The following is a 57,671-nucleotide window of genomic DNA, read 5'->3' on the forward strand; positions in this document are numbered from 1 at the left end:
TAATTTGACGTACTTGAGCATCGGTCAGATTCGGATTGGCACTCAACATTAAGGCCACCACTCCAGCTACATGAGGTGCTGCCATAGAGGTTCCATTCAAGAAACCATAGCCACCATTAGGGAGAGTAGAATACACTTGTACGCCTGGAGCGGTGACATACCTCATCGAAGAATTGGAGCCAGCACGATTGGAGAAGGAAGCCATCTGGTTAGAACTATCAACGGCACCTACTGCAAGACCCCAAGAGGTGGCACTGGAAGCGGGATAACTGGGTTGAGCTGCCCCCTCATTACCAGCGGCCATAACCACGATAACACCGCGACTGCTGGCATACTGGAGGGCTGATTGAACCGCACTGTCAGTGCTACCACCCCCCAAACTCATATTAATTACATCAGCACCGTTGTCCACAGCGTAGCGAATTCCTTGGGCAACGCCACTATAGCTGCCACTACCAGAATCGTCCAAAACTTTCACTGGCATAATTCTGGAATTGTAGGCCACACCAGTGGCCCCGAAACCATTATTAGCAGCAGCAATGGTTCCCGCCACATGGGTACCATGGCTGTTAACATCTAAAGTGTTATTATTGCCATTGGCAAAGTTCCAGCCATAAACGTCATCAACGTAACCGTTGCCATCGTTATCAAGACCATCATTGGCAATTTCGCCCGCGTTCGTCCAAATATTGCCCGCTAAGTCGGCATGATTGCGGTCAACTCCTGTATCTAGTACAGCAACGACGATTCCTTGTCCTGTATAACCTCTTGCCCAAGCTTCTGGAGCATTAACTAAGTTAACCCCCCAGTCATTAGCACTACCAAAAGTGGGAACATCGGCAAAAGGACTTTGATTCAAGGCTCCAGCGACAGCTCTTGCGGCATTAACTAAACCGTATCCTGAAATGGCACTATATCCGGGTGTGACTGTGGCTGTGGTAGCCGACAGACTTAAGTTATAGTTAGTGCTGCCACTGTAGGGATAAACCCAGACATAGTAAGTACCCGCACTGAGTTGACGAGTAATACTCTCACTGCTGGTACTGCCATTAGTGGAGCTAGTAATTACACTGCCATTACTATCTAATAAGGACACATCAGCATCGGCACTTAATCCCGTTAAGTTGAGGCTAAAGTCGCTACTGGTTTCTAAACTAAAACGATAGTAATCATTGCTGTCTGTAGAACCAACAAAATCGCTGTAGCTGGTGGGAGTTGCTCCAATGGTGATATCACGCGCTGTTGCTAAGGTATTACCGGCGTTATCAGGAATCGTTGCAGAAGCGGCAGCTAAACTTAAGTTATAGTTAGTGCTGCCACTGTAGGGATAAACCCGGACATAGTAAGTACCCGCATTCAGTTGACGAGTAATACTCTCACTGCTGGTACCGCCATTCGTGGATTTAGTAATCACACGGCCGTTACTGTTTAATAAGGACACATCAGCATCGGCACTTAATCCTGTTAAATCCAGGCTAAAGTTGCTAGTGGTTCCTAAACTAAAACGATAGTAATCATTGGTGTCTGTAGAACCAACGAAATCGCTGTAGGTGGTGGGAGTCGCTCCAATGGTGATATCACGCGCCGTTGCTAAGGTGTTATCTAAGGTAGTAAAATCAAGGCTCTCTACTTCTTCTTTGAAAAGAGATGTGGCTCGATTAGTGGCTGTAGTGGGAAAAATTGATGACTTATTCCCCGCTAGGAATTTCTGAAAATCTGAGGAATCTAGACCATCTATGTAGTTATAGATGTCGTTGGCGGCAAAGTTATCTATCATGGTGTTCTGGTCCTTTTTTAGTGGTTAGATGGCTGAAAGAACAATCAATAAGATTATGATCAGACAGACAATACTTGTCGGCTTTTGGGTGAGTCCCCAAAAGAGTAGGCCAATTCAAATCTGAATTGCATTACTGTCCGAGTTTATACGCCAATTCAAACCTGGATTTCACCACTCTCTGACCCCATTTCATACAATAACTTGAATGGGGTTCGATAGTCAAGATATTCTCGAGTACATATAAATTACAAATTATAAATTATGAATTATGAAGTCGCAGCAATTCTCATTTTGAAATAAATAGAGCATTAACCCCGATTTTGGCAAGGAAAATATAGTACGAAGCAACTATTTTCTAGAAGAGGCGAACAATAAAAAAAACAATTGGGGTTCTTCGGTTTCTGTTATGCAATGGACAGGGGTTATAAGGGATGGAACCCTTATATAGAAAAGCATTTAGTGATTTTTGTCAATTATTTTTGATCTAGAGCGAACTAATCAATTAAGTCTCTTGCCAGATAAGGATTTAGTCGATTTATGCTCCCATATCGAACCATACCAAGTCCCGAAGAGCCACAATTGGCTAGACAAATTAAGTATAAATACCCAAGCAATCAAAGAGGTTGGCTGAGAACGAACGGGGTTAAATCAGGAAGATAGTTCTGTTTTTAGAATAGGGAATTCAAGGGAAATAAAAATTTATAATTATTGTCAGCTAAGGTAAAATGGGTGAGATAGAAATCCACCAGCACGTCAAATTATTCCAAGATGGCTCAAAAAGCGGCAACCCTAGAAATTTCGGAATTAATGCAATTTTTCCATCAAGAATTAGATGATTTACCCGATGAGAGGAAACCTGGAAATAATAGAAAATATGAGATAAAAGATGCCGTGATGGCTGCATTTTCAGTCTTTTTTACTCAGTCGCCGTCTTTTTTAGACCATCAACGTTTAATGAAAAGCAATAAGGGAAAAGATAATGCTGAAAGTTTATTTTCAATTAAAAAAATTCCTGGGGATAATCAAATAAGAAATTTGTTAGATCCAGTGCCAGCATCTAATATCTCTAGGACTTTTCAAAAAGTCTATGAATGGTTAAAAGAAAAGGGAGTTTTGAAAAAGTTTCTCTACTTAGATGGAGAAATATTAGTGGCGTTAGATGGCACAGAATATTTCTCATCCAAGAAAATTAATTGCCCTCATTGTAACTGTCGTAATCATCGAAATGGAACTACAACTTATTTTCATGGCTGTGTCACACCGATAGTAGTTTCTCCTAAGCAAAAACAAGTAATTAATTTAGAGCCAGAATTCATTAAAAAACAAGATGGACATCAAAAACAAGACTGTGAAAATGCGGCCGTTAAAAGATGGTTAAATAGGAATCATAAAAATAAGTATGGTTATCCTGTAACTCTTTTAGGAGACGACTTATATTCTCACGAACCTGTTTGTGAATTAGCGATAAAACAAGGTTATAATTTTATTTTTGTTTGTTTGGAAACGTCGCATAAAACTTTATATGAATGGCTAGAATTTTTAGAAAAAAGTGGCGAAGTTAGGACCGTTGAAAAGAAACAATGGGATGGACGAAAAAATCTAATTTATCGTTATCGTTATGCTTCTAGAGTTCCCTTAAGAGAGGGGGACTCAAGTCTCGAAGTTAATTGGTGTGAAGTGACTGTTATCAATGAAAAAACCCAGAAAACTATCTACCAAAATAATTGGATAACTAATCATAAAATCACGGAAAATAATGTCGAAGAAATTGTCAAAGCTGGACGTAGCAGATGGAAAGTTGAAAATGAAGGCAATAACGTTCTTAAAAATCACGGTTATAATTTAGAGCATAACTTTGGTCACGGTCAGAATCATTTGTGCGAGTTCTTATTGTCTTTAAATTTACTAGCTTTTTTATTTCATACCGTGTTGGATTTAGTTAATTACACCTATCAAAAGATTCGTGAGCTATTAGTAACTAGGACTTCTTTCTTTAATGATATTCGTACCCTATTAAAATTTATTTGGTTTAAGAATTGGTCGGAATTTTTCTCATTTATTCTAACCGAATATGTCCCATTTAAAAAAGTAAATTCTAGTTAAAAATGTCAATTTTTCGAGAGAAGGAAAGATTATTTTATTCATTGAAAAAACCACAAATTAGGTCAGAATTTCAGCTAAATTTATGAGTTGAGATAAGTTTTTTATGGGCAGATATTTTAAAACTGTCTCTTGAAGCTAATTATGATGATTATCTTGAAAAAAAATGATAATTAGACAGAAGTTCTCTATGTGAACAAGAGAACTTTATCTTCTTTTGTTTTCAAAATGAGAATTGCTGATGAAGTCGGGAGTGGGGTGATGGGATTATAAATTATAAATTATGAATTATGAATTATGAAGTCGGGAGTGGGGTGATGGGATTATAAATTATGAATTATGAAGTCGGGAGTGGGGTGATGGGAGCGGGGAGCAGGGAGCTTTTTTTTCAGTGGTCAGTAAACAGTAATCAGTGAACTGAAAACTCACATCTGAATAATACCAAATTTCTAAATCTATGACAGACATCCACGCTCGAATGCTTGCCAAACCTGCATTCGTTGTGAAGCGAATAAAGAAAAATGGCTCTTCTGGTTTCTGTGTGGAAACGAGGTCTATACTGATAGAATATCCGTAAAATAGTCTTAAAAGTTTTGTCCAGTAAGCATTTCACGATTCCATAAACAAAAATTATCACACAAAGCCGAGAAGAGCCGAAAAATGGTATAACTGATTTCTGACTCCTGACTCCTGACGGCTGACAGCTAACGAATGTTACGATTGTTACAATATCTTGACATTAATTCTGATACCCTGACAATGTGTCAATCTGTGCAGTAATGAGGCAGAAATTCAAGTGGTATCGATCCATATTTCTATTGTTGAGGGCAACCCGCACTTGCGATCGCTATTAGCTTGGCATCTGCAACAGGCCGGTTATTTGGTTAATCAATCGGCAACCCTGCAAAGTGCGCGTCAAGCTTTCCTTCACCGTCAACCAACCTTAGCAATTATCGATTCCGACTTACCCGACGGGGATGGAATCGAACTCTGCCGTTGGCTTTATCAACAAAAACAGTCTCTAATACTGATTCTTTCGGCCCGTAATGGTGAAAAAGATGTGGTCAATGGTTTAAAAGCGGGGGCCGACGACTACCTGAAAAAGCCCTTTGGAATGCAAGAATTTATGGCTAGGGTAGAAGTGTTAACCCGTCGTTTAGGCAGTAGGGCCGCTCCCCTACACTTGGATTATGGGCAATTAAAAATAGATTTAGCCCAAAGACGGGTACAATTTCGCGGGGAGTATATCGAATTAACCCCCCAAGAATTTAGCCTACTCTACGTTTTAGCCCAAGCGGAGGGAACACCCCTATCAAGAGCCGATTTGCTGCGTCGCGCTTGGCCAGAGGAAATAGATAATCCCCGGACAATTGATACTCATGTTCTCTCTCTGCGGAAAAAAATCGAAACCGATCCCAGACAACCTAATTTAATTCAAACCGTCCGCAACGTTGGCTATCGTTTCAATCTAGAAATGTTGGCCGAGATCAATTCAGCTTTAGAAGCTAATATTATTGCTTCCACCAAAGGCAATCATAACGGTCATTCCATGAGTAAAATTCCTGCTCACAATGTTAGTCGTTAATTCTGGCTTTGTCCGACTGATTAGCCGATTTTTGGCTGAAATCGTCTCCTAACTACTGAATAGAAGCAAGGAGACGAAGAGCAAATTAAACCATAGTCACCATTGACCGATCTGCTTGTTGCTGAAATTCCGTCAATAAACGCCGGAATTCGTCGCCGTCAATGGTTTCCTGTTCAATCAGTATATCCACCAAGCGATCAATCGCCACACGATTGTCAAGGATAAGTTTTGTTGCTAAATCGTGGCATTGCTTGACAAGTTCCCGCACTTGTGCATCAATTTTTGCCATCATCGCGAAAGAATGGTCGGCATGATAACCAGCACCAGCACCACCGAGATAGGAATTACCATCCTCTTCTAGGGCAATCAATCCCAATTCCGACATTCCCAGACGCGTTACCATCTGTCGGGCCAGATAGGTAATTTTTTCAATATCATTACCGGCACCGGTGGTCACTTCATCCTCACCGAAGACACATTCCTCCGCTACCCGTCCCCCTAATAATCCCGCAATTCGGGCTAATAACTGGGAACGACTGGTTAAACCCTGTTCCTCATCGGGAGTGAACCAAGTTAACCCCTGCGCTTGACCCCGGGGAATCAGGGTAACTTTTTCCACTTGATCGTGACCAGGACAGAGACTAGCGACAATCGCATGGCCCACTTCATGATAGGCGATCAAACGCTTGGCTTTACTATCCACTAAAGCGCGCCCTTCCATACCGGCCACAATCCGATCGATCGCATCGTTGACCTCCTCCATAGTAATCGCCTCTTTACGCCGTCTAGCGGTAAAAATTGCCGCTTCGTTGAGCATATTCGCCAAATCTGCCCCAGTAAAACCCGGTGTGCGCCGGGCGATCGCCTCCAGAGCCACATCAGCAGCCACCTTTTTATCGCGAGAATGAACCTCTAAAATGGCCAAACGTCCCTTAGAATCTGGATAATCCACCACCACCTGTCGATCAAAACGACCCGGACGCAGCAAGGCCGAATCCAAAACATCAGGGCGGTTGGTGGCGGCAATGACGATAATGCCAGTATTGCCCTCAAAACCGTCCATTTCCGTCAATAATTGGTTCAGGGTTTGTTCCCGTTCATCATTACCTCCCCCATAACCGATCCCTCGTTGACGACCAACGGCATCAATTTCATCGATAAAAACCAAACAAGGGGCATTTTCCTGGGCTTTTCGGAACAGATCTCGCACTCGCGACGCACCAACCCCGACAAACATCTCGACAAATTCCGACCCAGAGATGCTGAAAAAAGGTACTCCTGCTTCTCCTGCGATCGCTTTAGCCAGTAAAGTTTTCCCCGTCCCTGGGGGCCCGATTAACAGGACTCCCTTGGGGATTTTCGCACCAATAGCCGTAAATTTTTCCGGTTGTTTGAGGAATGTTACCACTTCCTCCAGATCTTCCTTGGCCTCATCCACACCCGCCACATCATTGAATTCTATGCCGGTTTTCGCCTCCATCTGAAACCGCGCCCTTGATTTACCGAAGTTCATCGCTTGACCGGAAGCATTAGCAGAACGACGGATAATAAACACCAATAATCCCAAGACGAGAATAATCACTAACAGGTTAGTGAGAACATTGATCAAGGCCGAATTGTCAGTGCTGGGGAGAATGCCGTACTCAATTTTTTTAGCATCGAGTCTCTTGATTAATTCGGGATTTTGGTCAAATAAATTGACTTCTTTCGGGGGATCCTTGTCCGTTTGACCGACGAGGGTAACTGCTGCCTGCTGCAAAGAAGGATTGATTTCCACCTTTTTTACCTTGCCTTGCTCGATTTTCTCTAACAATTCACCGTAGGTGAGGGTATTTTGGTTTTTTTGACTCCAAGCAGGATTGACATGGCCAAAGGTTTGCAGAATCATCCAAGTGGTGACAATCCCTTTCCATACTGGCCGATGACCACGATTCTTAGCTGACTTGGCTCTAACTACGGTGAGCGCAGATTTTTGATCCATAATTGACTCTATATCTAGTTACCCTGTATTCATTGTGACAGATCGACTCGATCGTGACCACTGTTCTGTTTTTCCCCAAGCACGACCCTGAGGGCAAATAGTGATGACGGTTTTTTGCTATACTGTATTCAGCTAGGTGGTCTAACAACTGCCTATCCCAATCACTAACAGTTTAGGGAAGTGGGTTTCGCCCGCTTTTTTTATTGTCTAAATCATGACCCATCCGCTCATCCCCGACCTGCTGCACCTAGCCACCCCTATCGCTGAAAACTTGGGGCTAGAAGTGGTCGATATCGTTTTTCAAACCAATAAAAGGCCTCCCGTCCTGCGCGTCGATATTCGCAATCTTGCGGGAGATACTGGTTTAGAGGACTGTGAGCAGATGAGTCGATCCTTAGAAACCGCCCTCGACAGTCAAGAAATCTTACCAGGGGCCTACGTTTTGGAAATATCTAGCCCCGGCATTTCTCGACAACTGAGCAGCGAACGCGAATTTCAGTCTTTTAAAGGTTTTCCCGTCATCGTTACCGGCCAGGATAGCCAGGGAAAACCAAAAGAATGGCGCGGAAAACTGCAAGGTAGAGATGAGCAATCTATTTATCTTAACCAAAAGGGTCGCTCCCTGACCATCGATCGCACTACTGTCATCAGCGTCCGTTTAGATGAGCAGCGGGATCATCAGTAATCAGTAATCAGGGATAAAGATCAAGATAAATAACTAACTAACTGATTAACTTAAAACTTACATCTGATAACTGATAACTGATAACTGATAACTGATAACTGATAACTGATACAAGGCTGACGGATAAAAAACCAATAACTCAAAAGAAAGGAGACAAAATAATTATGGCTACCGTTAATTTGCCCGGTTTGAAAATAATGCTCGAAGAAATTAGCCAACGACATAATCTGCCCAAAAATGCCGTACAGGAGGCTTTGCGCGAGGCCCTGATCAAGGGTTACGAACGTTATCGCCGCTCCCAAAGTTTAGAAAAAGCCGCTCAATTTCATGAAGATTATTTCAATAACTTTGATGTGGAATTAGACGTAGAAGAAGAAGGCTTTCGTATCCTTTCGACTAAAACTATTGTGGAAGAAGTGACCAATCCTGACCATCACATCGGTCTTAAAGAAGTGCAGGAAGTGGCCGATGAAGCCCAATTAGGAGATGAAGTAGTTCTTGATGTCACCCCCGACCAAAGAGAATTTGGTCGCATGGCGGCGATTCAAACTAAACAGGTTTTACTGCAAAAACTGCGGGATAACCAACGCAAAATGATTCAAGAGGAGTTCCAAGATCTGGAAGGAACCGTTTTACAGGCCCGGGTCGTCCGTTTTGAAAGACAGGCCGCTATTGTCATGGTACAAAGTACCTACGGTCAACCGGAAGTGGAAGCAGAACTACCCAAACGGGAACAGCTGCCCAACGATAACTATCGCGCCAACGCCACCTTTAAAGTTCTGCTCAAAAAAGTCTTGGAAGGTTCTCAACGCGGCCCGCAATTAATTGTTTCCAGAGCGGCGGCAGGCTTGGTAGTATATTTGTTCGCCAACGAAGTTCCCGAAATCGAGGAGGAAATCGTGCGTATTGTCGCCGTCGCTCGGGAAGCTAATCCCCCCTCCCGTCACGTTGGTTCGCGGACAAAAATCGCCGTCGATACCCTAGAAAGAGACGTGGATCCGGTTGGAGCTTGTATTGGGGCCAGAGGTTCGCGGATTCAAGCCGTGGTGAACGAATTGCGGGGGGAAAAAATCGACGTGATTCGCTGGTCTCCAGATCCCGCCACCTACATCGCCAATGCCCTTAGTCCCGCCCGTATTGACCAAGTTTTGTTCACTAATGCCGAAGAAAGACAAGCATTGGTACTGGTGGCACAGGATCAATTAAGTTTAGCGATTGGCAAAGAAGGGCAGAACGTGCGTTTAGCCGCCCGTCTGACGGGCTGGAAAATCGATATTAAGGATATCGCCCTCTATAAAGGCGAACAGGAATTAAAGACCGATGAAAACGACCCAGAAACGCAGGATTTAGACCAAGAATGAACCCCTTCCTCAACTATCGACGCTGTATTAGCTGCCGTCTCTTCGCCCCGAAAGAATCCTTTTGGCGAATTGTCCGACTACACCCGTCCGGACAGATACAATTAGATCAAGGAATGGGAAGGGCTGCCTATATCTGTCCGCAACCTAACTGCCTGCAATTAGCCAGGCAAAAAAATCGTCTCGGACGCGCCCTAAAAGCCAATATTCCCGAAACGCTCTATGAATCCTTGCAAAAGCGCCTCGGTACTGCCAAGCAAGGTAGTCCAAATCAGGATTAAAATTGACGATCATAGCCACAAAATCGTTAGCATGGAAAGGGGCAGTCCTGACAGGATCAAAAAATCAGCCAAATTATAGGATCACTAACACTTTAGCCGGGGGATAATGGATGAGTAACGCGAAAGTCAGAATTTACGATTTATCAAAAGAATTGAATCTAGACAACAAAGACATTTTGGATATCTGTGACCAGTTGAACATCGAGTACAAGAGCCACAGTAGCACGATCAGCGAAGAGGATGCCCAACGCATCAAAGCGATTGCGGCAAAGGGAGTTATTTCGAGTACCAGTAAAAATAGCACGGGTCAGCGAGAATCGGCTATTCCCGCCGAAGAAAAAAAACAAAAGATTTTAGCCCTGCATAAACACAACCGCCCCGAAACCGGCGAAGAAGGGGAAATCTATCCCAGTCCTGCTGGTTCCTCAGCTAAACCGACTTTAATCAATCCTCCCCGTCCCCCAGTTAAACCCCTAGTTGCTGCCCCAGGGCGCGACGGTGCGGCCGAAAAAACCCCCCCCACCGCTGCAGAGATGCCATTTCAGTCCGCCAGTGTTAAAGAAACCCCGACCGAAACCCCGCTAGTGCCAGAAGTATCCCTCACCTTAATCGCCCCACCTAATCGACCTTCCCTCACCCCGAAACCACGCCCAGGCAGCACATCAGGCCGGCCAGAACCCCGATCTAAAAATGCCCCCGGCGGTAACGACAGCCCCCCTTACCCCCTTCGGCTTGGCTCAGGGCAAGCCGAGCTAAGTCGAAGGGGGGGAGAAAAACGCGAGCGCGGCGAGAGCGAGAACCTCCCTAGCCCTGAAGGCAGGGTTAGCTTGGCTAAACCAGAAAAACCGACCCTCAACCGCAAACCCGACGGAAAAAGCCCAAAATTGGCGGAACCAGCCAGAGAAGTGCGGGAGACGGTGGAATTGAAACGCCCAGTTCGCCCCGGTTTACCCACTAAAATCTCGTCTACTGGCGAGCAAGAGGCCGATACTACCAAGAAATCCGGTGTTGATGGCACAGAAATCGATACAGATACCGGACTGCTCGGAGCAGACGGGTTGAAAAAACTCAAACGACCGACCATGCCCCCTCGCATGGCCAAAAAATCTAGCTGGGAAGAAGAGGAAGAAGAAGAGAAAAAAGCGGCCAAAACTGCCAAAACTGCCGGCAAAAACAAACGCCGCACCCAAGCCCTCTTTGAAGATGATGATGATCTAGAATCGGAACTATCTGGGTTAATCAATAGCCCCAGTTTTACCCTTTCCACCGCTCGTCCCCCCAAACCGCCCAGCGCGAAAGCAACCACCCCTAGCACTCCCACAGCAGTCAAAGTTAAGCGGCCCAGTAAACCAACCGCTCACACCGGCAGCTCGAAAAGCGAGCGCCAAGAACCCCAAGAGGAAAAACGCCCGGAAAGCATCGTCATCACTGGCAGTCTTACCGTGCGCGACCTCTCGGAATTGATGAAAGTCCCGGAAACCGAGATCATCAGAACCCTATTTTTTAAAGGGATGGCAGTTAATATCACCCAAACTCTCGACGTGGACACCATCGAAATGATCGCCAGGGACTTCGAGATGGCCGTGGAAACCCCCAGCACCCAGTCGGCGGCGATCAAAACCACGGAAATGATCGATGTCTCCGACTGGGAAAGTCTCCAGCGTCGTCCTCCCGTCGTCACCATTATGGGTCACGTTGACCACGGCAAAACCACCCTCCTCGACTCGATCCGCAAAACTAAAGTCGCCCAAGGAGAAGCCGGCGGCATCACCCAGCACATCGGTGCTTACCACGTCGATGTGGAACATAACGGCAAACCGGAACAGATTGTCTTTTTGGATACCCCTGGCCACGAAGCTTTTACTGCTATGCGCGCCCGCGGGGCGAGAGTCACCGATATAGCGGTACTGGTGGTGGCCGCCGATGATGGCGTACAACCCCAAACGAAAGAGGCAATTAGTCACGCCAGGGCCGCCGAAGTCCCCATCGTGGTGGCGATTAACAAAGTCGATAAACCTTCCGCTAACCCCGACCGGATTAAACAGGAATTGACCGAACAGGGACTGGTGGCCGAAGATTGGGGCGGTGAGACGATCATGGTTCCCGTTAGCGCCCTGCGGGGGGAAAATCTCGATAATCTGCTGGAAATGATCCTCTTAGTGGCAGAAGTAGAGGAATTGGTCGCTAACCCCGATCGCTTGGCTAAGGGAACCGTGATCGAAGCTAACCTCGATCGCACCAAAGGTCCCGTGGCTACCCTACTCGTCCAGAATGGTACTCTCCGCGTCGGTGATAGCATCGTCGCTGGTTCCGTTTTTGGTAAAATTCGGGCGATGATCGATGACCGCGGCCAAAAAGTCGAAGCGGCCACCCCCTCCTTCGCCGTGGAAATCCTCGGTCTTAGCGATGTTCCGGCCGCCGGCGATGAGTTCGATGTCTATGAAAGTGAGAAAGAGGCCCGATCAATTGCCGATCAACGGGCGATCGAACAACGCAACACCCGTTTACAACAGGCCCTCTCCTCCCGTCGCGTTAGCCTTAGCACCCTCTCTATCCAAGCTCAAGAAGGACAACTCAAGGAACTTAATCTCATCCTCAAGGCAGATGTGCAGGGTTCCGTTGAGGCCATCCTCGGAGCGCTCAAACAGTTACCCCAAAACGAAGTGCAGATTCGGGTTCTCCTCGCCTCTCCGGGGGAAATCACCGAAACGGATGTGGATCTGGCCGCCGCTAGTGGTGCGGTAGTGGTGGGCTTTAATACCACCCTTGCCAGTGGTGCGCGCGCATCCGCCGATCGGGAAGGAGTCGATATCCGTGATTACAATATCATCTACAAGCTTCTCGATGATATTCAAGGGGCGATGGAAGGTCTTCTCGACCCCGAAGAAGTGGAAGAACACCTCGGTTTTGCCGAAGTGCGGGCCGTCTTCACCGTCGGTCGTGGGGCCGTGGCGGGTTGTTATGTCCAATCTGGTAAACTGGTGCGGAATCGCTTCCTGCGCGTGCGTCGCGGCAAGGAAATTGTTTATCAGGGGGTTCTTGATTCCCTCAAACGGATGAAGGAAGATGCCCGGGAAGTGGCCACCGGTTTCGAGTGCGGTGTCGGTATTTCTAAATTCAATGACTGGAAAGAAGGCGATATTATCGAAGCCTACGAAATGGTCATGAAACGTCGCACTTTATCCAGTTAATTAGACTTGAACCGTCGGGAGTCAGTTATCAGTTATCAGTTATCAGTTACCAGTTATCAGTTATAATTCATAATTCATAATTCATAATTTATAATTCATAATTCATAATTCTCTCTATGAAATCAGAACCTTTTTTGTGGATTCATCTGGCAGGGTTAGCGGCTTTGCCAATCTTTTTACAAATCGCTTGGATTGGTTTAGCTGTGGGCGATCCCTTGCCTTTTCTTTGGCTAGAATGGTTATTTCTGGGAGTGATCGCTATTATTCCAGTCTTTTGGATGCAGTGGACAAAACCTTTTGATATCTTTAGTCTTTTGTTGGTTGCCCTGAAACCGAGTCAACTCACTCCCGAACAGTTAAAAATTCTCTCTCTTTTTCAACGTCCTCGCCATCGTCTTCTTACTCTTTTGGGAGTCGTCCTCCTAATTCTCATCGCTTGGCCAATCTATAATTTTGCCCCTCTAGCGGCTGCCGTGGCCGCCTATCTCCCCCAATGGCGGCTTTTAGGTTTAGTAATTGCTGCGATCGCTCTTCTCTTAAGTCATCTATTTCTACAGGTTCCTCTGAGTGTTCTTGGGGTTTTAGCCACGAAGGAAAGTGACTGGACAGCCACCGAAGCTTTAGTTATTGAGCGCATTCCTGAGTTATTTACTATTTTTGGTATAAAAGTTAATAAAATTATCTAAATTAGCTAAAATATAGGATTGATCGCCCATTTAAGGGTTGAATATTCCTGGCATTACTCGGAAAAATCGCAGCCAATTGTTGCAGTTGTTGGGGAGAAATTTTGATCGCATTTTGCCAGACTAACCAGAGAACATCCTCGCTACAGGGAGGAGTGGACAAAGACCCCCGATATTCATAAAAACCGCTATTTTCTGGCAGTAAAAGCCCGGCATTGACCCAAGTATCGGGGATAATCATTTCAGGAGAAGGTTCTTGGGGCAAATAATCCCAAATGGTTTGTAAATAGGGATTATTTGCCCCAATTTCGGCTAAAATGCCCACAACTGCTAAATTTCCCTTCCCATTTCGATGCACTAAATGAATTTCTAGAGGGAAAGACTGACCTTTAATCTGATGTTCGCTGGGGTGATGAAAATGAAACTGTAATAAGTCCCAGTTTTCGCTGCGAAAACTCATGTTTCCACCTTTTTCGGTCTGAACCAAGATTGTACGACCGTTATGGCGAATTTTTAGGGGTACAGGACGATAATTAAAGGTGGGTTGGTATAGATCTTTTTCAGTCGCTATACTAAGATCGATCGGTGTTTGTTGCTTTCCCGTGGTGCAGAGGCGATAATTCGTTGATAATTCGCCCCAATGGTCAATATTTTGATAATTCCAAGTAAATTCTGGATTAATAGCCCCAAAAAGAGCGTGAGAGCCAATAAATTGCAGTAATTCTCGTCTATACATGGGATTGATACTGCCGTTACCTCAAGGTGTGGGGATTCTTGGTTCACGAGATTAGCTGCTTAGAAAGAATTACTTCTGATTTTAATCTCTGGGACTAGGTAAACCGAGATCTACCGCTAGACGATGACTGCAAGCAAAACCGGAAAAGGCCACTGCGTTTAATCCTTGACCGGGGAAGGTACTATCTCCCACACAATAAAGATTAGGAATAGCTGTGCGATTAAAGGGCATTCCTAATAAGCCTAACAGTTTTCTTCGCGGTATTGGGCCGTAACTGCCATCGATTCTATTTAAAAAGCGGCGATGGGTGCGGGCTGTGCCAATTTCGATATAATCTAATCCTGTATCTAGTTTGGGAAAGAGTATTTTCAGGCGATCGATGAGACGATTAGCAGCAGCCTCTTTTTTCTGTTGATATTCTTGGGGGGGCAGTTTTTGCCATTGGTCAATCCAGCTAGGGGTGAAGGTATGAATGATATGATGGTCTGGGGGTGCGAGGGAGGGATCGAGTAAGGTAGGAATAGAAACAAAGATAGTTCCCTGTTCTGCCTCCATATTTTCCCAATCTTCTAGTAAAATATGGTGACATTCGCTTCCTGATGGTAAGACATCAGCCTTAACTCCCAGATGTAAACTCAGGAAACTGGGGGATTTTTGATAGCGTTTTTGCCATTTTTTTTCGCTACCTGGGAGAGATTCCGGGGGGAGTAGTTTCTCGAAGGTATCCCAACGGGTGGCGTTAGAAACAATCTTTTTTGCGTAATATTCCTTACCATTGGTCAATTTTACCCCGATCGCCCGTCCTGCATCTAAAATAATCTTATTCACTCTCGCTTGATACTGGATTTCACCACCAGTTTTTTCCAATCCCTCGACCAACTTGAGAGCAATCTGTCCCACTCCCCCTCGAGGATAGTTAATTCCCCCGTAATGGCGATCGCTAAAAACCATTCCCGCGTTAATCATTGGAGTGCGATCAGCGGGTACTACCGACCAACAATAACACTCCATATCAATAAATTTCAATAATTTCGGGTCTTTAATATATTTTCTGGCCACATCTCCCGCATTTTGGGGTAAATACTTGACCAGTCCCAAACAGGATAAAGGATGCTGGAAAAAAACCCTAGTCAGATAGCGGGGTTCTTCCAATGATAGTAAATCCATACTATTGAGGCAATTAAAAACTTGCCAGCATTCATCGTAAAAGCGCCGGATACCGGTTTTTTCTGCGGGAAAATGGCTAATTAATTCCTGTAAAAATTGTTCGTAGTCGCGATGAACTTTTAGGTCTAATCCATCCGGGAGATGATAATGGATCTGGACGGGATCGGCAATGGTTTCGACGCTCATATCCACCGCTGCCAAAGCTTTGGTTAGGAGGTTAGTCGTCCCCTTTTTGCCAAAACCAAAAATCATCGAAGCACCCACATCAAAACGATAACCCTCTCGTTCAAAATAACCCGCGCTGCCCCCTGGAATCAGATAACTCTCTAAAACTAAGACTTTTGCTCCTTTTGCCGCTAATTGTGTTGCTGTCACCAATCCCCCGATTCCTGACCCAATCACGATCGCATCGTACTGATTACTCATAACCCAACTTTATAGATTTTTGTTTCAGTCTTCTATTGTAACCCTTGACTAGAGGTCATTTATCGGCTACATTCCTGGAATCGGGGAGTTTGGTGATCAATTCGCTGTATTTAATGTTAGACAATCCCGAAGCAGCGACCGAAATCAAAGATAGACTATGTATAGGCCGACAATGAGACCGAAGCGCTGCAGAAATACTGACTCATACAGATTATCTCGGGGATAAGGAAAAAAGGCTCTCTTGGGTTTGGTAGATAAAATGTATTCTAAGATACATTTTTCTTGGTGAGCAAGTGGAAGGAACTACAGAGAGACAGAGGACACAAAGATTGATCGATCCTCTGTAAGTTAAACTCATCTAGAAGAGCCGAAAAAAGTCTTGACAAATCCTGTCGCTTGACATAGTTGGATTTGGGTGATAGCATCCCCACAAAGATAGGCAGTGCTACTGTTGTAGAAGTACTTTACTTAAAATGATGACCCTAGTTAGGGAATAGTGGTTAGTACTCACCAGCCTCTTCTAACTGATTAAGGACTAGCATAAAAACCCCAAAAAACTCGAGATTTAATAATAATTTTAAAAATTTGACTGCTTGAGAATAATTCAGATTTTGGCTAATAGCTAAACCCTGATAATCGGAAAAATAACAGAAATTCTTAAGAAGCTAAAGGGTTTAAATCCCCAGAGAGGGCATTGTAGAATGAAGCGGTTAGTTATCTACTAAAAGGGAGGACTTTTCCGTCCTAGCGAGGCAATTCTATGGAAATCTTTAACCCAAATTGCAGAGGAGACTGAGTTTTAATGTCTGTTAATTTTCTGGGAGTTGGTTTGTTTCACCATCTCCTTACCCCTTATTTTGCCCTCCATATTCCCGACGGCTTTTTGAGTCCATCGGTAAGTCTATTTACTTGGATAATTGCCGTTGTCCTGATTGGCTTTTCTCTTAAAAAAGTGCGCGGTCACTACGCTGAACGGGCTGTACCTTTGATGGGAGTTTGTGCCGCCTTTATTTTTGCCGCCCAGATGATTAATTTTCCCATTCCAGGGGGAACCTCCGGACATTTGTTAGGGGGGACTCTGGCGGGGGTTTTACTCGGTCCCTGGGCGGGTTCTCTGGTGATGGCGGTGGTTTTTATCGTGCAGGCTTTATTTTTTCAAGATGGCGGTTTAACGGTTTTAGGGGCAAATATCGTCAATATGGGTCTGATCGGGACTTTTGGCGGTTATTATCTCTATCTGGGGATTAGAAAAGCCCTCGGTTTTAATAGTTGGCGCAGTATGGCGATCGCTGTTGCCGTGGCTGCTTGGACAAGTGTGGTGGTGGCGGCGTTAGCTTGCGCCCTGCAATTGGCTTTATCTGGCACTGTACCGCCTTTAGTCGCCCTTTTTACCATGTTATCTTGGCATATCCTCATCGGTATCGGGGAAGCGGTGATTACGGTTTTTGCTGTCGGTTATATCTGGCGAACTCGTCCCGATCTTCTCTACGATCCGCCCCATTCCGTTAATACTTCTGTTTTCCCTTCCTAAGCTTCTCGTCAATAAACCAATTAAGTCGATGAATATTCGCAGAAATAGCCATTTTTTTCTGATTGGCTTGGTATTATCCCTAATTATCGCCGTTTTTCTTTCTCCCTTTGCCAGTCCCGATCCCGACGGACTCGATCGAGTGGCGGAAGACTTACAATTTAGCCAAAAAGAAGACCCTAACGCCCTCGGTAATCAATTACCTTTCGCCGGAATTTTTGATGGTTATGCTCTCAAAGGTGTTCCCCAAGGTATCGCCACTCCCCTCGCCGGTTTTCTGGGAACTCTTGCCACTTTCGGCATCGCTTGGGGTATCGGTAAATTAGTCATTCCAAAATCCCAAAATCAGGAATAAAGAGATAGGAGTCGAGAAGTGGGGTAGTGGGGTAGTGGGGTAGTGGGGCATTTGGCTGAAATTTCCCTAAACCCCTATATCCCTATCCCTAAACCCCTAAACTCCTAAACTCCTAAACCCCTAAACCCCTAAATCCCTATATCCCCTTTCTAACTGATAACTAATAACTGATCACTGATAACTAAATAAATGCTACACATTGCCACTTTTTCTTGCGAAAATGATTGCCAAAATTTTGGTTTTTGGCAGAAACTTGCGCCCCATACCCGGGTTTTAGTGACTCTTTTGTTAGTTTTTGCCACAGCTTTAACTCCGAATGGTAGCTGGGAAACGTGGGGGATTTACGGGTTAGGATTAATTATTTTAATTCTGATCAGTCGGGTGACTATTCCCGTACTTTTGCAAAGAGTAGCGATCGAATTTGTCTTTATTGGTGTGGTTTTATTGGGAACTCTTTTTCGCGAGGGTGGCGAAATTCTTTGGTCTTGGGGATTTTTGCGGGTAACTAGCGAGGGATTGCTGGTTTTAGGCAGTGTCGCCCTAAAAGCTTTTCTCTGTCTTTGTGCGGTCAATATTTTGGTTTTAACCACACCGATTCCGGACCTGTTGCAGGCATTAGTTACCCTGAAAACTCCCCCTTTATTGGTGGCAATTTTAGCTTCTATGTACCGTTATCTAGCTGTTTTAATCACTGAATTTAATTCCATGCGAAGGGCAGCAATTGCCCGCAATTTAATGAGTAGTCCCCGATGGCAACGGTTGCTAGTGGGACATATGATCGGATCTTTATTTATCCGTACCTACGAACGTGGCGATCGCATTTATCAAGCCATGTTATCAAGGGGTTACACTGGTTCCTTGGTTTCTGTACAGGCTCCCCAAAACAAGCTGAACGATTATCTCGCTATAATTTGTATAGTAATTCTGATCCTCTGGGGTCAAATGGTACATCTACTCAGGTAAAAGTCTCGTTTTTCATGCACCACAACCCGATTTTTATTGAAAACCTAGTTTATACCTATCCTGACGGTACAGAAGCGTTAAAGGGTATTAATTTAGCCATTGAAGCTACGGAAAAGGTGGCTTTAGTCGGGGCTAATGGATCGGGAAAATCCACCTTATTACTGCATTTTAACGGTATTCTCCCGCCGCAAACCGGTAGAGTCACCGTCGGTCCCTACCAAGTTAAACCGGAGAATTTAGAAAATATCCGCAATTTTGTCGGTTTAGTCTTCCAAAACCCCGACGATCAGCTATTTATGCCCACTGTCTGGGAGGATGTGACTTTTGGCCCGATGAATCAGGGTATTCGGGGAGAGGATCTAAACCATCGCTGTCATCATGCTTTACACGCGGTGGGATTGGATTCCCAGCATTACGGTAAGAGAAACAGTCAGAATCTATCGGGGGGTGAAAAAAAACGCGTGGCCATTGCGGGGGTTTTAGCCATGTTACCGGAGGTCTTAGTTTTTGATGAACCTAGCGCCCAACTGGATCCCCGGTCCCGTCGGCAATTAATACAACTGTTAGCCACTTTACCCCAAACTCAGGTGATCGCCACCCACGATCTCGATCTGGCTTTAGAATTATGCGATCGCACGGTGGTGTTAAGTCGTGGTCAGGTGGTAGCAGCGGGAGAAACCGCTAAGATTTTAAGTAATCGGGAATTTTTGGAACAACACGACTTGGAAACTCCCCTTTGTTATAGTCGTCCCTACTGTGCGATCGCTGATGCGCCCTCTACTGATGTCCGATGCACAATGTGAAGATTTATTATCGGTTTCTTGCATAGAAGAGAGGACAAAAGCGAGAAAGTCTGACATTCTTGGGATAGGTAGCACGAAAATCGAGGCCATTTCTCACGATGCAAGCTCTGCTAGAAAAAGCTCAGATAGCGTTGAATAAAAAGGACTGGGAGACAGTAAACGCCAGCATACAGCGACTTTTAAACCAAAAAGACGCTATTGAACCGATTATTAACGATGAAATCCTCGATTTAGCCCTAGAAGCTTTACAAAAATGTGATTTTCAACAGCGATGGGAGATAGCGAAACTATTTCCTCAAATCGGTCAATCGGCGATCGCTCCTTTAATTGCCCTGTTAGAATCCGAGGAACAAGATGGGGAAATGCGCTGGTTTCTGGCGAGAATTCTCAGTCAATTTGACGATCGAGCCTGTATTCTCGCTCTCAGTCAATTATTGCAAAGATCGGAGGAGGAGGAACTCAGCCAAATGGCTGCGGCTGCTTTAGCTAATATCGGCAGTTCTGCGATCTCCAGTTTAGAACAATTACTGTCCGACTCGAACAGGCGTTTTTTAGCCGTACAAGCTTTATCACAAATTCGCCGGCCGGAAATTATCGAACCGCTTTTAACTGTAGTTAAGGATCAATCTAGCGCCATTCGGTCTATGGCGATCGAAGCTTTAAGCAGTTTTCACCATCCCCAGATTACTGCGATTATCCTCGATGCGTTACAGGATCCGGCCATCGAGGTGCGACGGGAAGCAATTAAAGCTAGTAGTTACCTAGGGACGAATTATCCCCAAGCAGATTTAGTTAACCATCTGCAACCGCTGTTATTCGATATCCACCTCGAGATCTGTCAAGAAACGGCGATCGCTCTCGGTCGTATCGGCACAGCAACCTCAGCCAAAGCTTTAAATCCACTGCTGCAATCTTCCTTAACTCCCGATAGTTTAAAATTAACTGTAGTGCGAGCATTGGGCTGGATCGAGGATGGGGAAGCTTTAAATTACCTAGAAAAGGCTTTATATAGCGAAAATATCTTGATTTGTCGGGAAATTATTGCTATTCTCGGCCGGCAACCCTCCCAGAAATTACGCCAACAAGCAGGGGAAATTCTCAGTAATTTTTACCACTCCCGTCCGGCGCTCTTCACTGATACGGGAGTTAAACAGTCTCTAGCGATCGCTTTAGGAGAATTAGAGCGGGATAATAAAAGTATTTTGCTGACTTTAGCAGCCGATGGAGAAGCAATCGTCCGTCTCCATGCTCTCAGCGCCCTGAAAAAGCTAGATCATGGGACTATATAGCTAATTTGACGCTGCACAGATGTGGTAAGTTTACCAGTGATTCGCATCCATTTCCCCAAGAATAGCGTTTAGAATCGACATTATTGCTAATCACGGGCTAAATACTGCTCGACAAGTTATGGAACTTGCAATTTTAATCAAATGGTGCGTGGGGGGCTAATTTTTAGTTAAGGACAAGATTAGCTTGCTCTAGTGCAATCAAAGTCGATCGCCTGAATTGATCAAAACTATCCAGGGTGCAGGAGTTGAACCTGCCTAGCACGAATTATGAGTTCGTTGCCTCAACCGCTCGGCCAACCCTGGGTTATACTATTAACTCATTATAGATCGGTAGTTACTCCGAACGTGAAAATTCAGCCCCACCAAGATGAAAAAATTTTCAATCAGCACCTCCTTGCAGTTAGGACTCCTTTTGATGGTAGCCATGTTAGCCGCCGGTTTCGGTAGCGGTTGGGTAGCCTATCAATTGGGAATCGCTTCCCTGAAGGGAGTCAGTCAACCGGATATCAACCCCGCTAAAAAGTTTACCAACGATCGCACCAGTTATGGACGCAATCAAACTTTTATCCCCGTGAAAGAAGAAGAAGTAATTAAAAAAGTGAGAGTTTATATGCAACAACAGAAAAACAAACCGCAATCAAAGAACGAAACCAAAGGATAGGCTTTAAAAAAGGCTAATTTTGCCTTTTCGCTATGGATAATCAGGATTTATTGACTCGTTTAATTTTAGTCTTTTTACTAATCGTCCTCAATGCTTTTTTCGTAGCGGCGGAATTTTCGCTTGTGTCGGTCCGTCGTACCCGCATCAGTCAGCTAGTGGCTGCGGGAGATGTGCCAGCGCAGACGGTCCAATCTCTACAAAGAAGTCTCGATCGCTTACTTTCCACTACCCAATTAGGTATCACCCTTTCTAGTTTAGCTTTAGGTTGGATCGGCGAGAGTACCATGACCGTTTTTGTGAGGAAATTACTAAGTTTTTTACCCTTTTCTTTAAACTGGCAAAATCTTCTCTCCCATGGGTTCTCTCTTTGTCTAGCTTTTTTAATCGTGGCCTATCTCCAGATAGTTTTTGGGGAACTTTATCCCAAATCCCTAGCTTTAATTTATGCCGAACCGATGGCGCGGTTATTAGCAGCACCTATTGGCGTTATTTCCCGGATTTTTAAGCCTTTTATCGGTATTCTCAACCAATCAACTCGTTTTTTATTGGTTTTAACCCGTATTCCCGAAGTGGATCTACAGCGTTCTAGTCGGGTAACTTGCGAGGAATTACAATTAATTATCAGCATGGAAGGGGAATTAACGGGATTAGAAGCAGCGGAAAGGAAAATTTTAAATAATGTCTTCCAGTTTGGCGAAATCACTGCTGCGGAAATCATGGTTCCCCATAACCGTTTAATAGCTATTTCCTCGACCGCAACTTTTCAGGAATTACTGCTCCAAGTAGTTAACAGTGGCTATTCTTGTTATCCTGTGACAGGAGATTCCGGTGATGATATCCGGGGTCTGATCGATTTTAAAGATTTAGCTTTACCCCTTGCCGAAGGTCAGTTAAATTTAACAACCCCGATTAAAACTTGGTTGAAACCTGTGCGTTTTTTCCCCGAAACTACCCCTTTAAATGAATTACTAAGAGTGATGCGGGAATCATCCTTAAAGATGGTTATCATTGTGGATGAATTTGGCAGAACAGCAGGTTTATTAACCCTAAAAGATTTAATCGGCGAGATTCTAGGAACTTTTTCCCCTAGGGATGAATCGGGAAAAGTGGAATATCAAATCCTCGATGAATCAACTTTTCTCGTACAAGCACAAATGAATTTAGAGGATGTGAACAAAGCATTAAATTTAAGTTTACCCTTGGCCGATGAATACCAAACCCTAGCTGGTTTTATCCTCCATCATTGGCAAAAAATACCGAGGGTGGGAGAACAATTATATTACCAAAATTTAGAATTTACCATCATTTCTAAGGTAGGACCTCGCTTGGAACAAATTAAGATTTATCGACAACAACTATCCTAAGGATATAAACAAGAAACAACTTTTCTCATTTATCCTTCCTGATTGTTAATACTAAATCCAGTTATTAAAAACTGATTATCTATTTCCTCTTTTGCCTATTGCCTATTGCCTTTTGCCTGTCCTCATAAGCAGCCTATACTCAACGGATTTAGTATAATCTAGTCAATAGCTGCCCACTCCTGTCACCATGAAACACCTTTTGACAATCCTCCCCCTCAGCTTGGGATTAATTGCCCTCACCCCCGCAAATTTGCCCCTAGAACGCCTTGAAATCTCACAATTAGGAAAATCTACGGGATACGATGAACGACTGCCAACGGACAAAAAAACCCTACTACAAGCGATCGATCATAGTTTACGTTATCTGAATAGCTCGGCAGCAATCCGCGCCTATCAAAATTATCCTATTCCAGAAATAACTCGTCAGCGAGTGCAGCGTTCCTTGGTACGGTTTCGTCAATTAGTGCAGAATTCTCCCACTCCCGCAGCTCTACAAAATGCAGTCAAAAAAGAATTTATTTGGTATCGTTCTTTAGGTAATGATAGTCAGGGAAATGTTAAGTTTACTGGTTATTTTGAGCCAATTTATCAAGCAAGTCGGCAAAAAAACGCCGAGTATAAATATCCTCTCTATCGCCAACCTACTAACTTTTCTCGCTGGTCTAAACCCCATCCAGCTAGGGTAGAATTAGAGGGAAAAGATGGTTTACTAGGGGAAAATAGCCGTCTAGCGGGATACGAATTAGTCTGGTTAAAAGATCGCTTAGAAGCTTATTTAGTTCATGTGCAAGGTTCGGCGAAATTACGTTTACCTAATGGTCAAATTATGAGCATCGGTTTTGATGGCAATACCGAGCATCCCTACACAAGTCTGGGAAAAGAAATGATTGCTGATGGTATTTTTCCTGCTGAGGGTTTAACCTTACCAATGGTTTTGGATTTTCTCAGAAATAATCCTGAGCAATTAAAGAATTATATTCCCCGCAATAATCGGTTTATTTTCTTTCGAGAAACCCACGGTGCGCCTCCCACTGGTAGTATTGGAGTTTCAGTTTTACCAGAAAGATCGATCGCTACAGATAAAAGTATTTTTCCCCCCGGTGCTTTAGCGGTAATTGAGACAGAAATTCCCCAGGAAAATCTTAATAAAAAATTAGTGAGTCGCTATGTTCTCGATCAAGATACTGGCAGTGCGATTAAAGGTGCCGGCAGGGTAGATATTTTTATGGGAACAGGAAAAAATGCGGGTGAGCGAGCCGGTTTAATTAATACTCCGGGTCAATTATATTATTTATTATTGAGGGAATAGGAAATAGTATAGGTAAAATTAAGATAGACTTCCCAGAATCAGTTATCATACTTAAGTGAGAATTTAAACAATAGAATCATGAAAAAAACTGTAAATATAGATTGGTCGGATTGTGGTCCAATTACTTTAGTAGTCGTGCAGCCGACTTCTTTTTGTAATCTCAATTGTGATTACTGTTATTTACCCGATCGCCATTTAAAAAATACCCTATCCTTAGATTTAATCGAGCCGATTTTTCAGAGGGTTTTTAGTAGTCGTTTTCTCCAAGATAATTTTACCATTTGCTGGCACGCAGGCGAACCCTTAGCAGTTCCCATCAGTTTTTATGAAAGTGCTTTTACTAAAATTGCAGAGGTTAGCGAGAAATATAATCAGCAGGGTTACTGTTTTCGTCATTCGGTACAAACTAACGCCACTTATATTAACGATGCTTGGTGTGAATTATTTAAAAAGCATGATGTTTATGTGGGAGTCAGTCTTGATGGACCGGCTTTTATTCATGATATCCACCGGCAAAACCGCAAGGGAACCGGCAGTCATGCTGCTACGATGCGGGGGATTTCTTTCTTGCAGAAACATGAAATTGATGTCAGTATCATCGCTGTTTTAACAGAAGATTCTCTCGACTATCCCGACGAAATTTTTAACTTTTTTTGGGATCATGGTCTTACTGATGTGGCTTTTAATATGGAAGAAACCGAGGGTATTCATTCACAATCTTCTTTAGATAAATTAGGTATTGAACAACGTTATCGCCAGTTTATCGCCAGATTTTGGGAGTTAGTCACGGTCAAACAAGGAGAATTTAGGCTGCGAGAATTTGAATCGATCTGTAGTTTGATTTATGCCGATGAACGCTTAGAAAATACCGATATGAATCGACCTTTTATGATTGTCAATTTTGATAATCAAGGTAATTTTTCCACCTTTGATCCAGAATTATTATCGATTAAAACCCAAACCTACGGTGATTTTATCTTTGGTAATGTTTTGACCGATTCCCTAGAATCTATCTGTGAAACTGAGAAATTTCAAAAAATTTACGCTGATATGCGCGGTGGAGTCGATTTATGTCGGCAAAAATGCGATTATTTTGGGGTTTGTGGGGGTGGTGCTGGTAGTAACAAATATTGGGAAAATGGCACTTTCAATTCCACAGATACTAAAGCCTGTTTATACCGGATTAAGTGTATCACCGATATAGTTCTCGATCGCCTAGAAAATTTATTAGAAGTTTAAAGATTTTTTTAGCTATCAGTAATCAGTAATCAGTTATCAGTTATCAGTTATCAGTTCACCGATTATTGTTTACTAATAACCTATGAAAAAACTTAATCTAAATACCATTTTTCCAAAGTAATGGCATGGTATTATTCTTCTTCTAAGGTTAATCCTAACGCCTCTAAGCGTTCCGCTAGTCGATCCGCACGTTTCTTTTCTTTGTCAGCGCGTTTCTTTTCTTTGTCAGCGCGTTTCTTTTCTTGATCGGCACGTTTCTTTTCTTGACGCATTTGAGACTCTAACTCAACAGTTGTTAAAAATTTCTCTCCATCAGGACGATACAATTCTAAACTAGATTTATCCCAGATAAAACGCACTCCTAGACGGGGACTTATCCAGTCATTAATGGGGATAATTTCTCTTAAATTTTCTCCCTGTCTTTGCCAACCTTGTAAACGGCAGCGCATCGGGTTATATAAATAGTATTCTTCTACACTATATGTGTCATAAAACTCTAATTTTCGACTCATTTCTGCTTTTGTATTCTTCGGTGATAGAATTTCAAAAACCACTTGAGGAGCGATATTTTCTTCCTGCCATTGACGATAGGAACCCCTTCGTCCTTTGGGACGGCCAAAAGCTACCATCACATCGGGAGCAACTGGTGAAACCAAAGTAGAACGCAGAGGATACCAAAGTAAATCTCCGGCAATAAACACCGTAGGATCATCGGCGAAGATAATCTCTAAATTCTCCTTAATTTTGACAATCCACTCATATTGTTCGGTATTATCTGCCATCGGTTGACCATCACTATCTGGGAAAAGAAGATCGTCGTCAATATCAAGATAACTAACCATTGTCTTTTATTTTTAATAGATGGTTGTTTTCTGATTGTAGCAAGATAATTATGAATTATGAATTATGAATTATGAATTATGGTTCTTCGGTTTGTTTTATGCAATGGACGGGGTTATAAGGAATGAAACCTTTATAGAGACAGACATTGCCGCAATTTTTGTCAATTGTTTGCTATCTGGAGCGAACTAATCAATTAAATCCCTTGCCAGATAAGGATTGAGTCGATTTATGCCTCCCTATCGAACCATACCAAGTCCCGAAGAGCCTGAATTAGGAATTGGGGAGATGGGGGAGTAGGGGAGAGGAGAGCTTTTTCAGTGAACAGTAAACAGTAATCAGTGAACCGAAAACTCACATCTGATAACTGATATAGCGGTTTTCCCAGAAGTGAGTCCCGATTGAAACGCTAAAACGCCTATCTATCAAGGGATTCACTATACCTTATTAGACTGAAAACCGCTACAACTGATAACTGATAACTGATTCAAGGCTGACGGCTGACTAAAAGTCTTAAGCGGCGGTTATATCTATTAAAGTCTATATTTATCAAAAAGTTAATTGACTGGAATCTATAAAAACGTTAGGATTGATGGTGACAAATAGTTGTTATTGAGGAGGGCATAGGAACTTGATACAGGCAACCCTGCACCAGTTAAGGGTTTTTGAGGCTACCGCTCGACACAGTAGCTTCACCAAGGCGGCCGAGGAGTTATTTATCACTCAACCCACCGTCTCAACCCAAGTCAAACAACTCACAAAAGCCGTGGGTTTACCGCTATTCGAGCAAATTGGCAAACGTTTATTTTTAACCGAAGCGGGTCAGGAATTACTGTTCACCTGTCAAGAGATTTTTGATAAATTGGACAACTTTCAGATGAAAGTGGCCGATATTAAGGGAACTAGACAGGGAAAACTGACTTTAGCCGTAATTACCACCGCTAAATACTTTGTGCCGCGATTACTGGGGGCATTCTGTCAACAGTATCCCGGCATTGACATCGCCCTGCAAGTGACTAATCATCAGAAACTGCAAGAGCGAATGTTAAACAACGAGGATGACCTCTATATTCTCAGTCAACCGCCGGAAGAAGTGGAACTTTGTTCTCAGTCTTTTCTGGAAAATCCCCTAGTGGTGGTGGCGCGACGGGATCATCCATTGGTGGGCCAGAAAAATCTCCCCCTTGAGTGCCTCAACCATCAACCTTTTATTATGCGCGAATCGGGATCTGGAACCCGCCAAGCGGTACAAAAATTATTTAATCTCCACGATATTAAAGTTAAGGTGCGCTTGGAATTAGGCAGTAACGAGGCGATTAAACAGGCTATTTCTGGCGGTTTGGGACTATCGGTACTATCTAAGCACACTCTCATCTCGGAAGGGGAAAACGGAGAATTAGCCATCCTCGATGTGGAACAGTTTCCGATTCAGCGCAATTGGTACGTTTGTTACCTGGCCGGAAAACAACTTTCCGTGATTGCCGATGCTTTTTTAAAATACCTGCTGGAAGCTAGTCAAACCATCCCCATTCATGCCCCGTTAAAAAATGGCCACAGCCTATTAGTGAGCCATTAAACCTTAAACTTTAATTCAGGATCATTTTTCTTCTTGAGGTGGTTATATGTTCGAGTCCTTCAGCCAGACTATCTGGTTGGTACCTCTTTATGCCCTTGCGGGCGCACTTCTCGCTCTACCCTGGTCTCCCGGCATTATCCGGCAAACTGGCCCGCGACCGGCTGGTTATCTGAATTTGATCATGACTTTCTTGGCTTTTTTCCATGGCCTTTTTGCTTTAATCGCCGTTTGGGGTCGTCCGCCCCAATCCATAGCATTTAATTGGCTAAATGCCGCAGATTTAAGCATATCTTTAGATGTGCAGATTTCGGCTGTTAATATCGGGGCTTTACTGCTAATTACTGGCTTAAACCTCGCCGCTCAGGTATATGCGATCGGCTATCTAGAAATGGATTGGGGTTGGGCAAGGTTTTATTCTCTCGTCGCTCTCTTTGAAGGGGGTATGTGCGCCCTCGTTATCTGTAATTCGCTATTTTTCAGCTATTGTGTGCTAGAAGTTCTCACCCTCGGCACTTATCTACTGATTGGTTTCTGGTTCAATCAATCTCTGGTGGTGACGGGGGCGCGGGATGCTTTTCTGACTAAACGGATTGGCGATTTAATCCTGTTGATGGGAGTGGTGGCCCTTTTACCCTTGGCGGGAACCTGGAACTTTGACGAATTAGCAGAATGGGCGGCTACAGCTAATTTAAACCCCAATGTGGCTAATTTACTCTGTTTGGCATTGATTGCAGGTCCAATGGGCAAATGCGCTCAATTTCCCCTGCATTTATGGCTAGATGAGGCCATGGAAGGACCGATGCCGGCGACAATTCTGCGGAATACCGTCGTCGTTTCCACCGGCGCTTGGTTATTGGTGAAATTAGAGCCGGTGCTGCAATTATCGCCCTTAACCTTGCAAGTAATGATCATTGTTGGCTCTGTTACTGCCATCGGTGCGGGGTTAATTGCGATCGCCCAGATCGATGTCAAGCGCTCCCTTTCCTATTCCGTCAGTGCCTACATGGGACTGATTTTTATCGCTGTGGCCACCGGACAAACGGAAACCGCTTTAGTGTTACTCTTTACATACGCGATCGCTATGTCCCTGTTAGTCATGGTGGTGGGTAACATCATTTGGAATAATATCAGCCAAGATTTAAGCCAATACGGGGGTTTATGGTCCCGTCGTCCCGTTTCTGGCATTTGTTATCTCGTCGGTGCTGCTAGTTTAGTCGCACTGCCTCCCTTTGGTGGTTTTTGGGCATTAGCACGCATGGGCGATCGCCTCTCGGAAATCAGTGGTTTACTGTTATTAGTGCTACTGTTGGTCAATGCCTTAACTGCCTTTAGTGTCACTAGAGAATTTTGCGTTTTCTTTGGCGGTAAAATCAAACCAATGACCCTGCGCTCTCCGGAAGCTCTTTGGCCCTTAGTTATCCCCATGACTGTGACCATGGGTTTCGCCATTCATGTGCCGATTTTATTAGCGCAATGGCATTTATTACCAAGTAACTTAAATCTGGGAGTGGCTTTTCTCTTGGTGCTTTCCACTGCTGGGGGCGTAATTCCGGCAGCATATATTTATCTGAATGAAAATATCTCCAAACCGATCGTTTTTCAACCGAAAGCCGTTCAAGATTTCTTTGCCAACGACCTTTATACAGCCCAATTGTATAAAGTTACCATCGTTTTTGTCGTCGGATTAATCTCGCAAATTATTAACTGGATCGATACCTTTCTGGTGGATGGCATCGTTAATCTGGTGGGATTAGCCACGGTTTTTGGTGGTCAGAGTTTGAAATATAACGTCTCGGGACAGACCCAATTTTACTTTCTGTCGATTATTTTGGGGGTGGCTTTGATTGGTATTATCATCTGCTGGCCCCTACTATCACAAATTTCTCTAGTTTTCAGTTAAAGATTTGATAACTTAGGCTTTTCTTTAGCATCCCCGGCCCTGACAATAGAATTTGTCCTGATTAATGGAAACAACTACCGATGTTCAATACCTCTCGTCGCCAATTAATCCGTTATGGGGGTGGTTTTTTGGGAACCGGTCTAGCCGCTACTATTTTAGGCTCGCAACTGTCCCAAACTAACGCCCAAACTGCTGTTAATTCCGAGCCATGGCTAACTGCTCAAAATAAGGGATTGAACCCCGACCAAGCTTTAACTATGCTCATGGAAGGCAATCAACGTTTCTGGGAAAGAAGACAAAAAAGTCCTAATCGCGATCAAGGGCGACTCACAGAAGTGGCCGAAAGTCAAGCCCCTTTTGCGGCAATTTTGGGCTGTGCCGATTCTCGCGTGCCGGCAGAAATCGTTTTTGATCAAGGATTAGGAGATCTATTTGTTTGTCGGGTAGCGGGAAATTTAGCCACTTCCGAAGAAATTGGTAGCCTTGAATTCGGCACGTTGGTGTTAGGAGCCAAGGTAATTGTTGTCCTTGGTCATTCTCGTTGTGGAGCGGTAAAAGCCACCATTGAAGGCGGTCGTTTCCCCGGACAAATCGGTCGTTTAATCGATGGCCTACAGGTGGGAGTTGATCGAGCCGAAAGACAACCCGGTTCTAACAAACTTGAGCGAGCAATTAAATCCAATGTTAACTATCAAGTAGAGAAATTAGGCAAATCCCCAGTCATGGGTGATTTAGTAGATAAAAAACAATTAAAAATTGTTGGAGCCTACTACGATCTCGATACCGGCAAAGTGAATTTAATTTAGTCAATTCCAGATTAGTCATCGTGTTGGTTGGCTAATCCTTTTCTCATCCCAGTCATTATAAATTTGATCGATACCAATATGCTCAGTACCCTGCTTTGGTTGCCAATAATTGGAGCAATTATTGTCGGTCTTTTCCCCGATAAATTTGCGCCAGCAAAATTACGTCAAATAACTCTCTTTTTTGTTGCTGCCGTCCTTCTTTGGTCTTTATATCTGCTGACTCAATATAACTTAACCAGCAGTGGCTTTCAATTTTCTGAATACCGCGAATGGGCAAAACCAATCGGTTTAAGTTATAACCTCGGAGTCGATGGTTTGTCCTTACCGTTAATTATTTTAAGCTGTTTCTTGACAGGAATAGCTATCTATAGTAGCGAAGAAAAAATAGAGCGTCCCCGACTTTATTACATCCTAATTCTCCTGATTAACGCCGGGGTTTCTGGGGCATTAATGGCTAAAAACCTGCTGCTGTTCATCGTTTTCTATGAACTAGAATTAATCCCCTTTTATCTGATGATTGCTATCTGGGGAGGCGAAAAACGTGGCTATGCTTCGATTAAATTCCTTCTCTACACTGCTGTCTCTGGGTTATTAGTCCTAGCGGCATTTTTAGGCATAGGTTTCCTCAACGGTGGTACTTTTGACTATTCCTCCCTCTCGACCGCCGATTTCTCCCAAAAAACCCAATTACTGCTCTTAACTCTGCTGTTAGTGGGATTTGGCATCAAAATCCCCCTCGTACCTCTCCATACTTGGCTACCGGATGCCTATACGGAAGCTTCCCCCGCTACAGCAATTTTATTAGGTGGTATCCTCGCTAAACTCGGTACTTATGGCTTAGTTCGCTTTGGTCTGCAATTATTCCCCGAAACTTGGTCTTTAATCGCTCCCGGACTGGCAATTGTCGGCGTTATTAGCGTTATTTACGGGGCTTTGAGTGCTATTGCCCAAAAAGACATTAAACGCATGGTGGCCTACAGTTCGATCGGTCACATGGGCTATATACTGGTAGCAGCCGCCGCCGGCACGGGTTTAAGCGTCCTTGGTGCCGTCGCGCAGATGATTAGCCACGGTCTCATTCTCGCCCTCTTATTCTATCTGGTGGGCATTGTCGAACGCAAAGCCGGAACCAGAGATTTAGACGTTTTAAACGGTTTAATGAACCCAATTCGCGGTTTACCCTTGGTTAGCGCCCTATTAATTCTCGCCGGTATGGCCAGCGCTGGTATCCCCGGATTAGTGGGATTTGTGGCGGAATTTATCGTTTTTCAGGGTAGTTTCTCCCGTTTTCCCGTGCAGACGGTTCTCTGTATCATTGCTTCCGGTTTAACGGCGGTTTACTTTGTTATCCTGCTTAATCGCACCTGTTTTGGTAAATTGGATAATAAACTTGCCTACTATCCCAAAGTCTTGAAATCGGAAACTATTCCCGCTTTTGTCCTAATGGTATTAATCGTCTTTTTAGGTATTCAACCCAATTATTTAGTCCGTTGGATTGAACCCACCACTAACTCGATGGTTGCCAGCTTATCGGGACAAGAAAAACCTAGTTTTGTCCTCAAAAAATCTCCGCAAAAGTCCTCAAAAACCAACTGGTTAAATCGGGGTAAATTTTTGAGTAATAGTTAGTTATCCCTCGCTGTTTCCGAATTATTGTAACCGATGCTAATTACTTTACCTAAAACTATGACTGGGACATTAATCAAAGCCAAAATTCCCCCTTCTACTCACGAATTCGCCGACATTATCCACCGTTTAGAAGCGGGTGGATCCATGTTGCCGGATACTCCCGAAAACCTGATGCAGATTATCGGCATTTATAAAGCTTATGCTGTACCGATGGATTTTTATTGGCGAGATCTGCTCTATATTGCCGAACGAGTTTTCCTCGATCCTTTGCCCTTCTTTAAATATTTTCTGCCCCAAGAATACCTAGACCTACAAAATCATTACGCTGGCGATAATGCCGATTTACGCATCTGGCGCGGTACGGGTTCCGCTCATCCTGAATTGTTAGAATTTATGGATAAAGGTAAAACCAGAAAAATGCCCAGATTAATCCATCATCTCTGGCATGACCGTATTAATATGGAATTTGCCGAAGCTTGTATGCAAGCCATGTTATGGCATGGCCGCGATATGGGTTGGGGTTTATTTGATGCCTATCTTGATTCAGAAGAATATCGCCAAAATGCCGACCGCGCTATTAAGGCCTATTTCAAGAAAAACCCCGTGATGATGAAACTTTATGACCTGTTCCCCGATATGTTCTTGGAACAGGTGCGGATGATGTCCTATTACTCTAATTTAGGACTATTCTGGGAAGTTATGGCTCCAGTATTTTTTGAGATGTCTGATATCTACGATGAAGGCGGGTTTAAAGGTGTTCCTGATGCCATGAATTTCCTCGTTAATGGCATTTTTGCCATCGCTGGCCGGCCAATTTATCATCACGTTTATATTGATGGTCAATGCTACGAAATTATCCCCAAATCAAAGGCTTTTACTTGGCTTTATGAAGCGGCTTTACCCTATGTAGAAGCGGTCTTTTATCGTACTGCTCCCTTCCGGGGAACCAAGTCCTATAATGCCCAAGCAAAACAGGTTCCTGACGAACAAAAAGACTTTCACTATGGCATTCTTTATGCGGATGTTTTCCCCGTGGGTACTGCGGGAATTCCTCCCACTTTGTTAATGGATGATATGTATCATTTTTTACCCCAATATCTGATTGATTACTATCAGCAAAACTGTCGGGGGGAAGATGATATTTTGATTCAATTGGGGATTAGTTTCCAGCGTTCGATGTATAATGTTACTTCGGCAGTTATTCAAGCTCTACGCACTGCTTTACTCTATCCCCTCGACGATCCTAATCCCAAACATTTACTTAAAAATCGTCAATTCTTTGAGGCACAAATGGACAGATTTAAACGCCCCGAAGCGCGTCTTAGAGATATCCAAAGTCCTAATTATCGTTGAGGTTTTTTGCTTACTTTTCTGGTGGGTTTATCGCCCACCTTTTTTGATATAATCAGATGGCCGACACCCAACCTCAAAAAAGATGACCACTTTTCCCATCATCGATAATAACGAGTCTTGTGCGGATGAGGTAAAATTTCCCCCCAGGGATATCTGGAGTGAGGAACCCCCCTTGGAAAGCTACGCTCATTTACAACAAATTCTGATTTTACTTCAATGTTTAGAATGGTTATGGCAAGATCGCAATGATTATTTTGCCGCCGCTAATTTGAGCATTTATTATAGTCCTAATCAGAAAAAATCTGAGGATTTTCGCGGGCCAGATTTTTTTGTCGTTTTGGGAACAGAAAGACGCTTAGATCGAAAAAGTTGGGTAGTTTGGGGAGAAGGGGGCAAATATCCCGATGTTATCGTGGAAATTCTATCTCCTAGTACCGCCAAGGTAGATCGCGGCCAGAAAAAACAAATTTATCAAGATATTTTTCGCACTCCCGATTATTTTTGGTTCGATCCTGAAACTTTGGAATTACAAGGATTTCGGCTAATGGAAGGGCAATATCAAGCAATTGAACCGACAGACCGGGGTTGGTTATGGAGCGATCGCTTAGGCTTATTTCTAGGTATTTATCAACAACAATTACGCTATTTCAATAGGGAGGGGGAATTAATTCCTACCCCCGCAGAAGTGGCTAAACAGGAACGTCAAGAGAAGGTTTTAGCTTTACAACAAATAGAACAACTAAAATCTCGTTTACGGGAGTTAGGAGCCGATTTAGAAGGTATTTAGAGCCGTTTTTTTTCAGTGAAAACAGGGAAATTTTCCGTAAATTCCCCCACCCCTAACACCTCATACTAAATCCAGTTATTAAAGACTGATTATTTATGCCCCCTTTTGCCTCTTGCCTGACTGGGAGTCGCCAGTCTAAGCTAAGAATAGCTGGCCAACCCGTCCCGACCACCGGATAAATGATAGAATGAATGATTCTAACGCTAATTCTCCCGCTCAATCCTCAGAAGAGACAATAGATGAAACCAATTGGGTAGATCTGGGGGAGGAAGGGAAACCCCTAGATAAACCCACTGCTAAATCTATCCAACCATCTCCCCTCAAGTCTATCTCTACCCTGATCACGGTGGAGACGGCTTTTTTGGCCAGTGCTACCAGTTTAATCTGGTTAATTGATTATTATTTTCCCCTCGGACCGTTATTAAGGGTTTTCTTCCCGATTCCTATCGCTTTAGCCTATTTACGTTGGGGCGCTCGTTGTGCTTGGATGACAGCATTAGTTTCTAGTTTACTTTTGTCGGTGTTAATGGGACCGACTCGCAGTATTGTCTTTTTGATTCCCCACGGCCTGATGGGGGTACAATTGGGGCTATGTTGGCGCCGGGGTGCGCGCTGGGAATTTTCTATCTTGACTGGGGGACTGTTGGGCGCTTTTGGTTTATTCTTTCGTTTTTGGCTGTTTTCAATTCTTTTAGGCGAAAATCTCTGGTTATATGTGATTACCCAAGCGACTAATTTTATTGATTGGATTTTCACCCAGTTAGGGATTCTCGCTAAACCGACGCTGCTGCAAGTGCAATCAATGGCAGTTGTGGGCATACTTGTCAATAGTTTATTATACTTATTTGCCGTGCATTTAGTGGCGTTATTAGTTCTCGATCGCCTCGGTAATCCGATTTCTCGTCCGCCCAAATGGGTGCAGGCCATACTAGATTATGACTAATTATTTAGTGCTTTATGGTCAGTATCTCCAGTCAACTGTTAATCGATCGTTTTTCCCCGATTATCATCTTGTCAGAGAGTGACCGAGTGAGTTATAGTCGTCTATAAGACTCGATTAAAGCATTTCTTAAAAGAATCGTGGTTTTTGGAAAATCGAAAAGTGCGCTATTTTTCCCGTCCACAGAAACCTGTTGCCGAGGGGAGTAACTCAAAAACTCCTTTTTTCCTAGATTCTGATAGACAGAACTGGCGGAAACGGATAAAAAATGCTGTTATCGAGCAAGACTCAGGGATTAATTGAAAATCTCGTCTCTTGGCTGTGCTTACCTAATTGTGGGTCAGGCCAGCAGTTACCTTTCAGACTTAACAACTGACACCAAGACTCAGTTTCCACGTCTGAGAGGCAGATGAATATCAAGATGAGGCTTTAACGATGCGGACTCATCTTCTTAGAACTTTCTTAACAAGACCAGATTTCCAGAAGTAGCCTCAAAGCATAGACAAATAGCCCATAGTCCGTCGCTTTTGAAACCGAAAGATTGAGGAAATTGAATGCCAAAACAAATAATCATAGCCGAACAACACCATATAGCGGCTGTTTTTTGGGAAGATCAAATTCAGGAATTAGTGGTGGCCACAGGTAATCAGCAGGTGGCCGACATCTATCTAGGATTAGTAGAAAATGTCATCCCCGGGATAGATGCAGCCTTCGTCAATATTGGCGATGCGGAACGCAATGGCTTTATTCATGTCACCGACCTGGGTCCCTTAAGACTGAAAAAAACCGCCGGTGCTATCACCGAATTACTGGCCCCCCAGCAAAAAGTGCTGGTGCAGGTAATGAAAGAACCCACCGGCAATAAAGGACCGCGACTAACGGGAAATGTCACTCTCCCCGGTCGTTATCTGGTATTGATGCCCAATGGCCGCGGGGTGAATCTTTCCCGTCGCATCCGCAGTGAAGACGAGCGCTCCCGTTTACGAGCTTTAGGGATTTTGGTCAAACCAGCGGGGATGGGGTTGCTGGTACGCACCGAGGCCGAAGGCAAAGCGGAAGAAGCGATTATCGAGGACTTGGAATTTTTGCAAAAACAGTGGGAGAGCATCCAACAGATGGCCGTCAGCAGCCGCGCTCCGGCCCTGCTGAACCGCGATGATGACTTTATTCAAAGGGTTTTGCGGGATATGTACAGTGCCGATGTCAATCGCATTGTTGTGGATAACCCGATGGCGGTAAAACGAGTTAAACAGCAATTGACGAACTGGGGCGGCGGCAAAGCTCTAGAAGGGGTTTATATCGACTCCCATCGGGAAACCCAGCCAATTCTCGACTATTTCCGGGTTAACGCCGCCATTCGCGAAGCCCTGAAACCCCGGGTGGATTTACCCTCCGGCGGCTACATTATCATCGAACCGACGGAAGCTTTAACGGTAATTGATGTTAACTCCGGTTCCTTTACCCGTTCGGCCACGGCCCGGGAAACCGTACTCTGGACTAATAGCGAGGCCGCCACGGAAATCGCTCGACAACTGCGCTTGAGAAATATTGGCGGTGTGGTGGTGGTGGACTTCATCGACATGGATTCCCGTCGCGACCAGTTGAAACTGTTGGAATTGTTTAATAAGTCCCTGAAAAGCGATAAGGCCCGGCCTCAGATTGCCCAATTATCGGAATTGGGGTTAGTGGAATTAACTCGTAAGCGTCAGGGGAAAAACATTTATGAATTATTCGGCAAAACCTGTGACCATTGCGGCGGACTAGGCCATTTAGCCCATCTACCAGGAGAAGGCAACGCCATCGCCCTAGAAAACGCCACCGTTAGCCGTGCGGAAAAAGAAACCCTTGTCGTTGCGCCGATTAATACAAAAGTTCTACCCGATAAGAGCGCTCCTAGCGTTGCGGCGGCCGAACCCTATCTAGAAGTTTTCTCCGAATTTGAGGCCGAAGAAAACGCTCAAGAGATGGATATTTCCTTCCATCCCAACTATCAAGAACAGGTTAATAATTCTCGCCGTCGCCGTCGTCGTCGTCCCTCGGAACTGTTACTAAAAGAGGAACGGAGCGAAAAGGCCTCCACTAACGGTGTTAACAACGAAATCGAGCTAGAATCAGAACCCCAACGCCTTGAGGAAAAACGAGAACGTCCCGCCCGTCTCTCGAAACGGGGAGAAGATGCCAGCGCCGGCAAAAATATCCCCGTCAGCGAACGGGAGCGGGTTTCCGTGGAAATGACCCCCGTAGAACAGGAAGTTTATTCTTTAATGGGCATTTCTCCCCTGATTCTGGTTGATCAAGAGTTTAGAGACCCGAAATCGGTGATTGTTTCCGTGAAATTGGCAGGGGAAAGAGAAGCGGAAAACCCAGAAACGGCCGCCACCCCCGAAATATCCTTGACTCCCACCCTAGAGGCCGAGGATACAACCGCCGCCGCACTGGTCGAAGGGATGGAAACCGGCGAGGAAGCCGAAAATCGTCCCCTGGTGCGCCGTCGTCGTCGTCCCACCACTGGCGAAGTTAGTCAAGAAATCAACCAAGAAGCTAGTCCGTCAGTGACTTTTACCCCCGAACCGATTGCGCCCGAAACTCCAGTTTTTCCGAGCGAAGTTATTCCTTTAGAAACCCCGGTGAGCGCCGAGGTGACAGAGGAGCCACAAATAGAGGCTGAAACTGGGGTGCTGCGTCGTCGGCGTCGTCGTTCCTCCGCCACTGTCGATGAGTCATGAGCGCAGAACCCTTAATTGCTGGTGTCGATGAAGTGGGACGCGGGGCTTTATTTGGTCCCGTGGTGGCGGCGGTAGTGGTCACTGTTCCCTCTGGTTTTCCAGGGCTGTGGGAGTTGGGGGTGAAGGATAGTAAGCAACTTAGCCCCCAAAAACGGCAAAAATTGAGCGAGCAAATACAACGGCATCTTGTTTGTCGCATCGGTTATGCTACGGTGAAAGAGATCGATCGCTTGAATATTTTTCATGCTTCTCTACTGGCAATGAGCAGAGCGATCGGGAAATTACCCCTTTCCCCCAGTCTCTGCTTGATCGATGGCAAGCACATTATTAAAGATTTGTCAATCCCCCAAAAGGCGGTAATTCGGGGAGATCAACAATCGCCGGTCATTGCGGCGGCTAGTATCGTGGCCAAAGTCTGGCGTGATGACTTAATTACTCGTTGGCACGGACGCTATCCCGATTATGGACTCCCTCGTCACAAGGGTTATGGCACCGCTCAACACCTAGAAGCGATCGGCAACTATGGACTTACTTCTCAGCACCGGCTCTCTTTTAGTCCCTGTCAATGATAAGGCGTTGCTAAATCAAGATATGAATGTTATCGGATGCAAAAGTTAGTTTGGGTCTAGGTTTTAAAAATCCCAGAAAAGAAGATTCATATCTCAAATCAGCAACCCCGTCAAAACTACTCTTCAACAATTTCGACTTCTCTAGTGAAAAGGGGTTCTTGGGTAACAATTTCTACTTCAATAGCCTTTTTCAGGTTAAGTTTTAGAACTGGAGAAATTGGCAAACCTTTCACCTCATTGATGAGATATTCTTGAGTTTCTGTTTCACGACGTTTGAGATATACCGCTTTCAGCACTGCCTCAATGCCATAACCCGTAACCATGTCACCAATAATAGTAGAGATACCTAAGACCCCAAGTCCACCAATTACCCCTAGCGGACCGCCTAACCCCAAAAGTGCGTAAATCATGGGATAGGTAGTGCTAGTGGATGCGACAACAGCAATAATGAAAATAATGCCGGGGAGTCCAAGAGAGGCAAGTTTTTGAAGGACTTCATCCAGAGAAATTCCCCAGGAGACAAGTTTTTTGTTGATTTCTGCGGGATTAATTCCGAGAAAATCCTGGGGAATGACGGGTGCGGTGGTTTCCGTCATTGATGAGACTCCTAAAATCACTAAGTTGGATTGGTTGCTAGGGATTTCAGTCATATAAAGTCCATGGCAAGGCCAAGGCGTACAATAACGGCCGTCTAGGGATTCCGATGCCTGGCAGCATTCTACATCAGTCTTACTGTTCACACAACTTGCAGAAAATCCTCAGTTCTTAAAGAAATAGCCATTTTTGGGCATTATCGGGTTAACCCCTAGAGCATATCCCAGAGGAAGGCCAGAATGGGCAAGCTGACAATTTAGATTCTGTCTCTCTTGTCAAGTCCAATTTATACTAAAATTGATACGCTTACCAATCTCGGACAGAGCTATTATTATCACACCGTAAGATTAATGTTAATATCCTACAGTCATCAGTTCATTTTTTTTCATGTCACAAAAGCTGCGGGGACAAGCGTTAAAGCGGTCTTAGAACCTTATGCACAACAACCTGAAAAATTCAAAATTAATCGTCCTCCCAGAATGTTAGGAGAGCAAATTAATCCCCTGTATGAAATGTGGGAATCCTCTCTTTGGCACGCTAAAGCCAGAGATATGCAAAAAGAACTGTCAGAGGAAGTATATAATAATTTTTATAAATTTTCTTTTGTCAGAAATCCTTGGGATTGGCAGGTATCCTATTATCATTTTATTCTTAAGCAGAAAGATCATGTTAGATATGAATTAGTTAAATCTCTGGCTGGTTTTGAAGAATACTTGGAATGGGTTATTAGTACAAAAAATCCCTTTCCCAAAGGAGCAACTAAACTACAAAAAGACCTTATTACTGACTTAGAAGGCAAAATAATAGTTGACTTTGTTGGTAGATATGAAACTTTAGAAGCTGATTTTGATCTGGTCTGTCAAAGGCTAAATATTAAAGCTTCTCTGCCCTGTTTAAACAAGTCAAAACATCGTGATTATCGAGAATATTACAACAACAGAACCAGAAAATTAGTAGAAAAACACTTTCAGGATGACATCGCCTTATTTGGCTACACATTTGATGGTTATCAATACCAAATTGCAGCGGAAAAATTCTTCGTCACAGCTGCTGGGGGTTATTGAGAGTTGACAAAAATTTAGCTAAACCAATTTTCTGCCCAGGGGTTTAAAAGCAGCGTCTATGTGAGATATTCTAACAATAGTCCATTGACAAGACAAAATCTAATGATTTCACAAGCCTCTTCTCCCATTACCTTGACAGAGCCAGAACAAATCCAGCCAAGAAATATGAGTGACCTAATTGTCGATTATTTAGAGCAATTAGGGGTAGAATACGTTTTTGGCATCCCGGGAGGACATAATAGTGCCTTCTACGAAGCCTTAGCACGCAGCGAAAGACGCGGGGGGGTTCGTGCCGTTTTGACTTGTCACGAAACCGGCGCCGCTTTTATGGCTGATGGTTATGCTCGTGAAACCGGAAAAATCGGGGTTTGCTGCGGCACAACTGGACCCGGTAGCACCAATTTCATTACAGGATTAGCCTCAGCTTATGCTGAAGGGATACCTCTACTTGTTATCACCGCACAAACTGCCCTACCTCATTTTAGCTGGAGTGCCTTTCAAGAATCATCGCCTGATACCATTGATACAGTGGCCATGTTTAAGCACTGTACCCGTTATAATACCCTCGTCACCCACCCTAATCAATTAGAAAGAAAATTGGCAGCGGCATTAACAACAGTTTTACATTCACCTTTTGGACCGGCTCATCTTAGTATTCCTGTGAATATTTTCCGGGTTGAGTCTCCCTCATCCCTTGCTTATCCCCAGGTAACGACTCAAGCTGCTGCATTAGTTGATTTAAAAGCCTTAGATGAGCTTGATAGTACCATAAACAATATCTTAGACCAAGGTCAAACCATCGCCATCTGGGTTGGTCAAGATTGTAGGGAAGCCACCCCAGAAATTATGGCATTAGCCGAATTAATTAACGCTTCTATTGTCACAACTCAAGGTGGTAAAACCTGTGTTAATCCTTATCATCCTTTAGTAAAAGGTGTCTTTGGTTTTGCTGGACATCAAACAGCCCGTCAAGCTTTAACCGATGATTCTGTTGCTTTAATTTTAGCGGCTGGGATGAACTTAGGGCAATGGGAAACCTCGGCTTGGGATCAGGCATTGTTAACTAAAAAAATAGTTCATATTCATCACGCAAGGGATTATTTTAAAAGTTCTCCGATGGCCAGTTTACACATTCAAGGTACAATCAAAACCACCTTGGCAGAATTACTAAAAAGATTGCAAAAAACTCGGCAAAGGGGACAAGTAAAACCGCAGTTATCAACCAGCTTATCCCCCGAATTTTCCCAGCCTTATCAACCCGCTCAAATTACCGTTAAAGAACCGGACAGCTATCGACTGTTAGAGGATAATTCCCCCGTTAAACCCCAGCAATTAATCGGTGAACTCATACAACATTTTCCCCCAGAAACACGCTATTTAGTCGATGTAGGTAATTGGTTAGCTTGGACAATTCACTATTTCTTCTCACCTTGTCCTGAAAATTTCCGTTTAGCTGTGGCCACTGCCCCCATGGGTTGGGGAATTGGCAGTGCGATTGGAACAGCTATGGGGGCAAAAAATACCCCAGTGGTTTGTCTTACAGGTGATGGATGTTTTCTAATGCACGGCAACGAACTTGCTGTTGCTGTTGCTGAAAAATTACCGATTATTTTTATCATTCTTAATGATCAATCTTTTGGTATGGTTAAACACCGACATCTGCAAACGGGAGTAGAACCCCTAGAGTTTGCTTTACCATCAGTAGATTTTAGTCAAATTGCTCGAGGAATGGGAGCGAATGGTTATATTATTCGTAATAGTCAAGACTTGCAGGAATTAGATTATGAGGCAATTTATCGGGATGGCAAACCTACCGTCTTAGATGTGCGAATTGATTCGGAATATGTTCCCCCCATAGGAATGTTTTAAGGTGATGAAACCCGTTCAATATTTTCCCTATTCACTATTGACTGAAAAGCGATGTCCTATACAAAGTTAGTGGCCAAGCGATTACTAATTAATTCCTTGCCAAAAAGTGGCACTCATTTATTGGCTAAGTCCGTTGAAATTCTGGGCTATAAAGAACATTTTGAAGATCAAGAAGTTCAAGAAGTGCCTCTATTTTTTAACTATCGAGAAGTTAAAAAAAGAATCGAGCATCAAACTCAATTTAGCCAAAAACAAATTAGCATAGGGGCCTTAACCCCCTACTATGTAGATTTGGCGATTGTTCGACATTGGTTAACTCTTATTGCTCAAAACCGATACATTTTAGGTCATATTCCTTGGACACCTCTGTTAACCCCAATTTTTCAGGAATTGAATTATCAGCATATCTTCATTATTCGTGATCCTCGTGCTGTTATAGCTTCCTCAATTCCCTTTGTTTTAGATACGGGAAAAATGCCAGCAAGACACTTTTTAGAAGAGGATTTTAAGTCCATGTCTCCTAGCCAAAGATTAGATTTTATTTTAGTGGGAGGCTATGGTGCAAAAGCGGGAGTAGAAATCAGAAATTTTGCCGAAGTGTTCCGTTCTATGTTAGCTTGGTCTCAAGAGCAAAATTGTTTATTTATCCGTTTTGAGGATCTGGTGGGAGAACAGGGAGGTGGCAAGTCGGAAAAACAAAGGGAGACGATGGAAAAAATTTGCCACCATTTGGATATTCCTTTTAATGAAACTATTGCTTCTCAGTTGGGGGAGATTTATAACCCTTCTGCTAGAACATTTAGAATGGGTAAAATAGACGGATGGAAAGACTCAATAGAGCCGGCAGATATCGAAAAATTAAACACCTATTGTCAACCATTATGTCAAGAGGCAGGTTATGAAATGTATTGAGTTATACCTACGGATTGGTCTAATAAATTACCAGTTTATTGGTGATTATTTTCCTAGATATGGTACGATCCTTCCACGACTTAAAATAAGGAAACCCAAAAATGGACTTACAAGCAAATCTTGAGAGATTTAAAAGCAAACACCCCATCAGTCGCAATCATTATATTTCCTATCGTAGTATATACAAAGCTACTCCCAGTCTCAAATTCATATTCAAGCATTATTGCCCGATTTATCATATTTCACTAGATGAGTTTTTTGAATATTATCCGCTTTTAGCGTTTATTGAATACCTTGTCTATGAAACTGATACAGAGATCGAAAGCAATCAAAAGGATAGCAGCTCATCAAGTCAGTCTTCTCTGTGGGATTCTAAAAAAATCATCATTCGATCTCTTTTAAAAGAATTTGATTTAGAAGCTCCTACAATCTTAAAGCACATAGAGAATTTGGGTCAGTATTTTGAATTAGAAAGTCAGCTAGTCACCTCTGAAAAAATCACATTAGAAGATGTAATTCGTGCCTCTGAATTGCGGTCTTCTGACGAGTTAATTCTCCACTGTACCTTGATTGCTATGTCAGGTAAACCTTATAGAGATGAAATTTTTGAGATTATGTCACCCATACATATTCTGCTAGAATTTCATGATGATTTTCTTTCCTATCAAGAGGATAGGGCAGCTGGTAATTATAATACCTACTGGATGTTTCAGAAATTGTATGGAGAGGAAGCACACCATTATTTAAAAGCAGAAATAGACCGTTACAGTAAGCTATTTGAAGCAACCCTGAAAGGATTATCTGAACAAGAACAAGAAGTTTATTCAGCAAAATGGTCTCGTTTATGGCAAAATGTATTTCCCTATTTCTCTAGTGCTGAACTTCTTCGTCAGACTGTTTTAGAAGGGGTTTAAACCTGTTATTTGACCGCGGAAACTTATTTGTTTAAAAATTCAAAAAGGAGAAACTAAAATGAACCCGCAAATGTCCCCTGGTATGATTGAAAGAAAAAAAACCGTTAGTCAAATCCCTTATATTTCCTATTATAGTATCTATAAAGCTACTTCAGTTTTAAAGCCGTTTTTCAAAATATATTGTCCAATTTATAATATTTCTGATGATCGATTTTTTGAATTTTATCCCCTCTTAGCATTTATTGAATATCTGATCTACGAAACCGATGTAGAACTAGAAGAGAGTAATCAAAAAGATGGCTCACTATTAACTCAAGTTTCTCCCTGGGATGCCAGAAAAAAAATTATTGAATCTCTTTTGCATGAACTTGGTGTAGAAGGCTCCGCAATTTTAGCACAAGCAGACAACTTAGGTAAATATATTGAATTAGAAGGTCAGCTAATTGCTTCTGAAAAAATAACCTATGAGGACTTACTTCTTGCTTCTGAACTAAGGTCTTCTGATTTGAGGATTCTACACTCTGCTCTCGTTCAAATTTCAGGTAAACCCTACCGAAGTGAAATTTTTGATCTGATGTCACCTCTAGAAGTTTTAATAGAATTTAATGATGATTTTCGTTCCTACAAAAAGGATATAGCATCAGGTAGTTACAATACCTACTGGATGTTTCAAAAATTCTATGGAGAGAAAGCACACCATTATTTAAAAGTAGAAATAGATCGTTATAAAAATCTATTTGAGGAGAAACTTAAGCGATTTCCTCAAGAAGAACAAGAGATATATTTAGTAACATGGTCTCGTTTTTGGCAAAGATTTCCCTATCTCTCCGATGCCGAACTTATTCGTCAGGTTGCTTTAGAAGGGATTTAAAAAACACATGACTAAACCTGTGACTCAACAGTTAGACCTGAAAGCGGAAGTAAATGTGGATTCCTCGATTCAATTTGAGCAATCGCTTGCCAAGAATTGGCTAGAGCCAAAAGCTATCTTATTGACAGGAGCAACTGGTTTTCTTGGAGCTTATTTACTCGAAGAACTTCTCCAGCAAACCAGCGCAGATATTTATTGTTTAGTTCGCTGTTCTAATATAGAAGAGGGAAAAAATCGTCTTCAAAAAAACTTAGAGTTTTATTCTCTCTGGCAAGATGATTTTAATTCTCGTATTGTTCCTATTGTCGGAGATTTAGGGAAACCTTTATTCGGTCTTTCTCAACTAGCATTTGAGGGATTAGCGGCAATAATTGATATTATTTATCACAATGGAGCTTGGGTTAACTCTGCTCGTCCCTACTCTACTTTAAAACCGGTAAATGTCTTGGGGACGCAAGAAGTGCTAAGATTAGCTAGTAGGGAGCAAACTAAACCCGTTCATTTTGTTTCGACTCTTGGGGTTTTTCTCGGTGATAATCAGGAGGAAATTGGCAGAATCACTGAAATGGATAGCCCTAATTTTGTTAATCTGCAAGGAGGTTATCGCCAAAGTAAATGGGTGGCAGAACAATTAGTGATGGTCGCACAAAAAAGGGGATTACCTGCTTGTATTTATCGTCCTTCAAGAATTATCGGGAATAGTAAAACGGGGATTAACGGTAATTTCCAAGATTTCCTATGTATTTTGCTAAAGGGTTGTATTCAATTAAAAAAATTTCCCGATTTAAACACACAAATAGATATCGTTCCCGTTGATTATGTCAGTCGGGCAATTGTTGGTTTATCCCAGCAAAAAAACCATGCTGGCAAAGTATTTCATTTAATTAATTCTCAGCTAATTTCCTGGGAAACTTTCTTTAATTCTCTTCAACTTTTAGGCTATTCCTTAGAAAAAGTTAATTATGATAATTTTTATGCCGAATTAAAGTATCAATTATCCCAGTCTCCCAAGAATACACTATATTCATCTTTATTACTGCTTTTGAAACTGTCAAAACTATTTTCCCCTGATAAGCTAGAATTTGACACAACTCGAACATTGATAGAATTAACAGAGCTATCTATATCCTGTCCTGTTATTGATGAAAAATTGCTCAGTTTATATTTTTCTTACTTTCAGAAAGTTGGCTATTTTCCCCCTATCATAGCCGTAGGTTGGGTTGAGCAATAATAACTCTTGTCTGTCAAATATTATCGACGCTGGAGCGAAACCCAACTGCACCGATGTCTTTAAGAATGTTGGGTTTCACTCAAACCATTGCTTCGAGCAGTTTTGTTGCAAGTATTAAATTGCTCAACTCAACCTACAAGCTATCATAGATAGGTACAAAGTTTTGTAGGGGCTGCTATATATTTTTAAGATTTTGGAAGATAGTAATTGGCCGATGAGGATTCGTAACAATTTCCGACCATATCTGCATGAAATCTCGGTTAATTTGAGTCATTGAATCAAACTCAAAATAATCTTTTTTATATTGCCACCAACCCTTAAGAGAGGGTTTTGGGGAAGTTTTATTTTCCCAGAGTATTAACTCTAAGTCGGGCCTAACCTCAAACTCTTCCATTTCCCAAGATTTCACCTCTAACCCCGGTAGTTTAAATTCTTCTTCGGGGGACTCTGACAAAACCGCAATAACTGCTTTAAAACTAGAATTATTAAGGCGATATTCTGGTTTGATAACTTTTGCTAAATGCTCAAAGGGAATATCTTGATACTCTAAAGCTTCTAATACTACCCTTCGCACTCGCGTTAGTAACTCTTTAACAGTAGGATTACCACTTAAATTAACCCGGAGCAACATTACATTACTAATTAGACCAATTAGAGGCTTCAGGTGTGGATGATTACGAGCGTCACGGGGAGCGCGGATAATCATATCTTCACAGCCACTATAGCTATAGAGTAAAACAGCAAAGGCTGTTAGTGCAGTCATAAATAAAGTCATTCTTTGTTCTTGACAGAGGATGTTTAATTTCTCTGTGAAATCCCTAGGAATTTCAAAATCAAAATTAGTCCCTAGACTTGAAACCGATGAATCGGATAATTTATGACTGGATCTAGACGGCGAAATCAGGTGTGGGGGAATTTGTAAGGTTGGTGGCTCTCCAGCTTCTAAAATACGTTTATAGTGGTTAATTTTCGGTTCAATTAGTTGAGAACTAAAGGACTTTAGTTGCCATTGAACATAATCAACATACTGGATAGGTAGGGGAGGTAAAGGGGAGGAATTACCTAAGACAAAAGCCTGATAAAGTAGCTCCAATTCTTTAAAAAAGAGCGTCAGGGATGAATTATCTATAATAATATCATGGATGTGAGTGAGGAGGATGTGATCTTTCTCATCCAAACGAATTAATATCAGTCTGATTAAAGGACCATTAATCAAGTCAAAGGGTTGATTAGTAATCTCCTGTAATAATCTTGCTAATTCCTCATTTTTTTGGTTCTCTGGCCAGGATTGTAAATTAATTATGGGTAGGGGTTTTTCGGTGTAGGGGTTAATTAACTGAACAGGGGAACCGTTGACTTCTCGAAAGATGACACGCAATATTTGATGGCGATAGATAATCTCATTCAAGCTGGCTGTTAAAGCTGCTAAATTGAGGTTTCCTTTAAGGTAGTGTCGTCGAAAATTACCCGAAAAATGGACGACTGTATTGGATTTTTCATAGGCCCATCTTTTCTGTTGAGTCAAAGATAAGGGAAAATAAGGACAGCCAGATAAGGAATCAATTTTTGGGGAAGAATCGGCAATAAAATCCTCGTCTATGATTAAGGGATTAATTACCTCATTAAATTTTATTTTATCAATTTTTTCGATTAGTTCTGGATGATTTTTCCGTAAATAATCGGCAAATTCGGCCACCGTTGCAGCATCAAGAATAGTTTCTACAGCAAACTTTTTTTCAAAGTGAGACTCTAGCTTCTTACAGAGGGCAATAACTTTAAGGGAATGTCCCCCCAATTCAAAAAAGTTCTCATCAATTCCTACTTTTTCTAATTCCAAAACCTCTGCCCAAATTGCAGTTAATAGTTCTTCTTCTGGATTTCTTGGCGGTGTAACCAGACGAGAAGTGTCATAATTTAGAGGCAATTTAGCTAAAGCTACACGGTCAACTTTATCATTAGGGGTCAAAGGCATTTTCTCTAAAATTACTAATGCGCGAGGAATCATATAATGGGGTAACTTTTCTTTTAGATAGTCGCGCCATTGAGCGAGGACTTGCTCGACTTTAACGGTGGGATTAATAACAGCATAAGCGATTAATTGAGGATCATTTAACTGCTCTTGACGGACAATGACTACTGCTTGGTGAATGGCGGTATTTTCGTTTAAGATACCTTCAATTTCTCCTAATTCAATTCTTAAACCGCGAATTTTAACTTGAAAGTCTATACGCCCTAACCATTCAATATTACCATCGGGAAGATAACGGGCTAAATCGCCGGTTTTGTATAACTTCGCCGATGGATTATCATCAAAAGGATGGGGAATAAATTTTGCCGCAGTTAATTCGGGACGATTGAGATATCCCCTAGCTAAACCTACTCCCCCAATATGTAATTCTCCCGCAACCCCCACAGCCACTTTTTTGAGAGACTGGTCGAGGATATAAGCTTGCGTATTGGCAAGAGGACGACCGATGGTTAAGGGACTATCAGGGCTACATTCTGCTATGGTGGCATCAACGGTGGCCTCGGTGGGGCCATAGGCATTAAAAAAGCGTCTTCCCATTGACCACTGGGCCATCAAGGCAGGGGGACAAGCTTCTCCGCCGACAATTAATACCTGTAGGTGTTTTAAGGGTGCTTGAGGGAGGACGGCTAATACTGATGGGGGAATTTGTGCATGGGTAATAGCTTTTTTTTGCAGAAAATTAAGCAAGTTGTCTCCCGGAAGTAAGGAGTTAGAATTTCCTAGACAAAGTTGCGCTCCCGAAGAAATAGCGGTGAAGATTTCCGAAACGGAAGCATCAAAATTTAAAGAAGCAAATTGCAGAACACGACTTGATGTATCTAAATTAAATAGTTTAATTTCTGTTTGAACTAAATTAACTACTCCTTTATGAGTAATTAAAACCCCCTTGGGTAGGCCAGTGGAGCCAGAAGTATAGAGAATGTAGGCTAAGTTGTCGGAGTTTACAGTAGTTTTAGGGTTTTCTTGACTTTGTTGAACTAGGGACTGATCTTTATTTAAAAAAATTACTTTTATCTGGTCAAGGGGGAGATTTACAAGGGGTTTTTCCTGTGTCAATAAGATAGATATATCGGCATCTTCTAGGATAAATTTTAGCCGTTCTTTGGGGTAAGCAGGATCAAGGGGTACATAACCCCCTCCCGCTTTGAGAACACCTAAAACCCCGATGATCATTTCTAGGGAACGCTCAACACAGATTCCTATTAATTGTTCTGGTTTTACTCCTAATTCAATTAAATAATGGGCGATTTGGTTGGCCCGGTCATTTAACTGCTTATAGGTTAAGGAGGAATCTTCAAAACTTACCGCAATCTGATTAGGGGTCTTCTCCACCTGGGTTTCAAATAATTGATGAATTGTGGTGGAATAAGAATAATTTTCTGCCCTAAAATTCTCCTCAATTGGCTGTAATTGTACTTCAATCATGATTTAAGTAGCTGGTTATAATTAAATTAAAAATGGATTTTAGGTTTGATCCCCCCTTAGTCCCCCCTTAATAAGGGGGACATCTGAAAGTTTTCAATACCTACCTACTTAAGATACTGCAAAAAATCAATTATGTTTTCTAAGTCTGGTAACACTGTGGCCAATTCCCGTTCATGTTTGCGCCATTTTTCCTGTCTAGGAGCAGATAGGGTTCTTTGAGCGATGGGTAAGGGTTGAGAGAGAATTTGCTCGATTTGTTGGTCTTGATCTAGTTGGGCAAATTGGGCAATATGATTAATAGTTTGCCCGGGATGTTCAACTAAGTCGCGATAATTGACTGGACACCAACAGGAAGGGTTGAGGGACTGAAGGTCTTCTATGAGGTAGGAATTAGCCATTTTCCACTGATAGGCGGCAATTTCTACCAGAGCAGATTCCTGGAGAGATGACCAACCGGGTACGAGCAGAAAACTCCACTGACTATGCTCCCAACCGGGTAAGGGTTGATAGCTAATAAAACGTTGCGATCGCCATCCTTCTAACAAACTACTAATATTTTCCCTAGCATCTCGATAAAGATAGATAAAGAGAGCATCAGGAAATACAGCCTTTAAGAAAGGAACTCTTAGAGCATTTTTCGGCGTTTTTTCTAAAAAACGAATTTTGCTAGGACGCTCATTTTCAGCAATGTTTAAATATTTTACCCCTTCCCGATTTTGTAATTGTTGGGTAAAACCTTTTCTCAGAGTCGCGCTAATTTCTGGGGTAGCATCACCTTCATCCAAGCGGTTAGAGCTAAAATTGCGTGCGGCAGGATGTAAAGCGGGTATTCCTTCGATAATTTCGTGACTTTCATCTCCAATTGTCCATAAATCGGGGAATTTAGCCAGGGTTTCAAACAATAAACTACTTCCTGCTCTGGGTGCAGAAACAATAAAAACCGGCTTTTCAAACTCTGGTATTGAGAGGTTTTTATCTTCTACTTCTAGCTGAGACTGATGCTTTTTTTTGGCAATTAACAAACGCTTTCTCTGATGCAGAGAAAGCATCTCGCCATCTTTTCCCCTCAGGGGTGGAGAAGGCGATAGGGTTGAAAGCATGGAAGTAATAGGATTAATTATCTCTTGGATTGCCACCGATGAAGATAGCCATTTTTGTAATAATGGTGCAATTTTTCGGCTAAATTCCCCGATTAAATCTCGATAGGCTAATTCTCCTCGATAGTTTTGTCCAAATTTGGTAAAAACCGATTGCCATTGGCTTTGAAATTCTGCCAGTTTTTCGGTCAGTTGCTCTAGTTGTCCCTGGGGAAGGGAGCAATTTTCAAGAAGACCATAAATAGCGGCTACTTGCTCTTCAATTTCCGCATCAGTAAGCACGGGTAAATCATTAAGTGGGACCTGAGCTAAACTGTTTGTTCTGCACATCTCATCCTGGTCATTTTCAACAATGAACAATTATTAGTTAGCGATTATCCAGTTTCTAGATTTTAACTGAGTAAGGGGGTCAGAACCCCTTACTCAGGGGGAAAATTGACAATTTTTAACACCTACCTACTTACTAACTTTTGAGTTTTTTGAGAGATGCTGCTAAAGTTTCGCCCACATAGTCCCCATAAAGAATCCCCTTAGGGGTTAATTCAATTTCTTGGGTAGATACGGTGACAAAATCATCTCTTTCAAGTGCGAACAAAGTTTCCCCGCAAAGGGATTGTAATTTAAACCCATGTCTTTGCTGAAATGCAATTAAATCAAAACGTAATGTCTTGATTCCTAGTAAAACTTCCCGCACCATCCGGTCCAAGCTAGTCAGCTTATACCCGCGAGATAAGGGTAGTTCTCCTTGGGCCAGAAGGGTCGCATATTTTTCCATATCGCTAGTATTTTGTAACAGAGAATCCCCTAAACAGCCAAAAGCAGAGACTCCCAGTCCATAAAACTCCATTCCGTGCCAAATATTAAAAATGTATTCACTGCGATATTGTTTGGTACTTGTGGCCAAATCGCTGTCATTTTTAACATAGGTAAAATGACTCCAAGGATTATAGTTTGCTTGGGCAAAGCGCTCCATGGCCAACTGCATAAACTGCATTTCTAGCTCTGCTGATGGCAATTCTATAATTTCTTGGCGAACCCCTTGATCAAATACTTGGGTATTGGCAAAAGCTTCCATTTTATAAACGGTGATGCTTTCTACTCCGGTTTTCAGAGCGCATTCTAAGCTTTCTTGCCAAGTTTCTACAGTTTCTCCCGCTAGTCCACTCAACAGGTCAATATTAATTGACCATTGACCCTCGCCAGCGTTTTGGGCCACATCGATCGCTCGATAAGCTTGTTTTTCGTCATGACCTCTGCCACTCAGTTTGATGATTTGATCATTAAAAGATTGAACACCTAAACTCAGGCGATTTACTCCTAATTCTTTGAGTACCCTCATTTTTGATGGGGAAACACTCAAGGGTTCTGCTTCTACGGAAAACTGTTTCTTTTCTTCAAAGTAGGAGAAATTTTCCCGTAAATTCTCGACAACTTGGACTAACTGGTTTCCGGTTAAGGTGGTGGGAGTTCCTCCGCCAAAATAAACCGCCTGAATCCGTCGGTTTTTCAAATTGAATCTTTCGGAAACGAGTTTAATTTCTTGGCAAAGCGTATCTACATAGGCCTGTACTTGGCTCTCTTTTAGGTCAACGGTTTTGTAATAACAAAAAGCACAGCGTTGAGTACAAAAGGGGATATGAACATAGAGACAGATTGGCTGTTCTTCTAGTTTTTCGGCGATTACCCCTGCTTTCCACTGGCGAAAGGGGGGATAGTTAGGGTTTAAGGGTAAACGTTGCGGCGTTTGGGTTTTCGGAAGTTCGATGGTTAGAGTCATGATTTTTGACCAGGGTATTTTTATTTAGATTGCGTTAACTCTAGATCAAGCTGTGACTATTATTTGTTCACTTGCCGGCATTTTCTGAGCAATACAACTAGCTAAAACGTTAAGATTACTAAAGGATTCTAGATTTAAATCCGATTCTGCAAACTCAACCTCGAAATGTTGTTCGGTCAAAGCAATTAATTCAACTACTGCGATGGAATCCAATCCTAACCCGTCTTCAAATAGGGAGGCGGTTTCGTCAATTTCCTCGATTTTGAGATTGACATCCAGTTGTTCGGCAATAATTGTCTTGAGTTGATTTAAAATGTTTGTCGCCATTTTCTAAGCTTTGGGTAAAAAACTGACTAATTGCTGATGATCGATCTTCCCGTTAGGTAACATCGGTAAGGTTTTCAAAGTGACAATGCGGTCTGGAATCGCTCTTTTCGGTAGTATATCAAAGCACAATTCTCTGATTTCATTCTCAGACAGATGACTCCCTTTTGTCAAGACACAAAAAGCGACTATACCTTTGCCTCTTTGACTCTCTCCATGGGATTGAACCGCAACCGCTTCAATTTCCCCTAAAGTTTCCATATTTTTCTCGATGTCAGAAAACAAGACCAATAGACCATCCCGGTTAATACTGCGATCGCATCTTCCCCAAACTTCTAGATGACCGTCTAAATGTAGCTTACCTAAGTCTTTAGTAGGGAACCAATCATCAGAATTTGTTGACATCAGCGGCACTCCTGCTGGATCAACATAACCATCAAACCCTGATGGATGCTGACAGCAAATTTCCCCAACTTCTGACATTTCCGAGTTTAAAGATTTCTTAAGTTGCAATCGCACACCTGGCATAGGCAAACCGACCGTTTGACAACGGAGGGATAATTCTTCTTGGGGATTACCTGCGGCAATTACCCCCATTTCTGTACTGCCATATAACTTAACCAGGGGTCCGAAATTCTCTTCATATTTGATAAAAGTGTTTTCTTTGATCAGATCTCCCGCCACCACTGTTAATTTATACTCTCTGGCTGATTTTCTGCCTTTAACTAAGGTTTCACAAAAGCTAGGAGTCATAAAAGCAACATTAGGATTAAAGTCTTTTTCTCTCTGAAGATAGCGTAAAAGGTTAGCACCTTTCTGTAAATCAATAGAGGCTCCAACAGCCACACTAGGAAGAAAAGCAGCCCCTAAACCATAGAGATGATAAATCGGGACTGGAATCGCCACTCTCGCCTCTGAATTTAATCTCAATCTTTCCACACAGTTAAGCACATTTTCTAGCAATTTAGTCTGAGAATGAACCACTATTTTTGGTGTTCCTGTACTCCCAGAAGTCCTCATATACAGCCTTTTACTCTTGTCATCGATAGTTTTATATTGATGATTTTCGGTAATTTTTAGCCAATTGCTAATCTGATCTAAATTGTCAGTTTTTTCTAGTTTGGGAGTGAGACAATAGCGACAAAATTCAGGAGTAATAGGGGACGAGTTTGACTGAGGCTGCAAAAAGAAACTATAGCCATTTTCTAACAGAAATAACAGAGTTAAAGCACTGGGAAGAGAATTTTCACATTCCAGGGACAAGCAGTCTGAATGATCGATTTTTTCTTGCCTGAAAAAGCTTGACAAATTGTCAAATATTTCCCCAACATCTTGCCAAGAATAGGTTAAACATCCATCAGTAAGCACGTTGGACTGATACGAGTCTAGAGAGGGGATGCGGGCTATAAATAAGCTGTTCAACATTTACATTGGTATGGAAGGTTACATGGGGGTGAGATAGTGGCGGCAGAAATCAGGGTAAACGCGGCTCAAACGCTATTGATAATTGGCTAATTTTAGCGGCCGTTGGTCTGCTGTCTAGGCATTGCAAGTGCTACCAGTCAATCAGAATATTTACGAATTGTCAAGGATTTTTAAAATAGGTTTATCCCTCGGTCAAAGTATGTTAGACTCCGGGAGATTGATTTTTAGGAGTTTCTCATGGACGAAGTTAACGAACAGGCTGGCGCTGATGAATCTTCATCCCAGAATGTTAACGAACAAGCTGCATCTGATGAATCTTCATCCCAGAATGTTAACGAACAGGCTGCCGCTTCGGAATTTTCTTGGGAGGAAATCGGCAAAAAACTAAAGCTTGCCCCCGGTGAAATCAGCAAAAAACTGGCATCCTGGGGGGTTTCTTTGGACGAAGTAGCCAAGAGAATTGGTTCTTTGGGACTCCCAGGCGTAATTCTCGTGGTCACGGTATCCACCTCGGGAGCTACTACTTATCCCATTGCCTTCGCTCTGGCAGCTTTAGGGGGTCCCCTCGGCGTTTTCGGTGGTTTGGGACTGCTTGGCCTAACCACTGTTGTGGGAGATGCCTTGACGAACTATGGAATTGAAGCAGTTCTTGCCGCTATCTATAAAGAGCGTCGTAAACAGGAAGCTCAGGAAGACTTAATCAAAGAAGTTGAAGGTTTACCGATTACGCAAGGACTGAAACTGAAGCTCAAACAGCAAATAGAGTCGGCGGAGGTTGTGTCTGAGGATATTGGTTCCCCTCAAAAAATTGAAATTGCAGAATAATGACTTCAAGTCATGCCTTGTTTTTTACTCTGATTTCTTCTTCGTCTTTGATGACATCAACTAAGTTTGTTACCTCGAATTGAATTAACCCCTAATTAAGGATCGGTTTTATGTCCGCTCAACAAAGTGTTTTGTCCAATGTTTTGTTCTTTGATGGTAAAGGAGATTATGTAGAGATACCTAATTATCCTAACCCAACTGAATCTATGACCATTTCTGTTTGGGCTAAGAGCAATACTCCCACTTGGAACCAGACCGGATGTTTAGTCAGTAAACGGGATGCCTTCATATTACATCCCGTTGCTGGTGGTAAATTAATCCAGTTCTACATCGCTTCCCAGGGTTGGCGAGAAACAGCAGTTGACCCGAAAATAGACATCACTCAATGGCATCATTATGCAGGAACCTTTGACGGTAAGAGTATCCGTTTGTATATTGATGGAGAAGAAGTAGCCCGAAAAGACTATGTGGGAAAAATTCAAGCAGATAACGGCTCCTTGTTTATCGGTTGGGATGATGGAATAGGGGGACGGTATTTTAATGGACAAATAACAGAAGTGCGTCTATGGAACACTGCCCGAAGGGAACAGGACATCAAAGGGGATATGTACCGGCGACTAAAGGGCAATGAACCAGGCCTGGTGGGCTATTGGCCCCTTAATGAAGGTTCAGGGAACATCGCCACTGACAAAACCGTTAAGGGCAGTAATGGCACAATTAACGGGGCAACTTGGCTGCAAGAACAAATCCCCTTAAGTGCCAAAGCCTCTAAACCCAATATTGTCGTTTTCCTCACTGACCAAGACAGTGCCGCCGTTGCTGAACGCTGGCCGCAAAGCTTTGAAGATGAGCATCTACCGGCCCTGAAACGACTGAAAAAGAACGGGCTGACCTTCAACAAAATGTTCACGGTAACGGTGGCCTGCTCTCCCAGTCGGGCTACTCTGCTCACCAGTACCTATCCCAATCAACACGGTGTTATCAACACCATTGCCGAGCCTTTTTCCGATATTATCAACCGCTATGAGGACAGCTACGGACAATCCCTAGAACAAAAGCTTCTTAATCCCACTCAGGTGAACCTAGCTCGGGTTCTGAAGGCGGCCGGTTATAAGGTCTATTGGAAGGGCAAATGGCACTTGAGCGTTCCCAAGAGTGATACCGATAAGTGGTCAAGCGAAGACATCGAATACATGAAACAGTCCTACGGTTTCGATGGCTGGAATCCGCTTGATGCAGGAGTTGCCCGCAATGATTTAACCAAGTTTGGCAAAGGGACTTTTTACAATGATGAACGCTATCTACGGGGTGTAGAAGGGGTCAAAAAAGTCATTGAACGAGATGCCAAAGAAGGACGCGGAGCTTTTAGTGGACTTTCCCCAGAGAAAAGGGAAGCGAAAAAGCAAGAATTCCTAGCTGGAATTGACGAGGCTATTCCCCGGGAAGAACAAGGGGTTCTCGAATTTATTCAAAATTACAAATCCGAGGACGGTCCTTTTTGCTTAGTGGTGTCTTTGGTCAATCCCCATGATATTCATGTGGCTCCTACCTTTGAGAAAGATGCCGGCTATTCCCTAGAGGACTTTAAAGATTTTAATCTTCCCATTCCCGAAACTGTCTTCGAGGATCTATCCTTTAAACCAACCGTCCAAGAAGTTTTTAAACAAGGCTGTCAAGTCAAGGAAGATCAACGACGGAAACGGCTAAAACGAAGCGGCGAAAAGGTCTGGTATGACGATTTGCCAGAACTGAAAGGGGGTAAATTCGCTACCAATAGTCAGCAAGTTCAGCAGATGTTTGTTAACTTCTACGGCTATCTAAAAAAACTGGCAGATAACCAAATCAATGAAGTGCTGAATGCCCTTGAAGCTAAGGGCTTAATTAACGATACCTTAATCGTGCGGACTGCCGACCATGGGGAAATGTGCCTGGCCCACGACCGTCAGCGAGAAAAGCCTTTCAATGCCTACGAGGAAGTGCTTCGGGTTCCTCTGATTATTTCTAACCCGAATCTATTCCCGAAAGCCGTTAGTACCGATTCCTTTGCCACAACCTTGGATATAGTGCCAACTCTGGCTAAATTTGCTGGGGTGTATGATATGTTCCAGTTTGCCTTTCAGGGTTGTGACCTAACGCCTTTATTCACCAATCCCAATCAGGAAGTCCGCGATGTCATTCACTTTACCTTTGATGATGGTACGCTGCCTCCCCGGTTTTTCAAAACCATTCCCCGACGTATCCGTACTATCCGAACCAAAGAGTGGAAATATTCTGTTTACTTTAACGACGAGGGGACTAATTACGAGTACGAAATGTACGACCTAGTCAATGACCCTCTGGAAAAAACCAATGTTGCGGGTAAACCAGAATATTTAAAAAAATTCCTGGAACTACACGCGCAATTGATCGAGCAGATGGTTAAGTTAAAAACTGTTCCGGGTCGTTTTTCTATCTATACAGAAGAGATGAAGCAACAGAATTTTATTCCTCCTCTGTATTGGCCGACGCAAGAGGAGGCCGAATATGAAGCCATCATGGATTATGCAGCTAACCAAGCTCAGTCTTCCTACCGGCACCGAGATCACAAGGAGGTGATCAAAGCCCAGGCAAAAGATGTTGATCCCGATATGTGGTGGTTGGGAATCTAATCAAAGCGCCGCGGCAAAACAACTAAGGGACTTGCGCTTTGATAATCTACCTTTTGGGC

The 57,671-nt window shown here is 43.0% G+C and carries 43 protein-coding genes, 1 tRNA gene and 1 pseudogene (1 of these 45 only partly in view); 33 read left to right on the plus strand and 12 right to left on the minus strand.

Annotated features, from left to right (window positions below; translation table 11 throughout):
* Nucleotides 1-1,777: the 5' portion of a S8 family serine peptidase gene (locus ACE3JL_RS23835; RefSeq protein ID WP_375328542.1), read on the minus strand. It extends 29 nt beyond the left edge of the window; the window shows 1,777 of its 1,806 coding nt (coding positions 1-1,777); it begins with the start codon at nt 1,775-1,777; its stop codon lies off the left edge, out of view.
* Between the two features lie 768 nt (nt 1,778-2,545).
* On the opposite strand from ACE3JL_RS23835, the pseudogene ACE3JL_RS23840 reads away from it, so the two are divergent.
* A pseudogene (locus ACE3JL_RS23840) lies at nt 2,546-3,794 on the plus strand (ISNCY family transposase).
* An 879-nt stretch (nt 3,795-4,673) separates the two neighbouring features.
* Nucleotides 4,674-5,462 carry a response regulator transcription factor gene (locus tag ACE3JL_RS23845; RefSeq protein WP_375328543.1) on the plus strand — a complete coding sequence of 263 codons (789 nt, stop codon included), beginning with the start codon at nt 4,674-4,676 and terminating at the stop codon, nt 5,460-5,462.
* An 85-nt stretch (nt 5,463-5,547) separates the two neighbouring features.
* On the opposite strand, the gene ftsH is transcribed toward ACE3JL_RS23845, so the two are convergent.
* On the minus strand, nt 5,548-7,443 hold the full coding sequence (gene ftsH, locus ACE3JL_RS23850) for an ATP-dependent zinc metalloprotease FtsH (protein WP_271991906.1): 1,896 nt from the start codon (nt 7,441-7,443) through the stop codon (nt 5,548-5,550).
* A 214-nt stretch (nt 7,444-7,657) separates the two neighbouring features.
* Here ftsH and rimP point away from each other — a divergent pair, with 214 nt between their 5' ends.
* The 5 genes from rimP (at nt 7,658) to ACE3JL_RS23875 (ending at nt 13,644) form a co-directional block, all read left to right on the plus strand.
* On the plus strand, nt 7,658-8,128 hold the full coding sequence (gene rimP, locus ACE3JL_RS23855) for a ribosome maturation factor RimP (protein WP_271991904.1): 471 nt from the start codon (nt 7,658-7,660) through the stop codon (nt 8,126-8,128).
* Between the two features lie 164 nt (nt 8,129-8,292).
* Nucleotides 8,293-9,489: a transcription termination factor NusA gene (gene nusA / locus ACE3JL_RS23860; RefSeq protein WP_271991903.1), complete on the plus strand. Its 1,197-nt coding sequence runs from the start codon at nt 8,293-8,295 to the stop codon at nt 9,487-9,489.
* Nucleotides 9,486-9,767, plus strand: a complete 282-nt coding sequence (locus tag ACE3JL_RS23865; RefSeq protein ID WP_271991901.1) for a YlxR family protein — start codon at nt 9,486-9,488, stop codon at nt 9,765-9,767. The genes nusA and ACE3JL_RS23865 overlap by 4 nt, the downstream gene beginning before the upstream one ends.
* Nucleotides 9,768-9,877: 110 nt before the next feature.
* Entirely contained in the window at nt 9,878-12,958 is a 3,081-nt protein-coding gene (infB, locus tag ACE3JL_RS23870) for a translation initiation factor IF-2 (RefSeq protein ID WP_375328544.1), read from the plus strand.
* A 116-nt stretch (nt 12,959-13,074) separates the two neighbouring features.
* Complete coding sequence (locus ACE3JL_RS23875) at nt 13,075-13,644, plus strand: low-complexity tail membrane protein (protein WP_271991899.1); 570 nt, start codon at nt 13,075-13,077, stop codon at nt 13,642-13,644.
* Nucleotide 13,645: 1 nt separating this feature from the next.
* On the opposite strand, the gene ACE3JL_RS23880 is transcribed toward ACE3JL_RS23875, so the two are convergent.
* Both ACE3JL_RS23880 and crtH read right to left on the minus strand, forming a co-directional pair.
* On the minus strand, nt 13,646-14,377 hold the full coding sequence (locus ACE3JL_RS23880) for a carbonic anhydrase (protein ID WP_271991897.1): 732 nt from the start codon (nt 14,375-14,377) through the stop codon (nt 13,646-13,648).
* An 81-nt stretch (nt 14,378-14,458) separates the two neighbouring features.
* Complete coding sequence (gene crtH, locus ACE3JL_RS23885; RefSeq protein WP_271991896.1) at nt 14,459-15,970, minus strand: carotenoid isomerase; 1,512 nt, start codon at nt 15,968-15,970, stop codon at nt 14,459-14,461.
* An 802-nt stretch (nt 15,971-16,772) separates the two neighbouring features.
* On the opposite strand from crtH, the gene ACE3JL_RS23890 reads away from it, so the two are divergent.
* The 5 genes from ACE3JL_RS23890 (at nt 16,773) to ACE3JL_RS23910 (ending at nt 20,908) form a co-directional block, all read left to right on the plus strand.
* Nucleotides 16,773-17,501: an energy-coupling factor ABC transporter permease gene (locus ACE3JL_RS23890; protein ID WP_271991894.1), complete on the plus strand. Its 729-nt coding sequence runs from the start codon at nt 16,773-16,775 to the stop codon at nt 17,499-17,501.
* Between the two features lie 28 nt (nt 17,502-17,529).
* Nucleotides 17,530-17,853 carry a PDGLE domain-containing protein gene (locus ACE3JL_RS23895; RefSeq protein ID WP_271991893.1) on the plus strand — a complete coding sequence of 108 codons (324 nt, stop codon included), beginning with the start codon at nt 17,530-17,532 and terminating at the stop codon, nt 17,851-17,853.
* Between the two features lie 189 nt (nt 17,854-18,042).
* On the plus strand, nt 18,043-18,816 hold the full coding sequence (gene cbiQ / locus ACE3JL_RS23900; RefSeq protein WP_271991892.1) for a cobalt ECF transporter T component CbiQ: 774 nt from the start codon (nt 18,043-18,045) through the stop codon (nt 18,814-18,816).
* A gap of 14 nt (nt 18,817-18,830) precedes the next feature.
* Complete coding sequence (locus ACE3JL_RS23905; RefSeq protein WP_375328545.1) at nt 18,831-19,619, plus strand: energy-coupling factor ABC transporter ATP-binding protein; 789 nt, start codon at nt 18,831-18,833, stop codon at nt 19,617-19,619.
* A 98-nt stretch (nt 19,620-19,717) separates the two neighbouring features.
* Nucleotides 19,718-20,908, plus strand: coding sequence for a HEAT repeat domain-containing protein (locus tag ACE3JL_RS23910; protein ID WP_271991891.1), 1,191 nt, complete (start codon nt 19,718-19,720; stop codon nt 20,906-20,908).
* Nucleotides 20,909-21,138: 230 nt separating this feature from the next.
* On the opposite strand, the gene ACE3JL_RS23915 is transcribed toward ACE3JL_RS23910, so the two are convergent.
* Nucleotides 21,139-21,211 (minus strand) — tRNA-Ile (locus ACE3JL_RS23915).
* Between the two features lie 64 nt (nt 21,212-21,275).
* Between ACE3JL_RS23915 and ACE3JL_RS23920 the strand changes: the two genes are divergently transcribed.
* The 4 genes from ACE3JL_RS23920 to grrM all read left to right on the plus strand — a co-directional run bounded on the left by ACE3JL_RS23920 (nt 21,276) and on the right by grrM (nt 25,481).
* Entirely contained in the window at nt 21,276-21,569 is a 294-nt protein-coding gene (locus tag ACE3JL_RS23920; RefSeq protein ID WP_271991890.1) for a hypothetical protein, read from the plus strand.
* A 32-nt stretch (nt 21,570-21,601) separates the two neighbouring features.
* On the plus strand, nt 21,602-22,933 hold the full coding sequence (locus tag ACE3JL_RS23925) for a hemolysin family protein (RefSeq protein WP_375328546.1): 1,332 nt from the start codon (nt 21,602-21,604) through the stop codon (nt 22,931-22,933).
* Nucleotides 22,934-23,120: 187 nt separating this feature from the next.
* Complete coding sequence (locus tag ACE3JL_RS23930) at nt 23,121-24,242, plus strand: murein transglycosylase A (protein WP_375328547.1); 1,122 nt, start codon at nt 23,121-23,123, stop codon at nt 24,240-24,242.
* 78 nt (nt 24,243-24,320) lie between these two features.
* Nucleotides 24,321-25,481: a cyclophane-forming radical SAM/SPASM peptide maturase GrrM/OscB gene (gene grrM, locus ACE3JL_RS23935; RefSeq protein WP_375328548.1), complete on the plus strand. Its 1,161-nt coding sequence runs from the start codon at nt 24,321-24,323 to the stop codon at nt 25,479-25,481.
* A gap of 131 nt (nt 25,482-25,612) precedes the next feature.
* Here the strand turns inward: grrM and ACE3JL_RS23940 are convergent, their stop codons facing one another.
* Complete coding sequence (locus tag ACE3JL_RS23940; protein WP_271992319.1) at nt 25,613-26,323, minus strand: Uma2 family endonuclease; 711 nt, start codon at nt 26,321-26,323, stop codon at nt 25,613-25,615.
* 629 nt (nt 26,324-26,952) lie between these two features.
* Between ACE3JL_RS23940 and ACE3JL_RS23945 the strand changes: the two genes are divergently transcribed.
* From ACE3JL_RS23945 to ACE3JL_RS23985, 9 genes are all read left to right on the plus strand, one after another.
* Entirely contained in the window at nt 26,953-27,897 is a 945-nt protein-coding gene (locus ACE3JL_RS23945) for a LysR family transcriptional regulator (protein ID WP_271992318.1), read from the plus strand.
* A 46-nt stretch (nt 27,898-27,943) separates the two neighbouring features.
* Nucleotides 27,944-29,797, plus strand: coding sequence for an NAD(P)H-quinone oxidoreductase subunit F (locus tag ACE3JL_RS23950; protein WP_375328549.1), 1,854 nt, complete (start codon nt 27,944-27,946; stop codon nt 29,795-29,797).
* 80 nt (nt 29,798-29,877) lie between these two features.
* Nucleotides 29,878-30,603, plus strand: a complete 726-nt coding sequence (locus ACE3JL_RS23955) for a carbonic anhydrase (protein WP_375328550.1) — start codon at nt 29,878-29,880, stop codon at nt 30,601-30,603.
* Nucleotides 30,604-30,681: 78 nt separating this feature from the next.
* Entirely contained in the window at nt 30,682-32,232 is a 1,551-nt protein-coding gene (locus tag ACE3JL_RS23960) for an NADH-quinone oxidoreductase subunit M (RefSeq protein ID WP_375328551.1), read from the plus strand.
* Nucleotides 32,233-32,289: 57 nt separating this feature from the next.
* Complete coding sequence (locus ACE3JL_RS23965; protein WP_061433310.1) at nt 32,290-33,585, plus strand: CO2 hydration protein; 1,296 nt, start codon at nt 32,290-32,292, stop codon at nt 33,583-33,585.
* Nucleotides 33,586-33,667: 82 nt separating this feature from the next.
* Nucleotides 33,668-34,372 carry a Uma2 family endonuclease gene (locus tag ACE3JL_RS23970; protein ID WP_002783430.1) on the plus strand — a complete coding sequence of 235 codons (705 nt, stop codon included), beginning with the start codon at nt 33,668-33,670 and terminating at the stop codon, nt 34,370-34,372.
* A 187-nt stretch (nt 34,373-34,559) separates the two neighbouring features.
* Nucleotides 34,560-35,315: a DUF2232 domain-containing protein gene (locus ACE3JL_RS23975; protein ID WP_375328552.1), complete on the plus strand. Its 756-nt coding sequence runs from the start codon at nt 34,560-34,562 to the stop codon at nt 35,313-35,315.
* Nucleotides 35,316-35,866: 551 nt separating this feature from the next.
* The gene (locus ACE3JL_RS23980; protein WP_375328553.1) at nt 35,867-38,038 is read left to right on the plus strand and encodes an Rne/Rng family ribonuclease; all 2,172 of its coding nucleotides are present in this window, start codon (nt 35,867-35,869) and stop codon (nt 38,036-38,038) included.
* Entirely contained in the window at nt 38,035-38,607 is a 573-nt protein-coding gene (locus ACE3JL_RS23985) for a ribonuclease HII (protein ID WP_375328554.1), read from the plus strand. Before ACE3JL_RS23980 ends, ACE3JL_RS23985 begins: the two co-directional genes overlap by 4 nt.
* A gap of 116 nt (nt 38,608-38,723) precedes the next feature.
* On the opposite strand, the gene ACE3JL_RS23990 is transcribed toward ACE3JL_RS23985, so the two are convergent.
* Nucleotides 38,724-39,203 (minus strand): hypothetical protein, encoded by a 480-nt coding sequence (locus ACE3JL_RS23990; protein ID WP_271992305.1) that lies wholly within the window; start codon nt 39,201-39,203, stop codon nt 38,724-38,726.
* 348 nt (nt 39,204-39,551) lie between these two features.
* On the opposite strand from ACE3JL_RS23990, the gene ACE3JL_RS23995 reads away from it, so the two are divergent.
* The 6 genes from ACE3JL_RS23995 to ACE3JL_RS24020 all read left to right on the plus strand — a co-directional run bounded on the left by ACE3JL_RS23995 (nt 39,552) and on the right by ACE3JL_RS24020 (nt 46,062).
* Nucleotides 39,552-40,265: a sulfotransferase family 2 domain-containing protein gene (locus tag ACE3JL_RS23995; protein ID WP_375328555.1), complete on the plus strand. Its 714-nt coding sequence runs from the start codon at nt 39,552-39,554 to the stop codon at nt 40,263-40,265.
* A 102-nt stretch (nt 40,266-40,367) separates the two neighbouring features.
* Nucleotides 40,368-42,134 carry a thiamine pyrophosphate-binding protein gene (locus ACE3JL_RS24000; RefSeq protein WP_375328556.1) on the plus strand — a complete coding sequence of 589 codons (1,767 nt, stop codon included), beginning with the start codon at nt 40,368-40,370 and terminating at the stop codon, nt 42,132-42,134.
* A gap of 51 nt (nt 42,135-42,185) precedes the next feature.
* The gene (locus ACE3JL_RS24005) at nt 42,186-43,046 is read left to right on the plus strand and encodes a sulfotransferase domain-containing protein (RefSeq protein WP_375328557.1); all 861 of its coding nucleotides are present in this window, start codon (nt 42,186-42,188) and stop codon (nt 43,044-43,046) included.
* A gap of 101 nt (nt 43,047-43,147) precedes the next feature.
* Nucleotides 43,148-43,960: a hypothetical protein gene (locus ACE3JL_RS24010; protein ID WP_375328558.1), complete on the plus strand. Its 813-nt coding sequence runs from the start codon at nt 43,148-43,150 to the stop codon at nt 43,958-43,960.
* 58 nt (nt 43,961-44,018) lie between these two features.
* Nucleotides 44,019-44,831 (plus strand): hypothetical protein, encoded by an 813-nt coding sequence (locus tag ACE3JL_RS24015; protein ID WP_375328559.1) that lies wholly within the window; start codon nt 44,019-44,021, stop codon nt 44,829-44,831.
* Between the two features lie 7 nt (nt 44,832-44,838).
* A complete protein-coding gene (locus ACE3JL_RS24020) occupies nt 44,839-46,062 on the plus strand; it encodes a thioester reductase domain-containing protein (RefSeq protein WP_375328560.1) in 1,224 nt (407 codons plus the stop codon).
* A 175-nt stretch (nt 46,063-46,237) separates the two neighbouring features.
* Here ACE3JL_RS24020 and ACE3JL_RS24025 read toward each other — a convergent pair whose 3' ends face one another.
* From ACE3JL_RS24025 to ACE3JL_RS24045, 5 genes are all read right to left on the minus strand, one after another.
* Nucleotides 46,238-49,516 carry an amino acid adenylation domain-containing protein gene (locus tag ACE3JL_RS24025; protein WP_375328561.1) on the minus strand — a complete coding sequence of 1,093 codons (3,279 nt, stop codon included), beginning with the start codon at nt 49,514-49,516 and terminating at the stop codon, nt 46,238-46,240.
* A 104-nt stretch (nt 49,517-49,620) separates the two neighbouring features.
* Nucleotides 49,621-50,895: a sulfotransferase gene (locus ACE3JL_RS24030; RefSeq protein ID WP_375328562.1), complete on the minus strand. Its 1,275-nt coding sequence runs from the start codon at nt 50,893-50,895 to the stop codon at nt 49,621-49,623.
* Nucleotides 50,896-51,076: 181 nt separating this feature from the next.
* Nucleotides 51,077-52,390, minus strand: coding sequence for a coproporphyrinogen-III oxidase family protein (locus tag ACE3JL_RS24035; protein WP_375328563.1), 1,314 nt, complete (start codon nt 52,388-52,390; stop codon nt 51,077-51,079).
* A gap of 45 nt (nt 52,391-52,435) precedes the next feature.
* Nucleotides 52,436-52,717, minus strand: coding sequence for an acyl carrier protein (locus ACE3JL_RS24040; protein WP_190359295.1), 282 nt, complete (start codon nt 52,715-52,717; stop codon nt 52,436-52,438).
* Between the two features lie 3 nt (nt 52,718-52,720).
* On the minus strand, nt 52,721-54,082 hold the full coding sequence (locus ACE3JL_RS24045) for an AMP-binding protein (protein ID WP_375328564.1): 1,362 nt from the start codon (nt 54,080-54,082) through the stop codon (nt 52,721-52,723).
* A 294-nt stretch (nt 54,083-54,376) separates the two neighbouring features.
* On the opposite strand from ACE3JL_RS24045, the gene ACE3JL_RS24050 reads away from it, so the two are divergent.
* Entirely contained in the window at nt 54,377-54,964 is a 588-nt protein-coding gene (locus tag ACE3JL_RS24050) for a hypothetical protein (protein ID WP_375328565.1), read from the plus strand.
* A 110-nt stretch (nt 54,965-55,074) separates the two neighbouring features.
* The gene (locus tag ACE3JL_RS24055; RefSeq protein WP_375328566.1) at nt 55,075-57,612 is read left to right on the plus strand and encodes a sulfatase-like hydrolase/transferase; all 2,538 of its coding nucleotides are present in this window, start codon (nt 55,075-55,077) and stop codon (nt 57,610-57,612) included.
* Nucleotides 57,613-57,671 lie beyond the last annotated feature (59 nt).

It is taken from the genome of Microcystis sp. BLCC-F210 (assembly GCF_042134685.1).
In the GTDB taxonomy this organism is placed as follows: domain Bacteria; phylum Cyanobacteriota; class Cyanobacteriia; order Cyanobacteriales; family Microcystaceae; genus Microcystis; species Microcystis aeruginosa_D.

What these genes read in the sequence shown, in the direction of transcription:
- ACE3JL_RS24040 (WP_190359295.1), bottom strand. Translation starts at nt 52,717, where the DNA reads ATGGCGACAAACATTTTAAATCAACTCAAGACAATTATTGCCGAACAA.
- ACE3JL_RS23890 (WP_271991894.1), top strand. Translation starts at nt 16,773, where the DNA reads ATGTCTGTTAATTTTCTGGGAGTTGGTTTGTTTCACCATCTCCTTACC.
- ACE3JL_RS23955 (WP_375328550.1), top strand. Translation starts at nt 29,878, where the DNA reads ATGTTCAATACCTCTCGTCGCCAATTAATCCGTTATGGGGGTGGTTTT.
- ACE3JL_RS23970 (WP_002783430.1), top strand. Translation starts at nt 33,668, where the DNA reads ATGACCACTTTTCCCATCATCGATAATAACGAGTCTTGTGCGGATGAG.
- ACE3JL_RS23930 (WP_375328547.1), top strand. Translation starts at nt 23,121, where the DNA reads ATGAAACACCTTTTGACAATCCTCCCCCTCAGCTTGGGATTAATTGCC.
- cbiQ (WP_271991892.1), top strand. Translation starts at nt 18,043, where the DNA reads ATGCTACACATTGCCACTTTTTCTTGCGAAAATGATTGCCAAAATTTT.
- ACE3JL_RS23975 (WP_375328552.1), top strand. Translation starts at nt 34,560, where the DNA reads ATGAATGATTCTAACGCTAATTCTCCCGCTCAATCCTCAGAAGAGACA.
- rimP (WP_271991904.1), top strand. Translation starts at nt 7,658, where the DNA reads ATGACCCATCCGCTCATCCCCGACCTGCTGCACCTAGCCACCCCTATC.
- ACE3JL_RS23960 (WP_375328551.1), top strand. Translation starts at nt 30,682, where the DNA reads ATGCTCAGTACCCTGCTTTGGTTGCCAATAATTGGAGCAATTATTGTC.
- ACE3JL_RS24050 (WP_375328565.1), top strand. Translation starts at nt 54,377, where the DNA reads ATGGACGAAGTTAACGAACAGGCTGGCGCTGATGAATCTTCATCCCAG.
- ACE3JL_RS23985 (WP_375328554.1), top strand. Translation starts at nt 38,035, where the DNA reads ATGAGCGCAGAACCCTTAATTGCTGGTGTCGATGAAGTGGGACGCGGG.
- ACE3JL_RS23910 (WP_271991891.1), top strand. Translation starts at nt 19,718, where the DNA reads ATGCAAGCTCTGCTAGAAAAAGCTCAGATAGCGTTGAATAAAAAGGAC.
- ACE3JL_RS23925 (WP_375328546.1), top strand. Translation starts at nt 21,602, where the DNA reads ATGGATAATCAGGATTTATTGACTCGTTTAATTTTAGTCTTTTTACTA.
- ACE3JL_RS23995 (WP_375328555.1), top strand. Translation starts at nt 39,552, where the DNA reads ATGTTAATATCCTACAGTCATCAGTTCATTTTTTTTCATGTCACAAAA.
- ACE3JL_RS24055 (WP_375328566.1), top strand. Translation starts at nt 55,075, where the DNA reads ATGTCCGCTCAACAAAGTGTTTTGTCCAATGTTTTGTTCTTTGATGGT.
- grrM (WP_375328548.1), top strand. Translation starts at nt 24,321, where the DNA reads ATGAAAAAAACTGTAAATATAGATTGGTCGGATTGTGGTCCAATTACT.
- ACE3JL_RS23905 (WP_375328545.1), top strand. Translation starts at nt 18,831, where the DNA reads ATGCACCACAACCCGATTTTTATTGAAAACCTAGTTTATACCTATCCT.
- ACE3JL_RS24025 (WP_375328561.1), bottom strand. Translation starts at nt 49,516, where the DNA reads ATGATTGAAGTACAATTACAGCCAATTGAGGAGAATTTTAGGGCAGAA.
- ACE3JL_RS23940 (WP_271992319.1), bottom strand. Translation starts at nt 26,323, where the DNA reads ATGGTTAGTTATCTTGATATTGACGACGATCTTCTTTTCCCAGATAGT.
- ACE3JL_RS24000 (WP_375328556.1), top strand. Translation starts at nt 40,368, where the DNA reads ATGATTTCACAAGCCTCTTCTCCCATTACCTTGACAGAGCCAGAACAA.
- ACE3JL_RS24010 (WP_375328558.1), top strand. Translation starts at nt 43,148, where the DNA reads ATGGACTTACAAGCAAATCTTGAGAGATTTAAAAGCAAACACCCCATC.
- ACE3JL_RS23980 (WP_375328553.1), top strand. Translation starts at nt 35,867, where the DNA reads ATGCCAAAACAAATAATCATAGCCGAACAACACCATATAGCGGCTGTT.
- crtH (WP_271991896.1), bottom strand. Translation starts at nt 15,970, where the DNA reads ATGAGTAATCAGTACGATGCGATCGTGATTGGGTCAGGAATCGGGGGA.
- ACE3JL_RS23880 (WP_271991897.1), bottom strand. Translation starts at nt 14,377, where the DNA reads ATGTATAGACGAGAATTACTGCAATTTATTGGCTCTCACGCTCTTTTT.
- ACE3JL_RS24005 (WP_375328557.1), top strand. Translation starts at nt 42,186, where the DNA reads ATGTCCTATACAAAGTTAGTGGCCAAGCGATTACTAATTAATTCCTTG.
- ACE3JL_RS23865 (WP_271991901.1), top strand. Translation starts at nt 9,486, where the DNA reads ATGAACCCCTTCCTCAACTATCGACGCTGTATTAGCTGCCGTCTCTTC.
- nusA (WP_271991903.1), top strand. Translation starts at nt 8,293, where the DNA reads ATGGCTACCGTTAATTTGCCCGGTTTGAAAATAATGCTCGAAGAAATT.
- ftsH (WP_271991906.1), bottom strand. Translation starts at nt 7,443, where the DNA reads ATGGATCAAAAATCTGCGCTCACCGTAGTTAGAGCCAAGTCAGCTAAG.
- ACE3JL_RS24020 (WP_375328560.1), top strand. Translation starts at nt 44,839, where the DNA reads ATGACTAAACCTGTGACTCAACAGTTAGACCTGAAAGCGGAAGTAAAT.
- ACE3JL_RS24015 (WP_375328559.1), top strand. Translation starts at nt 44,019, where the DNA reads ATGAACCCGCAAATGTCCCCTGGTATGATTGAAAGAAAAAAAACCGTT.
- ACE3JL_RS23875 (WP_271991899.1), top strand. Translation starts at nt 13,075, where the DNA reads ATGAAATCAGAACCTTTTTTGTGGATTCATCTGGCAGGGTTAGCGGCT.
- ACE3JL_RS23965 (WP_061433310.1), top strand. Translation starts at nt 32,290, where the DNA reads ATGACTGGGACATTAATCAAAGCCAAAATTCCCCCTTCTACTCACGAA.
- ACE3JL_RS23920 (WP_271991890.1), top strand. Translation starts at nt 21,276, where the DNA reads ATGAAAAAATTTTCAATCAGCACCTCCTTGCAGTTAGGACTCCTTTTG.
- ACE3JL_RS24035 (WP_375328563.1), bottom strand. Translation starts at nt 52,390, where the DNA reads ATGACTCTAACCATCGAACTTCCGAAAACCCAAACGCCGCAACGTTTA.
- infB (WP_375328544.1), top strand. Translation starts at nt 9,878, where the DNA reads ATGAGTAACGCGAAAGTCAGAATTTACGATTTATCAAAAGAATTGAAT.
- ACE3JL_RS23950 (WP_375328549.1), top strand. Translation starts at nt 27,944, where the DNA reads ATGTTCGAGTCCTTCAGCCAGACTATCTGGTTGGTACCTCTTTATGCC.
- ACE3JL_RS23990 (WP_271992305.1), bottom strand. Translation starts at nt 39,203, where the DNA reads ATGACGGAAACCACCGCACCCGTCATTCCCCAGGATTTTCTCGGAATT.
- ACE3JL_RS23895 (WP_271991893.1), top strand. Translation starts at nt 17,530, where the DNA reads ATGAATATTCGCAGAAATAGCCATTTTTTTCTGATTGGCTTGGTATTA.